Raw genomic sequence first — 53,236 nt, 5'->3', positions numbered from 1 at the left:
GCAGATACGCGTCGCCGCCGGCCCTTTTTTGATCTCGAACTCCCGAACTCCTCCCCATGATCTACGGATTCCCGTAGCGGCTTCCCCGGCGGACTCGAATAGTTTTTCCGGTGTCGAAAGAGCGAGTTGGGGAGGAAACAGCTATGGCCCAGGAAACGCCAGCACGACTCGGCGTTGTTGTGCCCCCCGCGAATGCTGCGGTGGAACCCGAAGTGAGCCGCCTGATGGCTCCGGGGGCCGACATCTACACGACCAGGTTCCCTGTCCTCCCGGACACGGACCTTCGCGGCCGGCTGGAGACGTACAACGAGGTTCTCCCCGGCGCCCTGGGCGGCTTCGGCAGCCTCCGCCTGGACGCGGCGGTGGTGGCCTGCACCGGATCGCACTACCTCCTGTCCCCCCGGGGCGACCGAGAGGTGTGCGATGAGCTCTCTCAGCAAGCCGGATACCCGGTCCGCTCCGCGGCCATGGCGATCCTCGCGGCCGCCGGGGCCGCCGGGGTGGACAGACTGGTTCTGGTCTCGCCGTACATGCCCTGGCTCACCGAACTCTCGGAAACCTACTGGCGGGACGCCGGTCTGTCCGTCGCGCACGTGGTGAAGGTGCAGGCAGCCGGCCGCTACTCCCCGTACGACGTGACGACGGACGAACTGGTCGCGCAGGTACGGCAGGCGCAGCTGCCCGACGATGCCGCGCTGCTCTTCACCGGCACCGGCATGTTCACCTTCGACGCCCTGGCCGAACTCGCCGGCGACACCGGCCGGCCCCTGCTGACCTCGAACCTGGCCAGCGCCTGGTGGGCCCGCGACACCCTGGGCCTGCCCAACTCGGGACCGGACGTGCACCCGTTGCTGGACCGGCTCTCCAGCAAGGCGGTCGCTGCGTGACCGCCACCCGGACCGCGCCCGTAGCCGTGGTGGGAGCCGGGCCGGTCGGGCTGACCGCCGCGCTCGTCCTCGCACGCGCAGGCGTTCCCGTCACGGTCTACGAGGCCCAGTCGGCGCTGTCCACCGCGTCACGGGCCTCCACCTTCCACCCGGCCACCCTCGACCTGCTCGCGGAACTCGGTGTTGCCGCCGCGCTGCACCGGTTGGGACGCGAGGTGGGCCGCATCCAGTGGCGGGACCTGGACGGTGGAGTCCACGCCGAACTCGACTACCGCCTGCTGGCTGGAACCACCGCGCACCCGCACCGACTTCACGTCGAACAGTCCCAGCTCACCCCGCTCCTGCTCACTGCGCTGAAGGACACCGGCCTGGCCACGCTGCACTTCGACACCGCAATCACCGGTGCCCGCCGGACATCGGACGCCGTGGAGCTGACCTCGGCGGACACCAGCGGCAGCGGCAGCGGGACGGGCCAGGCCGGCCGCTATGCGTACGTCGTGGCCGCCGACGGAAGCCGCAGCACCCTGCGCGATCTTGCCGGCCTGCCCGCCACCGCCCGTGACTACCCCCACTACGCGCTGCGCGTCGTCACCCGGGAACCTCTCGACCAGCTCCTCCCGGGACTCGCCCCGCTCAGCTACGTACGGGATGTCCGCAAGTCGTTCAGCGTGCTCGGCATGCCCGACCACTGGCGCCTGATCTTCCGGATCCCCCGGGAGGTTCCCCGCGCCGAGGTGGCGACCCCCCAGGCAGTGCGCACACTGCTCACGCACGCGCTGCCCGGCGTGGGCCAGGACCTGGTCACCGCGGAGGCCCACACCTACCGGCTGGTCTCCTTCGTCCTGCCCCAGTTCCGGTCCGGACGCCTGCTGTTCATCGGCGACGCCGCCCATCTGACCTCCACGGCCGGCGGTATGAACATGAACTGCGGACTGCACGACGCCGTCGCAGTCGGCCGCGCCCTCGCCGAGGTGTACACCGGCCGCGCCTCCGATTCCACCCTGACCTCGGTCCTGGAACACCGCCGGTCCGTCGTCACCTCCTCGGTCATCCCCCGCAGCGAGGCCCGCACCGCGGGTATCGACAGTGCCGGCGCGCTCGAGCAGGCACTGGACGACATCCGCCGTACCGCCGCCGACCCGGACCTGACACGCGCCTACCTGACCACGGCCTCACTGCTCGACTGCGCCCCCAAGCCGCACAACCAGCCGCAGTTCCCCGGCCCCACGCACGCCACCGGGGAGACGAACGCGCCCACCCCATTCACCACTTCAGTGAAGGACACAGCGCATGAAGATCTGGTTTCACAAGCACACCGTTGAGGGACGCCTCCCCCTCCTGGACCAGTGGTATCGGGAACACCTCGACGCCATCGTCGCCCCCGGCACCACCGTCGACATCAAGACGCTGCCCGCCGAGACCTACCCCGACCGCACCCCCTTCGGGCTGGTCGGCCACCACTCCGCCCAGGTGCTGTTCTCCCAGCACTTCGCGCAGTCCGCGGTGACCGCCGAGCGCGAGGGCTACGACGCGTGGCTGATCGCGGCCGGCCAGGACCCGGGCCTGCGAGACGCCAGGCACTTGGCCGCCATACCGACCCTCGGCTATGGCGAAAGCACCTTCTTCCTGTCCGCCATGACCGGCCAGCGCTTCGCGGTGCTCGGCTTCATGCCCCCGCTGGAGGAGCCCATCCGCGCCAACATCCAGCGCTACGGACTGACCTCCTGGCTCACCGGATACGAGGTCGTCCCCGGCGGCTGGGACTCTGTTCACCGTTCACTGGAGGGCGACTTCGACCAGTTCGTCGAGGTGTACTCGGCCGCGGCCGAACGGGCTGCCGAGGCGGGCGCCGAGGTCATCATCCCCGCCGAGGGCATCCCCAACGAGATCCTGTGGCATCTGGGCATTCACGAGTTGCACGGACTGCCGGTCATCGACCCGGCGGGGGTGGCCGTCAAGCTCGCCGAAACTCTTGTCAACCTCGGCGAACTCGGCCTGTTCTCCCGCAGCAACCACGGCTACTGGTTCAGCCGCCCCGACCAGGACATCACCACACACCTGGAAAAGGTCTTCCTCGGCACTGCTCTGTGAGCCGGACCTCTGTCATCCCGCAGCCGGATCGTCCGGTGTCGCCTCTTCTCTTCCTCACCCAAGGAGCATCCGCATGTCCATCGCCTACGGCCACAACTCCGCCTCCGGCCTTAGCCCCGTTCCCTTCTACCGTCCGCGCCGCCTGCGCCGCACCCCTGCCCTGCGCCGGCTGACCGCCGAGACCCGAGTATCGGCTGCCAACCTCGTCCAGCCGCTCTTCCTGCGCGAAGGGCTGAAGGAGCCGCGGGAGATCTCCTCCATGCCCGGCGTCTACCAGCACACCCGCGACACCCTGCGCAAGGCCGCCGTGGAGGCGGTCGACAAGGGCGTCGGCGCGCTGATGCTGTTCGGTATACCCGAGCACAAGGACCCTCAGGGCAGCGGTGCCGTCGACCCGGACGGCATCCTGCAGACCGCCCTGCGTGACGTGTCCGAGGAGGTCGGCGACGCCACCGTCGTGATCGGCGACATCAACCTCGACGAATACACCGACCACGGGCACACCGGCGTCCTGGACGCCGACGGCGACGTCGACAACGACGCCAGCATCGAGCTCTACGCCCAGGCCGCCCTGGTCCAGGCCGAGGCCGGCGCCCAGGTGGTGGCCCCCAGCGGCATGATGGACGGCCAGGTCCGCCGCATCCGCGAGGCGCTGGACGCCGCCGGTCACCAGTCCGTGGCGATCCTCGGCTACTCCGCCAAGTACGCCTCTCACTACTACGGCCCCTTCCGCGACGCCGTGGAATCCACCCTGACCGGCGACCGCAAGGGCTACCAGCAGTACCCCGGCAACATCCGCGAATCCCTCCGCGAAGTCGACCTCGACCTCGCCGAGGGCGCCGACATGGTGATGGTCAAGCCCGCCCTGGCCTACCTCGACATCCTCAGCATGATCGCCGGCCACGTGGACGTTCCCGTCGCCGCCTATCAGGTGTCCGGCGAATACTCCATGATCGAGGCCGCCGCAGCCAAGGGCTGGATCGACCGGGACAACGTCATCCGGGAGAGTCTGACCTCCATTCACCGCGCCGGCGCCAGCCAGATCATCACCTACTGGGCGGCCGAGTTCGCCGACAGCCTGGATCGGTGACCCCATGACCGACCGCACCGATACCCCGACCCGCGGTGCCAACGCACCCGGAGTCATGGCTCTGGGCGTCAGCCACGCCACCGCGCCGCTGGACCTCCTGGAGCGGCTGTCCGCGACCGACCGCCCGGTGGACGACCTCGTACGGGACGTGACCTCCATCGACGGCATCGACGCCGCCGTCGTGGTCTCCACCTGCAACCGCCTGGAGGTCTACGCCGAGGCCCGGTCCCACGCCGACGACAGCGACATGCGCGAGCTCATCGCCAAGCACACCGGCGTGGACCTCGACGAACTCGACCCCCACCTCTACACCCACCAGGCGGACGACGCGGTGCGCCACCTGTTCACCGTGGCATCCGGGCTTGACTCGGTCGTCGTGGGCGAGGACCAGATCCTCGGCCAGGTGAAGCAGGGACTGGACCGCTCGCAGCAGCTCGGCCAGACCGGAAAGGTCCTCACCAAGGCGGTCCAGACCGCTCTGCGGGTGGGCAAGAAGGCCCGCAACGAGACCGGCCTGAACGAGGCCGGCCGCTCCCTGGCCACCGCCGGCCTGGCGTTCTTCGAACGCCAGGTGGGCTCGCTCAACGGCAAGACCGCTCTGGTGATCGGCGCCGGTTCCATGGCCGGTGTCGTGGTCGCAGCCCTGCGCCGCTCCGGACTGAGCCAGGTCCACCTGGCCAACCGCACCCCGGAGAAGGCACAGCGGCTCGCCGAGACCGCAGGCGGTCAAGGCTTCGCCCTGGAGGACGTTCCCCGCCTGCTGACCGAGGTCGACGTGATCGTCGGGGCCACCGCGGCCACCGGACACGTCGTCGGCCTCCGCGATGTCGAGACGGCCCTCGCCGACCGGAAGGGCCGCGAACTGTTCGTCCTGGACCTGGCGATGCCGCACAACATCTCACCGGACGTGGCCACCGTCCCCGGTGTCACCTTCGTCGACCTCAAGCGGATCGCAGAAGAAGGCGAGCAGGACGAACTGTCCATCTCCAGCGTCCAGGCCGCCCACGCGCTGGTCGACAAGGAGGTCGAAGCCTTCAGGACCGGCCTGAAGCTCGCCGGCGCCGGCCCCGTCCTGGCCGCCATGCGCAGCTCGGTGACCGAGGCCGCCGACGCCGAACTGGACCGGCTGTCCAAGCGCCTGACCGGCATCGACCAGGCGGCACAGCAGGAGATCAACCGCAGCGTGCGCCGCATCGTCGACAAGTTCCTGCACCGCCCGACCGTACGGGTCCGCGAACTGGCGGCCACCGCGGACGGCGCCCGCTACATCGATGCCCTCGGCGTGCTCTTCGCGCCCGCCGACACCCCGAACCCCAAGCAGACCACGGAACAGATCGAGGCCATCGCATGAGTGACATATCGGCGCTGTGGGCAGCCGACTCCATTGCCGTGATCGGCGCCAGCGAGCGCCCCGGCGCACTGGGCCGCAAACCCATGGATTACCTGTTGCGCTACGGCTACAAAGGCCGCATCCTGCCGATCAACCCCCGCTCCCCGGAGATACTCGGCGTCCCCGCCTACCCCAGCGTCAAGGACGCCCCCGGACCGATCGACCTCGCTCTGATCATGGTCGCCGCCGCCCGGGTGGCCGACGCCGTCGACGACTGCGTCGCCGCCGGGATCCCCCTGGCCATCATCGCCTCCTCCGGCTTCGCCGAGACCGGTGAGGAAGGCGCGCGGCTCCAGGACGAGATCGTGGCCAAGGCCCGGGCCGGAGGGCTGCGCATCATCGGGCCCAACTGCATCGGCGCCGTCGGCTATGAGAACCGGGTACTGGCGACCTTCAGCCCGCTCTTCGGTGCGGAGAACGTGCCCTTCGAACCCGGCAGCCTCGCTTTTGTCAGCCAGAGCGGCGCACTCGGCTTCGGCGCCGCCAGCCTCGCCCTGGAGCGCGGACTGCGCCCGGGCTGGGTGGTCTCCACCGGCAACGACGCCGACGTGACCGCTCTGGAAGTCCTGCGGGAACTGGCCAAGGTCCCCGAAGTCGCCGGCCTCCTCGGCTACCTGGAGGACACGCCGGACATCGGCACCCTGCGGGCGCTCGCCGACTCCGGCAAGCCGGTCGCTCTGCTGAAGTCCGGACGCACCGAGGCCGGCGGCCGGGCCGCCGCCTCGCACACCGGTGCCCTGGCCACCGACGACCGTGTACTGGACGCCGCACTGCGCCAGCTCGGCATCGTTCGCGTCGACGACATCGACGAACTCCTCGACGTCGCCCGGGTCTTCGAGTCCGAGCGACGCCCTGTGGGCAACCGCGTCGCGGTGGTGACCACCTCCGGGGGCTCGGGAATCCTGGCCGCCGACGCCATCGAGGCCCGCGGACTGGAGCTGAGCTCGCTGCAGCCGGAGAGCAAGGCCGCGCTGGGCGAGATCGTCCCCGCCTTCGGCGCCATCGACAACCCGGTGGACATCACAGCCACCGTGCTCAGCGACCCCTCCCTGTTCGACAAGTCCCTGGACGTACTGATCGCCGACGACACCGTCGACATCATCGTCGCCTGCTTCTGCGTCATGGCCGGCCCGGATGTCGAGAAGGCCGTCACCAGCCTCCGCAAGGCAGCCGAGAAGGGCGGCAAGCCGATCCTGGTCGCCCGGACCGGCGCCGACTTCCTTGCCCCCGACGCTCCGCGCGACCTGCGCGAGGCCGGGCTCCCCGAGTACCCCACACCGGCCCGAGCGCTGCGCGCGGCAGCCGCCCTGTGGGAGGTCAGCCGACCGCGCCCCGCGCTGCCGCACACGACGCCCGGCACGGGCCGGACTCCGCAGGCGGCCACGGAGCCGGAGCTGAAGGCGCTGCTGGCCGAAGCGGGCATCACCGTGCCGCGCGGCCGGATCGTGGACAGCGAGGACGACGCCGCGCGTGCCGTCCAGGAGGTCGAGGGCCGGGCAGTGTTCAAGGCCGTCGTGCCTGGCTTGCTGCACAAGACCGAGGCGGGCGGCGTGAAGCTCGGCGTCACCCCTGACACCGCCGTCGACGCCTTCCGGCAGATCGCCGCCCTGGGCGGCAGCGTCCTGGTCGAGGAACTCGCCGACGACGGCGTCGAGCTCATCGTCGGGGTGCACTCCAGCGACCTGGGCCCGGTCCTTACCGCCGGACTGGGCGGCATCTTCACCGAGATCCTCGATGACGTCTCCCACCGCCTGCTGCCGTTGCGCCCCGGCGAGGGCGCCGAGATGCTCGCCGAACTGCGCGGCACCGCCCTCCTCGACGGTGCCCGCGGCGGGCAGGCCGTCGACAAGGCCGCAGCCGCCGAAACCCTGCACCGTGTGGCCGATCTGGTCCAGGACTGGCCCCAGGGTTACTCGCTCGACCTGAACCCGGTCCGCGTCCTGCCCCAAGGGGCCGTCGTCCTCGACGCGGCCCTCACCGCCCAGACGGAGGCCACCCGATGACGACCAGCTCCCAGTGGTTCGAGCGAGCCCAGAAGGTCACACCCGGCGGCGTCAACTCCCCGGTTCGCGCCTTCGGCGCCGTAGGCGGCACCCCGCCCTTCATGGCCTCGGCCTCCGGCCCCTACCTGACCGACACCGAGGGTAAGGAGTACGTCGACCTCATCTGCTCCTGGGGTCCGATGATCCTGGGGCACCGCCACCCAGCCGTGCTCGAGGCCGTCCAGGCCGCCCTGCAACGCGGCACCTCCTTCGGCGCCCCCTCCGGGGGAGAGGTCGAACTCGCCGAGGAGATCGTCGCGCGCGTCGATCCCGTCGAGCAGGTGCGTCTGGTCAACTCGGGTACCGAAGCCACCATGTCGGCGATCCGACTGGCCCGCGGTTTCACCGGCCGCAACAAGATCCTCAAGTTCGCCGGCTGCTACCACGGCCATGTGGACGCGCTGCTGGCCTCGGCCGGCTCGGGCCTCGCGACCTTCGCCCTGCCCGACACCCCCGGCGTGACCGGCGCCCAGGCCGGCGACACCATCGTCGTGCCCTACAACGATCTGCCCGCCGTCGAGAAGGTCTTCGCGGAGATCGGCGACGAGATCGCATGCGTCATCACCGAGGCCGCACCCGGCAACATGGGAGCCGTACCGCCACTTCCCGGCTTCAACGCCGGGCTGAAGGAGATCACCGCCCGGCACGGCGCGCTGTTCATCTCCGACGAGGTCATGACCGGATTCCGTGCCAGCCGATCCGGCTGGTACGGACGTGACCAGGTCGCCCCCGACCTGGTCACCTACGGCAAGGTGATGGGAGGAGGATTCCCGGCGGCGGCCTTTGGCGGACGGGCCGACATCATGCAGCACCTCGCCCCGTCCGGCCCGGTCTACCAGGCCGGCACTCTGTCGGGGAATCCGCTGGCCACAGCCGCGGGCCTGGCCACGCTCCGCCACTGCACCCCGGAGGTGTACGCCCGCCTGGAGGAGGTGTCCTCAACCCTCGGCCGGGAAGTGTCCGCCGCCCTGTCCGGCGTTGGCGTCGCCCACCGTGTTCAGTACTCCGGCACCATGTTCTCCGTGTTCTTCACCGAGAACGCGGTGGTCGACTTCGACGATGTGCAGGCCACGGAGTCGTACCGCTACACCGCCTTCTTCCACGAGATGCTGCGACAGGGCGTGTACCTGCCGCCGTCTCCCTTCGAAGCGTGGTTCGTCTCCGCCTCGCACGACGACACCGCGGTGAACCGGGTCATCGACGCACTGCCCGCCGCAGCGGCCGGAGCAGCGGCAGCGACCGCCGGATAGGGCCGGAACGACACGTCAGCGCCCCCGCGACCAACTGCGGGGGCGCTGACGCGCGGAAGCGACGGAGAAACGAACCTGACGCGGTGGGGTGGTGCACCACCCCACCGCGTCAACCGGTCAGACCTTCACCGTCACCTCGACTCCGATGTTCCCGCTGACAGCCTTCGAATAAGGGCACCTGCTGTGCGCATCTGCCGCAAGACGGTGGGCGACTTCGACACCGAGGCCCGGCAGTTCCACAACGATCACAGCCGACAGGTGAAAACCGCTGTCCCCCTTGTTCAGTGCCACATGCGCGGTGACCTCGTCACCATTCAGTACCACCTTGGACTCTCGTGCTGACATGCGCAGAGCACTGTGAAAGCAGGCTGCCCAGCCGGCCGCGAACAGCTGCTCAGGGTTGGTGGCGTCGCCTGCTCCGCCGACCTCCTTCGGGCTGGTCAGCTGCGCGTCCAACAGCCCATCGGAAGAGCGCACACGGCCTTTGCGGCCGTCCCCGGACGATGTCACCTCAGCGGTGTAGATGACTCCCATGGATTCCCGTCCTTCCTTGTCGAAAAGTAGAAGAGAAACCTCATGGCAGCCTGGACTTCCTCCCTCCCCGGCGCGCTACGGATTACCGCAGTGACCGCAGAACCTCGGATGAATACCGTGCTCGACAAGAAGCGAATAACTTTCCCTGAATACCAAGGAGATGGTCTCGTGGGTCCGCTGGATGGAGTGCGGGTGCTGGAGTTCGCCGGATCCGCCCCCACCGCCTTCGTTGGCACCGTGCTGTCCGACCTCGGTGCGGACGTGGTGCGCATCGACCGTGCCGCCGCAGCACCGGAGGCCGCCCGTACACCGAACCCGCTGGCCCGAGGCCGCCGCTCGGTGGTGATCGACCTGAAGAGCACCGCCGGCGTGCAGACAGTCCTGTCACTCGCCGAACACGCCGACGTCCTCATCGAGGGCTTCCGCCCCGGCGTGGCAGAGCGGCTCGGTATCGGTCCGAAGGAGGCTCAAGACCGTAACCCCCGGCTCGTCTACGGTCGGCTGAGCGGCTGGGGACAGACCGGAGAATGGGCCGAGCGGACCGCACACGACCTGGCAGTCCTCGCGCTCACCGGAGCCCTGGACACGGACCCGGAAACGGGTGCCCCGGTTCTTCCACCCGCCGCCTACCTCTCCAGCTTCGCAGGCGGCGGCATGGCCCACGTTCAAGCACTCCTCGCGGCCCTGTACGAGCGCTCGATCTCCGGCACCGGCCAGGTTGTGGACACCGCCCTCAGCGACGGCGCCGCCCTTGTCACGACGCTGGTCCACCAGTGGCGCAACGCGCCTGGAGTGCACACCGTCACCGACGCGCCGCACTACGCCGTATACGAATGCGCCGACGGCCGGTACATGGCGGTCGCGGCCATCGAACCCCGCCTTTATCAGGCCCTCCTCGTCCAACTCGATCTGCAGGACGAACCGGGCCTGGCGGATCGAGACGACCCCGCGCAGTGGGAACTGCTGCGGGAGCAGATCGCCGCGAAGTTCCGTAAGCACGACGGCTCTCACTGGGAGAAGATCTTCGCCGAGGTCGACGCGGGAACGGTCCCGGTGTTCTCCGTCGAGGAAGCGGTGGAGCACCCCCAGCTCACCGCCCGGCACGCCTTCATCGAAGTTGACGGCACCCAGCAGGTGGCACCGGCGTCCCGATTCGGGCGCACCCCGTTGTCCGCCCCTGGACCTTCCCCGGTACCAGGCGAACACACCAAGGCTGTGCTTGCCGAGTGGGTCCGGTAGCGGCTGGGCCTTGGGTGGGAGTTGCGAGCTCGGCCGGTGCCGCTCGGGCAGCCGCTCTTCGAGTTGTTGATTCTTTTCTCCAGCTCACGGATCCGCGCGTCGCGCGGGTCGACCGGTCTGCGGTCCCGCGGTGGGGACAGGGCCCTCCCGGCGCCCAGATCGCGGGACTTGCGCCAGTCGGAGGTGTGCCCGGAGGTGACTCCGTGTCGGCGCAGGACCTCGCCCGTGGTGCCCTCGGGTGCGGCCTCGTACTCGGCCAAGACCTTCTTCTTGAAGGCGGCATTGAAGACCCGACGCTTGGCCTTCGCGGGAACCTCGGGATCAGGACAAGCAGATGCCGTATGGCGTGGTGCTGCGGCCGCGCAGGGTACGGTCAGGTGCCGCAAGCGCGCCTGCCTAAAACGGGGCAAATGTCACATCGGGGGCAGCGAAAAACCCACCGCAAGCGATCTTGTGGCGGGCCGGAGGTGGCCTCTGACCTGCGAAAACGCGGCGCCCCCGGCAGGACTCGAACCTGCGGCCAAGCGCTTAGAAGGCGCCTGCTCTATCCACTGAGCTACGGGGGCCGGGTGTGGTGGCCTCTGTCTTGGGTGCCCGGGTGTGGGCCGGTCCGTGACGTTGCCGGGGACAAGGATAGGGCTCCCGCGTCCTTGTCCCTGTTGCTTCGCCTCCGTGGCTCGATGTGGAGGTTCGGTGAAGCGGTCCTGATAATCGCAGGCAGGTACGAATCGTGCACCGCTTTTGGCGTCTCACGCACCGGGTGTTGTGCACTCGTTATGCCTGGACTGTGCCCGTGTCCCAGTCGCCCCTTCCGTCCGATGTGTTCCGTCGGCGCGCAGACATGCTCATATGCTTCAGAATTCCCCTAAAATTGGGCATTCTTCACATGTGGTGACCTTGGACGTACGGCCTCAGCTGCTCGACGCACTCTCCGCCCTGCGCGACCGTGTCGCCGCCGCACGCTTTCCGCTGCCCCTGCCGGGGGCCCCACGCGCGCGTGCCAACCGCGACGAACTGCTCGCCCAGCTCGACGACTATCTGGTGCCCCGGTTGAGGGACCCCGAAGCGCCGCTGCTGGCCGTGGTGGGCGGTTCCACCGGGGCCGGCAAGTCGACCCTCGTCAACTCCCTTGTGGGGCGGCGGGTGAGCGAGGCGGGCGTGCTGCGGCCGACCACGCGGACACCGGTGCTGGTCTGCCATCCGGAGGACCATCACTGGTTCAGCGGAATGCGCGTACTGCCCGACCTCACGCGCGTGTGGGTACCTCAACAGGAGGCGGGGGACGAGCTCCTGCTGCCCGGCGAGGACCCCACGCGCGTGCTCCGCATCGAGACCGCCGACACCCTCCCGCCGGGCCTCGCGCTCCTGGACGCGCCCGACGTCGACTCCCTGGTCGCCGACAACCGCGTCCTCGCCGCCGAGCTGATCTGCGCGGCCGACGTCTGGATCATGGTCACCACGGCCGCCCGCTACGCCGACGCCGTCCCCTGGCATCTCCTGCGCACCGCCAAGGAGTACGACGCCATGCTCGTGACCGTCCTCGACCGGGTGCCGCACCAGGTCGTCTCCGAGGTCTCGCGGCAGTACGGCGCCCTGCTCACCAAGGCGGGCCTCGGCGACGTGCCCCGGTTCACGGTGCCGGAGCTGCCCGAGTCGGCCTGGGGCGGCGGGCTGCTGCCGGCCACCGCCGTGGCGTCCCTGCGGACCTGGCTCGTCCACCAGGTGCAGGACCCCGCGGCCCGACAGCGCGCCGTCGCCCGTACGGCTCTCGGGGTGCTCGCCTCCCTCAAGTCCCGGATGCCCGAGCTGGCCGGCGCGGCCGCCGCCCAGTACGCGGCCGCGCTGCGGCTCACCGCCGCCGTCGAGGGGGCGTACGACAGCGAGTACGCGCGTGTGCGGGGGCGGCTCCAGGCCGGTGCCGTGCTCGCTGGTGACGCCCTCAAGCGCTGGCGGGCCTTCCCCCTGGACTGCACCGCCGCGGAGCTCCTGGACGCCCTCGTGGAGAGTCTGGGCGCCCTCCTGCTGTGCTCGGTGACCGCCGCCGACGAGCGCGTCGACGAGGCATGGCGGCGCGAACCGGCCGCGGCCGCACCGGAACTGACGGACCGCGATCCGACCCCGGAGAGCGCCGAGCACCGGATCGGGATGGCCGTACGACGCTGGCGGCGGGAGCTGGAGGAGTACGCCGAGGAGGAGATCCGCGCCCTCGACCGCGGGGTCGCGCCCGACCCGGAGACGGTCGCCGCCCTCGTCGCCACCGCGCTGCTCGGCGGACGCCGGGCGCGGGTCGCCGGTGAGGGGCTCGCCGAGCGGATCGGCGCCCACGGAGCCCTGCGGCTGCGCGACCGAGGTGGACGGCTGCTCGCCGAGCACCTCGACCGGGTCGTGCACACCGAACGCGAACGCCGGCTCGCACCGCTCGACGCACTCGACGTACACCCCGAACCCCAGGCCGAACTCATCGCCGCGCTGTCCGTACTGCAGAAGGAGAGGTGACCGATGACCGCCGTCACGGATCAGGACCACACGGAGCAGGCGGGGAACGCCGTATCGGGGGAATCGGGGGACGGGGAGAGCGACGGGCAGAGGCCGGTCGAGGAGCCGTTGCCCGAGGCCGAAGCCGAAGTGGAGTCGGAGGGCGAGGACGAGCACGCGCGCGTGGAGAAGGTGTCGGGGACGGAGAGCGGTCCTGAGCGGGACGAGGAGGGGAACGTGAGCGAGGCTCCGGGTCGTGTGCCTGTCGACGGTCACGCGCGTGCGCGTTCGCGTGCGGGGCGCGGGCGCAGGGACGCCGGTAGCGGCTCCCCGGAGCCGGTCGACGCCGCTGCCCCCTCTGACGACGAATCCGCGGACGCCTGGGACGACGGGCTCATCGCGCGCCGGGTCACCGCCGAGACCGAGCAGGCCGCCGCCATGGAGGTCCGTGGGCACAACGCACCGCCCGCCGCCCCGCTCACGTACGACGGCCCTCTGCACTCCCGTCTGGACGCGCTGCGGGAGTTGGTCGGGCTCTCGCGGACCCGGCTGGACAACCGGACGCTCGCCGAGGCCGGCCAGGTCCTGGACGAGGCGGCCGCCCGGCGCAGGCTCTCCGGGCAGCACACCGTCGTCGCCATCGCCGGTGCGACGGGCAGCGGCAAGTCGCAGCTGTTCAACGCGCTCGCCGGAGTGACCATCTCGGAGACCGGCGTACGTCGGCCGACCACGGCGGCGCCGATCGCGTGCAGTTGGAGCGACGGTTCGGCCAGTCTCATCGAACGGCTCGGCATCCCGCCCCGGCTGCGGCGGCGCCCGCTGCAGAGTGCCGAGTCGGAGGCCCAGCTGCGCGGGCTCGTCCTGGTCGACCTGCCCGACCACGACTCGGCCGCGGTCCAGCACCGCGAGCACGTGGACCGGATCCTGGCGCTCGTCGACGCCGTCATCTGGGTCGTCGACCCCGAGAAGTACGCCGACGCGATCCTGCACGAGCGCTATCTGCGGCCCATGGCGGGCCACGCGGAGGTCATGTTCGTCGTCCTCAACCAGATCGACCGGCTGCCCGGGGAGGCCGCCGAGCAGGTCCTCGACGATCTGCGGCGGCTGCTGGACGAGGACGGGATCGTCCTCGGGGAGTACGGCGAACCGGGTGCCACGGTGCTCGCCCTGTCGGCGCTCACCGGGGACGGTGTCGGTGAACTGCGGGAGACGCTCGGCCACTTCGTGACGGAGCGCGGGGCTCCCGCGCGGCGGATCGCGGCCGACGTGGACGCGGCGGCATGGCGGCTGCGGCCCGTCTACGCGACGGGCCGGCGCACCGGGCTGAGCGAGGCGGCGCGCGACGACTTCGCCGCCCGCCTCGCGGACGCGGTCGGCGCCACCGCGGCGGGCGAGGCGGCCGAACGCGCCTGGCTGCGCAACGCCAACCGCGCGTGCGGGACGCCCTGGCTGCGGCTGTGGCGCTGGTTCGACGACCGGCGCGAACCTTCCACCGGACGGCTGCCGGTGCGTGCCCAGCCCGACGAGGAGGCGACCGCGCGCCAGCGTGTGGAGCAGGCCGTACGGACGCTCGCCGACCGGGCCTCGGCGGGGCTGCCCGCGCCGTGGGCGCAGGCGGTGCGCGAGGCGGCCGTACGCGGCTCCCAGGGACTGCCCGAGGCGCTGGACCAGCTGACGGCCCGAGCCGGGCTGCCACCGGGCCGTCCGCCGCGTCCGGGCTGGTGGCCGGTGGCCGTACTGGCGCAGGCGTCCATGACGCTCCTTCAAATCGTCGGCGGGCTCTGGCTGGTGGGCCAGATCGTCGGGGTCATGGCGCCGAACCTGGGGGTCCCGGTGCTGCTGATGGTGGCCGGCATCATCGGTGGCCCGATCGTCGAGTGGAGCTGCCGGATGGCGGCACGGGGGCCCGCGCGACGGTACGGCGTGGAGGCGGAACGGCGATTGCGGGAGGCGGCGTCCGGGTGCGGGCGGGCGCGGGTGCTGGATCCGGTGGCGGCGGAGCTGCTGCGCTACCGGGAAGTCCGGGAGCAGTACGGCAGGGTCGTCGGGGTGGGGTGAGGGCCGTGACAGCGGTGGGGTGACGGCGGGTCTGGAGGCCCGTTCCCTCGTTCGGGTGGCGGAGTTCTCCACAACCCCTGGACCGTCCACAGGGCCCAGCGGGCTCGGCCCGGCGGAGGCAGTCTGGCTTCGCGGCGATCGCGGTGACGCGGTCGGCACGCAGACAGCAGCAGCCGTACGGGACGGGCCCGTACGCATGTCCGGGAGGGGATCCCAGCGATGAACGAGACGATGATCTGCGCGGTGGGCAACGTGGCGACACAGCCGGTGTACCGGGAGTTGGCCACGGGCGCGTCGGTGCGGTTCCGGCTGGCGGCGACCGCGCGCTATCTGGACCGCGAGAAGAACGAATGGACGGACGGGCACACCAACTTCTTCACGGTGTGGGCCAATCGCCAGCTCGCCACGAACGTGTCGGGGTCGATCAACGTGGGTGATCCGGTGGTCGTCCACGGCAGGTTGAAGGTGCGTTCGGAAGGGCGCGAGGGGCAGCCGGCCTGGACCTCGGCCGACATCGACGCGGTGGCGATCGGCCACGACCTCGCGCGCGGCACCTCGGCCTTCCGACGCACACAGCGGACGGAGAACACCGTCGCGGGTTCGTCCGCGCAGCCCGAGCCGGCCTGGGAGACACCGCCCGTTGAGACCGCGGACCGACAGGAGGCCGTCGCGGTGACGTGACGTCGGCCGAGGACGCCGCGGCCCTGACCGAAGTGCGGCTTATCGGCGACTACGTTCCGGACGCCTCCGGTCGATTTGTCGATAAGCCCTGCGGGTGAAAGTGCTTGGCGATAACGATTCCGAGTCGGATCGATCTTCCGACCGCATCCCCGGGAAGAGGGGGGCGGCCGCGTCCCTAGGATGCCGAACACAGCTCCCGGGGTTACTGATTCTGCTGGTGGGACCGCCACCCCGCTCGTCAACGGGTCCTGTTCGAAGGGGAATTCCGTGTTTTCTGCGTTCTCTGCGCTGTCCGTGCGCGGACGGGGGGCGGCCCGCCTCGCGGCCGTCACGTTCGTCTCCGGCCTGCTCGCCGCCGGTGCGACGGTGGCCGTCGCCGACACGGCGTCCGCGGACGAGGCGGCGCAGAACCAGAGAGGGGCGACCGCCACCATAGGTGGCCTGAAGACCTACGGCGACGCGGTGATACACGACACCGACAGCGATCTGCGGGTGCCTGCCGGGCTGTTCGAGATGTCCGTCGAGGGCGGCGGAACCCTGCAGACGTACTGCGTCGACCTCTACAACCCCACGCAGAAGGACGCCAAGTACCACGAGACCGACTGGAGCGGCACCTCACTGGGCACCAACAAGGGTGCGGGCAAGATCCGTTGGATCCTGCAGAACTCCTATCCCCAGGTCAACGATCTCGCGGCGCTCGCGGCCAAGGCCGGTATCGCCTCGGGCCTGACCGAGCAGGACGCGGCGGCCGGCACCCAGGTGGCGATCTGGCGCTTCTCGGACCACGCCGACGTCGACGCCGTCGACCCGCAGGCCGAGAAGCTCGCGGACCACCTGGAGAAGAGCGCCCGTGACCTCGTGGAGCCGACGGCGTCGCTGACGCTCGACCCGCCCGCGGTCTCCGGCCACCCCGGCGAACTGCTCGGCCCGGTCACGGTGCACACCAACGCGGCCGGCGTGACCGTCACCCCGCCGGCGGACGCGGCCACCAGCGGCGTGCGGATCGTCGGCAAGGACGGCAGGCCGGTGACCTCCGCGAGCAACGGCAGCGAGCTCTACTTCGACGTTCCCGAGGACGCGTCGGCGGGCTCGGCCGACCTCACCGTGCAGGCCTCGACCACTGTGCCGGTCGGGCGGGCGTTCGCCTCCGAGAGCCGGAGCCAGACGCAGATACTCGCCGGCTCCAGCGAGTCGACGGTCTCGGCGACGGCGAGCGCGACGTGGGCGAAGGAGGGCGCCGTACCAGCCCTCTCCGCGGCGCGGAACTGCACCAAGGGCGGCCTGGACATCACCGCGGTCAACCAGGGCGACGAGGAGTTCGCGTTCGAGCTGATGGGCACGGAGTACGCCATCGCGGCGGGCGAGTCCCGCACGGTGACGGTCCCGCTCCAGGAGGACCAGGCGTACGACTTCACGATCACCGGCCCCGACGGTCTCGCCAAGCGCTTCACCGGCGTCCTCGACTGCCGCACCCGCAGCAGCGAGACGGGCGCCACGACCCAGACGCTGAGCGAGCCCAGCCCCGCCACGGTGGCCGTCCCCACCACCGACGTCAACCTCGCCGAGACCGGCGGCTCCGCCACGACCCCGCTGATCGCCGGTACCGCCATCGCCCTGGTGGTGATCGGGGGCGCGGCCCTGGTCCTCACCGGCAGGAAGCAGAACCGGGCACAGGACTGACCGCGGCGCGTCGGTGACGGGCAGAATGGCATCATGACCAAGCCCTCCGCATCACCGGCGCGTCACACCTCCTCGGACTCGGTGCTGTCCCTGTGGTCGCAGGACTCGGTGCTGTCGATCGGCTCGGTGGGCTCGGTCCTGTCCATCGGCTCCGTGGGCTCGGCGCTCTCGGTCGGCTCGATCGGCAGCGCCCTGTCCGTCGGCTCGATCGGCTCGGCCCTGTCCCTGATCTCGGCGGGTTCCTGGCTGAGCACGGGGTCGCTGCTGTCGGCGCAGTCGAAGTGGTCGGTGCTGTCGTGGCGCTCGTCCCACGGGCTGATGCGGTCCGCGGGGGCGGTGGGGGCGCTGGCTGTGGGCGCCGCCGTGTTGCTGGCGGTGCGGGGCGGCTCCGACGCGTAGGGGCTGCCCGTCAGGTTTTCGGGTCGGCTCGCGTGTCGACGAAACGGGTCACGAGATGGTGGGCGGCGCGGAAAGTGACGGCCCGGGCGGCGGTCTGCGGGCCGGCCTCGAGATCACTCGGACCGGGAATGAGTGCGTCCCTGATGAGTGGCCATGCCCGGACGGGCGGAAGGGGCGTCGTGTCCGGGCCGCACGTCAAGAATGATCGTTCAGGAGGTCGGCGTAGCCGCGGGCCTGTTCGGAGGCGTTGCGGTGCCAGTCGGACTGGGTGCGGTGTTCCTCGGCCAGGGAGGGCTCGGCGGTGACGAGCTGGTCGTAGACGGTGGCGATTTCCGCGTGCACGGCCGCGATGGCGAGCCGGTTGGCGCGGACGGCGTCCGCATGTCCGCGGTGGGCGTCGAGGGCAAGGGGATCGTCACCGATGGGCGCGTTGGCGGGGCCGTGCTCGTGCAGCGCGCTGTACGCCTCGTTGAGCTTCGTGGCCCGCGCGTCCAGTTTCGTGCGCCGGGTGTGCAGGGCGGAACCGCGGACCCGCAGGCTGGCCTCGTAGGCGTGGGAGCCGGGAAAACGGACGGCGTCCAGCCCTGAGGTGACCGCGTGCGGCCGGTCGGGACGCAGCCCGGCGTACCGGGCGTCGGCCTCGGCGGCCACCTCGAGTGTCTTCAGGTGCGGTGGCAGGGCGCTACGGCCGATGGCCGCCCAGGCGTGCACATCGCCGTACCACTTCTCGTGGGCGGACTGCCGGGTGACGCCGGCGACCTCCCCGATCTCGGCCCAGGTGGTCCCGCGCTCCCGCTCGGCGACCACGGCCTCCCGCACCACGTCCTCTGTCCGGCGCTGGAGCTTCAGAGCGGTACGCAGCAGATCGCCGGGCTCGGTCTCCGGCTCGACGGGCACGGCGTCGATTACGGCGTCGGCGAGCTGGCGGAGCGTGAGCGCGAGGGCGACTCGGGACTCGTCGCGGGGGGAGAGGCGGTGGAGCTCGGGGGCGGCCGAGGGGGAGGAGAGGTCTGCGGCATCCGGCATGGCGTCAGGCTATCCCTGACAGCGGGTGGGCGGGGAGGTGTTCGTCCAGGTCACGAGTGGCGGGGGCTGGATCGGCGCACGGAAGAGGGAAGCGGGTACGGTTCTTCGTCCTCGTCAGGCCATGGCATGACGTCAGCCGGCCGATCCCGCTGTCCGGCGACAGGCTCAGCGAGCGCAGCAGGCGGGAGCCGGTCGACGACGCTGTGCATCGCGTGCAGGACGAGCCGTCTGCCGGCGCTCGCCGCCGTGCCCTTCGGTGGGTACACGGCGTCTAGCAGCCCCAATGGCGCCGCATCATGTCGGACGTAGGCGTCACCACTGACGGTGGGAGGAGCCCAGGCTCGCCGAGGCCGGCCATGATCACTCGCGCCAGAGCAGCTCCCGGTCAAAGTCGCTACGCCGACCGCGTGCCACACGCTCAGGACTCATCACCGACTCGAAGCCGGTCCACGACGTCGATCGAGTTCCACCTCAAGGACTCGAACCCGCTTGGCCCAGATCTTGTGGAGCGCCGGATCGCGTGAACGGGTCCACTTCTCGACTCGGTGCGCGACACGAGCCTCCGCAAGGAGAGGCTCATCCTCCATGTGCTGAACGACCCTCTTGCCGCCACCGAATCGATCTTGCAGGGCGCCGACGAACCAGTCCTGCAGCGCTCTGCCTCTGCCGTAGCTCGTGTCGACCCAACCGCGCCCAGCCCCGAAGAAGCCGATTCTCTTACGGCGCAGCCGCCCACGTGCATCGCACCAGACCACCAGGGTGCCGCGCTCCACGATCGCCACCACACGCTCCAGGGGGATACGCCTCCGGTAGGGGAGGAGCCCACGGATGGTGATGAACTCGGCGTCCACGGCAACCCAGCAGCCGAGGCGAGAGACGCCGAACACCGCAGGCTGGATCATCAAAGCCGCCCCTCAGTCAACCGCTCAGGCTGCCCACCAGCAACCGACAGTGACGGACGAGCCACCATGGCCACTGGTGAACCCCCAGGTCACAGCCCCCCGACCATATGGGTTACCACCCAGGGGTGGACCTCAGGCAAGATGGGGTGTATCTGCCCACTCCAGATCTCAAGTTGCCGGACGGTTTCTCTTGGCTGAGTACATCTACACCATGCGCAAGACGCGTAAGGCGCACGGAGACAAGGTGATCCTTGACGACGTGACGCTGAGCTTCCTGCCCGGCGCGAAGATCGGTGTGGTCGGGCCTAACGGTGCCGGTAAGTCCACCGTTCTCAAGATCATGGCGGGCCTTGAGCAGCCGTCGAACGGCGACGCGTTCCTGTCGCCCGGCTTCAGCGTCGGCATCCTCATGCAGGAGCCGAAGCTCGACGAGTCCAAGACGGTCCTGGAGAACGTCCAGGACGGCGCTGCCGAGATCATGGGCAAGCTCAACCGTTTCAACGAGGTCGCCGAGCTCATGGCGACGGACTACTCGGACGCGCTGCTGGACGAGATGGGCAAGCTCCAGGAGGACCTGGACCACGCCAACGCCTGGGACCTGGACGCGCAGCTGGAGCAGGCCATGGAGGCGCTGGGCTGCCCGCCCGGCGACTGGCCTGTCACGACCCTCTCCGGTGGCGAGAAGCGTCGCGTCGCGCTCTGCAAGCTGCTGATCGAGGCCCCGGACCTGCTCCTCCTCGACGAGCCCACCAACCACCTCGACGCCGAGTCGGTGAACTGGCTGGAGCAGCACCTCTCGAAGTACGCGGGCGCTGTCGTCGCCGTCACTCACGACCGGTACTTCCTGAACAACGTCGCCGAGTGGATCCTCGAGCTCGACCGCGGTCGCGCGATCCCCTACGAGGGCAACTACTCCACGTACCTGGAGAAGAAGGCCACTCGCCTCAAGGTCGAGGGCCGCAAGGACGAGAAGCGCGCCAAGCGCCTCAAGGAAGAGCTGGAGTGGGTCCGCTCCAACGCCAAGGGCCGCCAGACCAAGTCCAAGGCCCGCCTGGCTCGTTACGAGGAAATGGCGGCCGAGGCCGACAAGATGCGGAAGCTGGACTTCGAGGAGATCCAGATCCCGCCGGGCCCGCGTCTGGGCTCCATCGTCGTCGAGGTCAACAACCTCTCGAAGGCGTTCGGCGACAAGGTCCTGGTCGACGACCTCTCGTTCACGCTGCCGCGCAACGGCATCGTGGGCATCATCGGCCCGAACGGCGCGGGCAAGACCACGCTGTTCAAGATGATCCAGGGTCTTGAGCCCGCGGACTCGGGCACGGTCAAGATCGGCGACACGGTCAAGATCAGCTACGTCGACCAGAGCCGCGCCAACATCGACCCCAAGAAGACCCTCTGGGCCGTGGTGTCGGACGAGCTGGACTACATCAACGTGGGCCAGGTCGAGATGCCGTCGCGGGCCTACGTCTCCGCCTTCGGATTCAAGGGTCCGGACCAGCAGAAGCCGGCCGGCGTCCTGTCCGGTGGTGAGCGCAACCGCCTGAACCTGGCGCTCACGCTCAAGGAGGGCGGCAACCTGCTGCTCCTCGACGAGCCCACCAACGACCTCGACGTCGAGACCCTGTCCTCGCTCGAGAACGCTCTGCTCGAGTTCCCGGGCGCGGCTGTGGTCATCTCCCACGACCGCTGGTTCCTGGACCGGGTCGCGACCCACATCCTCGCGTACGAGGGTGAGTCCAAGTGGTACTGGTTCGAGGGCAACTTCGAGTCGTACGAGAAGAACAAGGTCGAGCGGCTCGGCGCCGACGCGGCGCGTCCGCACCGCGCCACCTACAAGAAGCTGACCCGGGGCTGATCTTGCGGCACATCTACCGCTGCCCGCTGCGCTGGGCGGACATGGACGCGTACGGCCACGTCAACAACGTGGTCTTCCTCCGCTACCTGGAGGAAGCCCGTATCGACTTCCTGTTCCGCCCGGAGAAGGACTTCAAGCAGGGGTCCGTGGTGGCACGCCATGAGATCGACTACAAGCGGCAGCTGGTCCACCGGCATGCGCCCGTGGACATCGAGCTGTGGATCACCGAGATCCGGGCGGCGTCCTTCACCATCGCCTACGAGGTGAAGGACGGCGACGACGTCTACGTCCGGGCCTCGACGGTGATAGTGCCGTTCGACTTCGAGGCCCAGCGGCCGCGCCGGATCACGGCGGAGGAACGGGAGTTCCTCGAGGAGTACCGGGACGACGACGAGGAGGAGGCCGTCGCCGCATGACGGTGCTCCACCTGGCCGACGAGGGGGAGGCCGCGGACCTCGCCGCCTTCCTCTCCCGGCTGCTCCACTACGACCGCTCGGCCGCGGTACGGCTCCAGGGGGCCGGGACCGCGCTCGCCGTCTTCGGGCGCCCGCCGTCCTTCGAGGTGCTGGCGATCCGGGCGGTGCGACTGGCCAAGCCGTACGAGAACGGGCTCGACGTCATGCTCGACGTGACCGTGTCCGCCGGGGAGCTCCTCGAGTCCGTCGACGAGGGTGCGGGCACGGCTGTCGTGCCGCAGGCGGTGACCGGCCCGCCGTGGGCCGGAGTACTGCCACCGCGTGGCGGGTGGCAGGCGGTGGCCGGGTTGCCGGGGCCGGAGGCGCTGCGGGCGCTCGTCCACACCGGGGTCGCCGAATTCCGGGCCCGTACCGAGGAGTTGGACCCCGAGGCGCGTACGCGGGCCGAACTCGACCGGCTCGGGCGGGAGATCTGGTCCCGCACCGTGGCGGACACGCGGCTTCCCGTGCGGGCCGTGCACGCGGCCCAGTCACTGGGATTCCTGCGCTCCGGCGGGGAGTTGGCGCTCTTCTCGTCGGGGGCGTGGTTGCGGCTTCGTACGCCGTACGGCTCGATCGCCGTACGGCAAGGGGGACTTGGGACTCTCGGCGTCAGCGTGCGCTGAGCGCTCGTCAGTCCCGGTCGCTGTCGTCCGGCCATACGCCGATGTGGTCCGGTTCCAGTTCCAGCGCCACCCTGTCGCGCATGCCCAAGGCCTCGGTGTACTCCTTCGGGAGCTGGAGGCGGCCCGCGCGGTCCAGCATCGCGTACTCACGGGCGACCAGGGTCTCGTGGCCCGTCGTCGCGTCCACCTCGCTGCGGCGCAGGACCTCCGTGGACGTACGGCCGTCCCTGATGGCCACCGTCCGGCGGACCTCTCCGGCCACCGCCTGGTCGTGGGTGACGATGACGATCGTCGTGCCGAGCTGTTCGTTGGCGGTGCGGAACGCGGCGAAGATCTGTTCCGCGGTGTGGGAGTCGAGTTCGCCCGTCGGCTCGTCAGCGAGCAGGACCGCGGGGCTGTTGGCCAACGCCACCGCTATCGCCACGCGTTGCTGCTGGCCGCCGGACATCTGGTGGGGGCGGCGGTTGCGGCAGTCGGCCACCTCCAGCAACTCCAGGAGTTCCAGGGCGCGTTCGGTGTGGGCGCGGCGGGGTGTCCGGGCGCCCGAGAGCTGAATGGGGAGGGTGATGTTCTGGGCCGCGGTGAGGTAGGGCAGAAGGTTGCGGGAGGTCTGCTGCCAGACGAAGCCGACCGTTGCGCGGCGGTAGGCCAGGCGGTCCTTCGCGGTCATGGTGAGGAGGTCGTGGCCCGCGACCCTGGCCGCGCCGGCGGTGGGGGTGTCCAGGCCGGCGAGGATGTTCATGAGGGTGGACTTGCCGCTGCCGGACGCGCCCACGAGAGCGAGGAGTTCGCCCTCGCGGACGAGGAGGTCGAGGCCCTGGAGGGCTTGGACCTCCACGCCGTCCGTGGTGAAGATGCGGACGAGTCTGTCGCAGGTGATCAGGGCGTCGTGGCCGTAGGCGGGACGGTTGCGGGCCTGGGTCGCCTTGTGGGCGAGGTCGGTGAGGGTGGGGTTCGTGGTCATCGGCCTTCTCCTGGACTGCGGTCCGGCGTGCGGGCTGGTCGACGGCGGGGTTCGCTCGCCGCCGGTGCGACGAAGTCGTTCATCTCGCGTCCCCCGCCCTGAGCTCCTGCACCGACCCCCGTCTCCCCGACCACCACGCCTGACCGACCCCCGTGCCCACCGCCAGCAGCAGCACAGCCGTCGCCGGTATCACCAGGGACAGGGCGTCCGTGCGCAACTCCGCTCCCGTCGAGGAGGGGTCGGCCGACGGGAGGGCGATGGCCGTCAGGTCGATCCCCGGGGACAGGAGGTGGATCGTGGCCCAGCCCGTGAGGGTGCCTCCGACAGCGGCCAGGACGGCCTGGGGGAGGGATTCGAGGATCAGGAGGCGGCGGCCCGCGGCCCGGGTCAGGCCCATCGTGCGGAGGCGGGCCAGGAGGGCCGTACGGTCCGGGGACGTGCGCAGGAGGGACAGGAAGAGGGCCAGGACCGCGTATCCCGTGCCGGCCGCCACCGCCGTCGCGTAGACGCCTTCCGCGCCGGTCTGGAGAGGGGAGTCGACGTAGCGTCCGCGTTCCTCGGACCTCAGGTGCACGGACGCCGCCTTCGGGGCGGCCTTGCGGATCGCGGCCCCGTCCAGCGACGTCCCCGACAGCAGCACCGCCGTCGGACGCGCCGCCGCCGGGCTCAACGCCTCGCGGTTCACGACCAGGAAGTCCGACCCCAGCACCGCGGGCGTGCGGTCGAGGACGGTGGTGATGCGGACGGTGAGCGTGCTGCCGTCCGGGAGGAGGACCGGGAAGGGGCGGGTGCCGTACATCCGCGCGGTGGCCGTGGAGGCCAGGGCCGGGGCCGCCTCCCCGGCGGTCCCTGCTCTCAGCCCGGCCGCTTCGAAAGCGCCCATGCCCGTCCGGGACGACAGCGCCGCGTAGTCCGCGGGGTTCACCCCGACCAGCGGTACCGACAGTGCTCCGTTCTCCGGTTTCGCCTCGGAGGTGACGCTCACCGCCGACAGCGCGCTCACGCCCGGTGCATCGCGCAGCCGGTCCGGCAGCCCGGACGGGAGCGGCGCCCCCGTCTCGACGCGCGCGTCGGCGCCGACCGCGAGGAGGGCCGCGTGGTCGCGGGCCTCCTGTACGCCCGCGAGGACCGAGCCGCCGAAGGCCGCCGTGGTCAGGGCGGTCAGCAGGGCCAGGAGGGGCAGCACCGCCGAGGCCGAGGTGCGGCCCGCCCGGGCCAGGGACAGGTGCGCCACCGCGCCCCGCAGTCGGGCGGCCGGACGGGCCAGACCCCGCAGCGGGAGCGGGTACAGACGGACCAGGACCAGGGCGGCGACCACTCCCACCAGCACGGGTGCCAGCGAGACGAGGTCGTCGGCGGAGCCCGAGGTGCCACGGCGACGCAGCGACTCCACCGCTCCCGCCGCCAGCACCAGCAACGTCAGCTCGGCGACCGTACGGCGCCGGGACGGTCGTACGGACGAGATGTCCTCGCGGCCGGTGTGGACGCGGACCACGCGGTGGACGGCCGCCGCGCGGAGGGGGAGGGCCACGCAGGTGACGGCGGTGACCGCGACCGCGGCCCAGACGGCGTGGCCGACGCGGCCTTCGGGGACCGCGAGCAGCGCGGCGGCCAGGCCCAGGGCGCCCGCCGGGACGGCCACGACCGTCGTCTCGGCGAAGAGACGGGCCGTGAGACCCCGCAGGGAGGCGCCGCGGGCCCGCAGCAGGGCGAGTTCGGTGCGGCGGCGGTCGGCGGTGAGGCCCCCCGCCATCAGGAGGACGACGGCGGCGACCGTGCCGGTGCCGAACGCGGCGACGGCGACGAGGGGAGCGACGTCCTCACGGAGCCGGTCGTAGGCGATGAGGACGTCGTCGAGGTCGGTGGTGACCTCGGTGCTGCCGTACAACTCCGAGAACTCGGTCGACGGACCGTCGATCTCCCGGCGTACCTCCCGCAGCGCCGGACCGGCCTCCAGGGAGGCGATCGCGGACCGCAGGGCCGGCAGGTCGCGGGCCCGCAGGCTCTGCACCTCCGGGGCCAACTGCCAGTAGCGTTCCGGTTTTCCGGAACCGGCGAGCAGGGCGGGGGCGGCCTTCGGGGCGAGCAGCAGGGTGCCGACCCAGTACATGTCGACGGACGGCGCGGGTTCGCGGATCAGGGCCGGGGTGCGCAGGATGGTTTTCGTGGACCAGTAGGCGCCCTGGGGAACGCGTGGGGTGACGATGCCTGTGACCCGGACGGTGAAGCTGCCGGCGTGGATCACCGAACCGACCTTGATGTGCAGGGCCTTGGCCGTCTCGGTGGTGACCGCAGCCTCCAACCCGCTGGTCTCGGAGGTCACTTGGTCGTCGGCGCGTGGCAACCGTCCCTGGGCGACGGAGGCGTGGCCGGCCAGGCCCGCCTGCGCGACCAGTGTCACCCGCGCGGGCTCGCCGGTCGGTCTCGGCAGCCACGGGTCCGGTACCGGGATGTCCTGGGTGGTGCGCACGCCGTACGTCGACTGGTCCCGGTCGAGGACGAGCGGGGGCGGGACCTGGGTGCGGACCTCGGTGTACTGCCCGGCCAGCGCGTCCGGGCGCAGCGCGTCCTCGCGCATGCGGGTCGACTCCATCGGCGAGGGCGGCGGGGCGTACACCTCGATGCCGGTCCGGTCGGGGCGGGCCTGTTCGGCGGCCCGGCGCAGCCCGGTGTCCTCGTAGCGGTCGACCGCGCGGGGGAACGCGGCCGTGAGGCACGCCGTCAGCGCGACCAGCAGTGCGAGCGCGCACGCGGCGCCGGGCGCGGTCCGTAGCCGGGTACGGACCCAGGGGGCGGTCACCCTGGCCGCGGCCCGTGGCTCCGTCCTCCCGGGGCCCTCCGGCTCACCCGTCCTGAAGAACCTCATCTCACTCGACCCCCTCACGCAGCGCCCGCGCCGGATCCGCCCGCCGCAGCGCCAGCGCCGCCGTCACCAGGAGCGGGGCGAGCGCCACCGCCGCCAGGAGTACGGCCACCCGCGCGAGTGGGAGCTGGACCAGGACCGTGGGTACCGGCCGGGCCGCCTCGTCCGTGAGCACGATCAGCGGGACCACAGCCCGGGTCAACACCATGCCCAGCAGGGAGCCCACCAGCAGTGCCAGCGCCACCAGGACGCTCTGTTCCAGGGCGACCGCCCGGGCCAGCCGCCGGCGCGGGGCCCCCAGGGCGCGCAGTACGGCGAACTCGGCGCCCCGCTCCCGCAGCGAGCCCGCCGCGCTCACCGCGAACCCGACCGCGGCCAGCGCCGCAGCCACGCCGGCCGCCGCCGTGAACGCGGCCTCGGGGCCCGCGCCGAACGGGTCGTCGCGCAGCTGCCCGGCGAGCTCGTCCCGCACCACGATCTGCGCGGGGTCCATGTCGGGCCGGGCCCGCAGCGCCGCGGTGACCCGGTCCGTGGCGCCCGGTCCGGTCGTGAGCCACCACTCGGTCGGCTCCACGCTCCGGCCGTACTGCTCCTGCAACACCCGGTTCACGGTCCGCAGATCGACCAGCAGGGCGCCGCCGTTCTCCGCGGCCGTCGGCAACTCCCGTACGGTGCGCACGATGTGCACCGACACGGTCTCGCCGCCCAGCGGCACGTCCAGGCTCTCCCCGACCGAGGCGCCCGCCGAGGTCAGGAAGCGCTCGGTCGCGACAGCCGTGATGTCGGCCGCCTTCGGCTGCGGGGCCTTCATCCGGATGGTGAGCACCCCCACGCTCCAGGTGTCGTCGAGCGGGATGAACCCGGTGCCGTAGTCCACCGACAGCCTCCCGGATCCCGAACTCAGGTGTGGCGGGGCGGGTTTGTTCGTGTCATCGGGAGTCGAAGTCACCCCTTCGCTCCGCGAGGTGACCTTCCAGGAGGTGGGCAACGGCAGTCGGCGCACCGCCCCGTCGGTGCTCTTCGCCGTCAACTCGCTCACGGTGAAGCGGTGTTGTTCGGGGTCTCCGCTGGGGACGGGCACGGCCAGCTCCAGGTCGGTCAGGGTCAGTGGGACCCCGGGCACATAGACGTCCAGCGCGTGGGACCGTCCGTCGGCGGGGAGCTGGCCCGCGGGGACCCGGTAGGGGGTGCCGTAGCGGTCCTCCAGGGTGATGGTGACCTGCACCGTCGTGCTCGGGAAGGGACCGCGCAGGGCCGCCGTCAGCCGCAGCCGGGCCGTGTCCGCGGGCACCTTCACGCCCGCCGTCGCACCCTTCGGGCCGAGTCCCTGGAGGAACGGTCCTGAGTGCAGGTCGGGGCGGATCAGCATCGAGGCGCGCGAGGTGTCCAGCGCCAGCACCGTCGCCTCCCGGCTGCCGGACAGCGGCAGATCGGACCGGGCTGCGGGCGCGGTCCGCCGTACCCCCGGAACGGCCGCGAACTCCTCGGTGCGGCCGAGACCCGCGTCGCCGGAGGCCAGGACCCGCACCGGCGCCCCGGCCCGGAAGTCCGCCTGGTCGGACTGCGAACGGTCCCAGGAGGCGCCCTGTCCGATGGCCAGCATGCCCAGTGCCATGGCGAGGACCAGGAGCAGCACCGGGCCCGCCCCGCGCATCGGGCGGCGGGCGATCTGCCAGCCCGCCAGGGCCGAGGTCAGGCCACGCCCACCGGTCGCCCGGCGTTCGGCGAGCCGGGCCAGCGGCGGCAGCAGCCGCAGCGTCAGGACGGTCCCGGCCAGCAGCGCGAGCGCGGGCGCCGCCACCAGCAGCGGGTCCACGCCGAGCACACCGGCGCTGTCGTCGGTCACGGCACCGGAGGTCTGTTGGCTGAGCTGGAAGTACGCCACCCCGGCCACGGCCAGCAGCCCGAGGTCCGCCCCCGCGCGCACCGCACCGGGCAGCGCCCGGGCCCGGCCGCGCGCGAAGGAGGAGGTCAGCGCGGGCAGGGTCACCGCGAGCGCACACCCGAGCGCCACCGCCGCCGCCACCAGCCACACCCCGGTCCGTCCGCCCGACGGCACCTCCAGGTGCAGCCCGATCCGGGCCAACGGGCCCCGCCCGGCCAGCGTCCGGGTCAGCGGGCCCGCCAGCAGCGGCGCGCACAGCAGCGCGGGCACCGCGAGCAGCGCCGCCTCCAGGGCGGCGAGACCCGCGATCCGGCCGCGAGAGGCGCCGCGCGCCAGCAGCAGCCGGCTCTCGCCGGTGCGCTCACTGCTCAGCAGCCCCGCCACCAGCAGCAGGGCGCAGCCCGCGAGGAGCACCAGTTGCAGGGCGACGATCAGCAGGGTCGAGCGGGAGACGAGCAGCGAGCGGTCGGTGCGGTCGAGGACCTCGGGCAGCGAGGTCGACGCGGTCGTGGCGCCGCCGAGGGAGGACTCCTTGCGCAGTGCCGCGTTCCCTGCGACGGCCGTCTGCCGCAGCGCGTCCGAGCGCGCGGTCGTCACCGTCGCGAAGTCGGCCGACGCCAGCCAGCCCGACGCCCCGACGCTCACCGTCCCGTCGGCCAGCACACCGGGATCGGCGAGCAGCGGGCCGTACGTCGTGAAATCGAGCTTGTTGATGCCCCGCCCGTGCAGATCGTCGAGAAGCCAGTACGGGTCGTTCGCGCGGACGGGCCGGTACAGGCCGGTCACCGTCACCCGCACCGCCGGGCCGCGCAGCCGGTCGGTGAGGGTGAAGCGGGCGCCGGGGCCGAGATCGAGGGCGCGGGCGGCGGCCTGCGGGAGCGCCACCTCGACGAGCCCGTCCGCCGTGCGCGGCAGCCGCCCCTCGATCAGCTGCACCCGGCCGCGGTCCAACGCCGCGAAGTGCGTCAGATCGGGGTCCCCGGACCGCTGCGACTCGGGCTGGAGCGACCTCGGCAGCGCGTACGGACCCGACCGCAGGAACGTCCGCACGGTCACCGGCAGCCCGTCGAACGTCCGCCGCGCCACGTCGCGTACGGCGGTGTCGGCGGCCGTACGACGGTCCTCGGGTACGTCGGCCTTGACGACCAGCGCGGTGTCGGCGGCGTTGCGCGGGTCCTGGAGGGCGTGGCGCAGGGCCGCGTCACCGATGGCGCCGGAGTAGGCGGTGAGGGTCGCGAGGACCGCGGTGGTGAGCAGGACCGTGAGCAAGGCGGCGGCGAGCAGCAGCCGGTGCGCCCGCCCACGCAGGAACACAAAACGCGCGATTCCCCCGAACCCCGTCACCCGGCCCCCCGCCGTGTTGTGCAGATCTCCGGGCGAGGATGTCAGAGGTGGTGGTCACGGGTAAGCGCTTGTAGCGCGGGCTTGACCGGATTGTGACCGGAATCCGGTGCCGGTCAACCGGAAAGCGATCGGAATCCGGCACTCAGTGAGTCGTGATCAGTCGGCGGTGTTCACCATCGAAGCGGCCGCGTACGTCAGGTAGTTCCACAGCTGCGTCTCGTGCTCCTCGGACAGGCCGAGTTCGTCGACGGCGTCCCGCATGTGCTTCAGCCACGCGTCGTGCGCCTCGCGATTGACGACGAAGGGTGCGTGGCGCATCCGCAGCCGGGGATGGCCGCGGTTGTCGCTGTACGTCGTGGGACCGCCCCAGTACTGCATGAGGAACAGCACGAGGCGCTCCTCGGCCGGGCCGAGGTCCTCCTCCGGGTACATGGGCCGCAGGACCGGGTCCTCGGCGACCCCCTCGTAGAAGCGGTGGACGAGGCGGCGGAAGGTCTCCTCCCCGCCGACCTGCTCGTAGAAGGTCTGCGTCTGAAGCGTGCCGCGCCGGATCTCTTTCACGTCAACCATGGTCTCAGACGGGGTGGCGGAGGACTCAAGGCTTAGGACCTCCGGTGCCCAGGGTGCAGAGTGGAGGTATGGGCACGCACGCTCTCGACAGGGATCTCGCCGAACTCGCCGCCTCTGCGCGGGCCGCGCTGGTGCGGGAGATCGACGCGAGCGGGGCCTGGGCAGTCGACCCGGTGTGGCGGGAGGCCTTCGAGGCGGTGCCCCGGCATCTGTTCGTGCCGTACTACTACGTCGGCGTCAGGGGAGGCTACGAGCGGCGCTGGGGCGAGAACCCCGACCCGCGCGCCCGGGAGAGGTGGGTGCGCGGGGCCTACGTCGATGCCCCGCTCGCCACCCGGCTGCGCGACGGCGAACTGGTCTCCTCCAGCAGTCAGCCCTCGCTGATGGCGATGATGCTGGCCGCACTGCGGGTACGGGACGGCGACCGGGTCCTGGAGATCGGCGCCGGCACGGGCTACAACGCGGCCCTGCTCGCGCACCGGCTCGGCGACGACTGCGTCACCACCGTCGACCTGGAGCCGGAGATCACCGAGGCGGCGCGCAGGCATCTGGCGGCCGCCGGGTACCACCCCGTCGTCGTCACCGGCGACGGCGCGCGCGGGGTGCCCCAACGCGCCCCCTTCGACCGGATCATCGCCACCTGCACCCTGTCGTCGGTGCCGGTCGGCTGGCTCGCCCAGTGCCGCCCCGGCGCACGGATCCTGAGCCCGCTCGCCACCGGGCTGATCGCCCTCACCGTCCGGGACGCCGGGCATGCGGAGGGACGGTTCCTGCACACGCCCGCCTACTTCGTGCCGTTGCGCGGTGCGGACCGGCACGAAGAGGGGTTCGTCGAATGGGGAGGGGTGCCGCGCCGGGCCCGGGAGAACGAGCTGTTCCGCTTCCTGCTGACCCTGACCCGGGACACCCTCGAACCCCGGGAGGCGTACACGCTGTGGGAGCGCGAGGGGCAGCCGCGTCGTGAGCGGTACGGCATCACGGTCAGCGGAGAGCGGGAATGGGCGTGGCTGGACGACCCGGAGGGGCCGTATGCGTGGCCCCTCCGGTGACGTGGCCGTTCGCTAGCCGCGGCGGATCGTGATCGTCGTCCAGGCGCCGACGTGCACCCGGTCGCCGTCCTGGAGCGGCACCGGCACGAAGGGCGTGATGGGCTCCTCGGCGCCGTTCACGGTGGTGCCGTTCGTCGAGTTCTGGTCGACGACCGCCCAGGAGCCGTCCGGCTGCTGGACCAGCACCGCGTGCTGGTGCGAGACGCCCGGGTCCTCCGGCGGCACCGACAGGTCGACGTCGGGGGTGTCGCCGGTGGAGTGCCGACGGCGGCCGATGGTGACCTGGTTGCCGGTGAGCGTGCGCTGCTGCTCGGGGGAGTACGCGGGCAGGTTCAGGCCCGCTGCCTCGGGGCCGGAGCGCTGCATCATCGCCAGGAAGTAATCGCGGTCCGGGCCGATGGTCGCGGTCCAGGCCGCCTGCTGCTGTGGGAAGGACGGGCCGGGAGGCGCGGGCGGAGCCTGGGTGGAGCCGGGCTGCGGGTAGCCGTAGCCGCCGGGACCGCCGGGGGCGGTGGAGGACGGCGGGGAGAGGACCCAGTCGTCGGCGCCGCCGCCGAAGGACTGGCCGCCCGGCTGGGGCCGGTTGGTCTCCTGCGGGAAGGCGGGCGGAGCCGATGCGCCCTGAGCCTGGAAGCCTTGCGGGGCGCCGCTCGTGGCACCGGGGCCGGCGGGCGGGGTCGGTCCGGGGGGCGGCGGGACCGGGCGGGAGGGGTCGGCGCCGAAGTTCGGCGGACCGCCGGGGCCGCCGCCGGGGCGGGACGGGTCGCCGGGGAAGCCCTGCGGGCCGCCGGGGCCGCCGGGACCAGGGGGACCGGGTTGCGTGGGGTGGCCGCCGTAGCCCTGCGGGCCGCCGGGACCGGAGGGTCCGGGCGGGGCCTGGGTGGAGCCGGGTTGCGGGTAACCGTAGCCACCCGCTCCGGGGTTCCCGGGGCCGCCCTGCCGGGAGGGATCACCGGGGTAACCGGAGGGGGCGGGGCCGCCCTGCCGGGAGGGGTCCGAGGGGTAACCGGAGGGGGCGGGGCGTCCGGGGTCGCCCGGGAAGCCCTGCGGACCACCGGGGCCGGAGGGGCCTGGACCGCCGGGCCGCGACGGATCGCCGGGGTAACCGGAGGGGCCGGGGCCGCCGGGTCCGCCGGGGTAACCGGAGGGGCCGGGTGCGCCAGGACCGCCGGGGCGCGAGGGGTCACCGGGGAAGCCGGACGGGCCACCGGGGCCGCCAGGACCGGCACCGGGGCCACCGGGTCCGCCCGGGCCCGGACGGCCCGAAGGCTCCGAGCCGAAGGGGATCGGTTCTGCGGGGCGGTTCACCTGGGACGGCCGGGAGCCCTGGTACTCGTACGAGTCACCGCCGCCGAAGGACGGACCGGGCCCCGCCTGCTGCTGGAAGTGCGAGGGCGGGCCGCCGGAGCCGGCCGGCGGGCGCGGGGCGGCCGGGGTGTACGAGGTCGCCGTGTTGGTCAGGAAGTTCCACCGGCACTCCTCGCAGAACGGCGCACCGCCCTCACGAGGGGTACGGCACTGCGGGCAGAGCTCCGGCTCGGCGTCAGGTGCGGCGGACAGATGCGGACGTCCACCGGGCTGGCCCCCGGGACCGCCGGGCGGCGGGAAGCCGTATCCGCCTCCACCTTGACCGGGCGGCGGCGGAGGGGGCGGAGGTACGGCACCGGCCATGCGGTGACCGCAGACCTCGCACCAGTCGTCGGAACCCGACTGGTGTCCGTTCGGGCAGGTCGGCATGTCGGCGCTTCCCCCTCTCGGATCAGGGAACTACTACGTCACTTCTTTACACGAACAGTCTTTGTCGACCGGGTCTCGAGAGTCATCTCGTCGGCCTCCTCGACCTTCGCCTTCAGTCGCACAGTACCTGTCGTGGCGTCGACGACGTCGACCACCTTCGAAAGCAGTTTCGCAGTATCGGCGTTCCCGGAGTTGTTCGCGAGCTGGACGGCCCGGCCCAATTTGGCCGTCGCTCCATCGATATCGCCCGCCTTGCGCAGATCGAGCCCTTGCTGGATGGCTTGTGCCAGTTCGGCCTGGCCGGTGTAGTGGGCGACTTGGGGGTTGATCGACGTCGAGGCGACCATGTCGTCGGTCCACACGGCCCTGACGAGACCCTGTGCACCCAGGTTCTGCGTCGAGCCGTCGGGCTGCGGGACGACCAGGGAGACCCGGGCCGCGAGCATCTCCTGACCGATGTTCGCGGCCGGGACCTCGACGCAGACGTGGTAGTCACGGGACTCGTCTCCCCAGGAGCCGGTGGGGTAGTCCCCGGCACGCGGACCGGCCTCGGTGCGGCGGTCGGTGAGCTCCTCGACGGTGGGCGCGACCTGCTTGACGAACTTGATGGTGGTGCCGACCGGGGTCCACACCCTGAGGGCGACGTCCGCGACTTCCTTGCCCATGGCCGCCTCCATCATCTGCGTGAAGTCCGCGGCGAGTCCCGCCGGGTCGGCGACGATGTCGGCGGTGCCGAGCAGGGCGGAAGCGATCCCTGTGACTTCTTTCACTTCCCAGTCGGTGCCCACGCCCCGGGCGTCGCAGGTGAAGCGCCCCGCGCAGGCGTCGAGGGAGGCCTTGAGGTCCTCCGGCGACTCGTGTTCGTTGCGGCCGTCGGTGAGCAGGATGCCGTGGCGGATGGCGACCTCCGCCGAGGACAGCAGCCGGTCGGCGAGGCGCAGCCAGGTGCCGATGGCCGTACCGCCGCCCGCGCTGAGCTTGCGCAGCGCCTGCCTGGCCTGATCACGGGTGGTGGCGTCGGCGACCGCGAGACGGCCGTTGCCCGGATACACCTCCTTGGCCACGTGCGTGCCGCCGATCACCGCGAAGTGCACACCGTCACGCAGGGTGTCGATCGCGGCGGCGGTGGCGTCGCGGGCGTTGCGCATCTTGGTCGGCGGGTAGTCCATGGAGCCCGAGCAGTCGACCATGAGCGCCACCGCCGCCGAGGGTCCCTGTCCCGCCGACCAGAGGTGCGGGGCCGCGACCGCGCTTCCGATCGTGCCGCCGCCGGTCGAGGTCACCGTGACGATCGCGTTGACCTCGCGGCCGCCCTCCGGCAGGTACTCGTTCTGGTAGACGTCCATCGAGAACTGCGGCGCGTTCGACTTCGAGAAATTGGCCATGCCTACTCAAATCCCCCTCGCGAACCCCACATCCGTGGGGCGATGACTGATTGCGGACCGGTCCCCTCCGGTCCGCCGAGGCATCCCCGTATGCGGCCTCAGGCCGATCCTGCCCCCTGCGGAGGGGTCGGGAACGGCACGACGGCCACTGTTACGTTGTCGTGGCCCCCGCCGTCCAGGGCGTGGCCGACCAGGACCCGTGCGGTGTGCAGCGGACGCGCGGCGGCGTCGGCCGGTACGGCCTCCGCCATCTCCTCGGCCGCCTCCGCGTAGTTCCACAGGCCGTCGGAGCACACCACCACCACACCAGGCCGGTCCGGCTTGAAGGAAGCGGTGTGCGGGTCGAGTTCGTAGGCGTCCGCGCCGAGCCAGCCGGTGATCGCGTGGGCGCGCTCGTCGGCGTACGCCTCGGCCTCGTTCATCAGGCCCGCGGCGACCATCTGGGCGGCCCAGGAGTCGTCCTCGGTGAGCCGGGCCGGGGGTGAACTGCGGTCCGTCGGTACCCAGTAGACCCGGCTGTCGCCGACCCAGCCGACGACCAGCAGGCTCGGGGTGACGATCGAACCGACGATCGTGCACGCCGGGGCGTTCTGGTGCGGCTGGTGCTCGCGGGCCGTGGCGGGCTCCGCGGCGAGCGAGTTGACCGCACGGGAGGCGGCCACGATCGCCTCGTGCATCGCCTGCTGGGGGTGTGTGCCCTGCGGCAGCGCGGCCAGCAGCGCGTCGGCAGCGGCCCGGGACGCGGCCAGGGAGGCGTCGTCGGGGCGGGTCGCGGAGGACACGCCGTCGCAGACGACCGCGAAGGTGGCCGGCGAGCCGTCGGGCAGCACGCTGGTGCCGAGGGTGAAGGCGTCCTCGTTGCGGTGGTGGCGCAGGCCGCGGTCGCTGACGGCAGCGATCGGACCGGCCTCCTGCTCCATGTGGTCGCGCTCACGCGGCTGGGCGTGCCCGCAGTTCTCGCAGTAGCCGTCGTCGTCGACCCGGCCCGCCCGGCAGGCCACGCACACTTTGGTGCCCTCGGCCGGGGTGGGCGGTCCGGAGGCCATCCGCGGGTCGGGCGCCTGAAGGACGTACTCGTCGGGCTCCGGCGAGCGGTCGAAGCGCACGCCGGAGACCGGGGAGACCGGCGAGCCCACGACCGGTCCCGACGGAGGCGGTGCGTGCTCACCCGACTCGGTGCCCTGCAGGTCGGCCGGCAGATGGACCTCCGCCGGCGGGTGCGGGACCTCGGGCCAGGGGCCGCCGGGGGGCGCGCCGTTCATGGCGATGGTCGGGCTGTCGTCCGGCCGTGCCGGCACGGCGGACAGGTCGTATCCGCACGCACCGCAGAAACGGTCGCCCGATTCGAGCGGCCACTCGCAGCTGGGGCAGGCGGACAGCTGGGGCATCTGCGACATCAACTACACCCACGTCCGGGGGCGGTAACGGTTGGCTCGTTCCACCAGGTCGATCCTCTCCTCGCCGCCCTGCGCCAGCCGGGCCAGCGTGCGGTACGAACGCTCCAGGCCGAAGCGCAGTCCTCGCTCGTCCAGTCCGCTGCCGAGCAGCGCCCGTCCCGCGGCGGCGGGGGCGACGGGGTCCTGGCCACCGGAGAGTATCCAGTCCAGGGCCGCGCCCAGCACCTCCGCCGACAGCTGCTCGCGGCGCGCCGGATCCAGACCGTACGCGTCCAGCGCCTCGACCTGTCCGGCGGCGGCGGTCAGGTCGTCCAGGAAGGGTACGTCGCCCGCGGTCGTGGTGCGTCCACGCAGCCGCGCGCGGACGGCGGCCACCCGGGCGGCGGTGTAGTGGATGGAGGACTCCGGCACCGACTCCAGCGTGTTCACCGCGCCACGGTGGTCCCCGGTCGCGAGTTGCACGCGCGCGAGGCCGAACGCGGAGCTCACATAACTGGGGTCGGTCGACCACACCAGGCGGTAGTACTCGGCGGCGTTGTCGAGCTGTCCGAGCACCTCCGCGCACAGGCCGAGGGCGAGCTTGGGGGCGGGTTCGCCGGGGAAGGCGTCGTAGATCGCGTCGAAGGCGAGCGCGGCGGCCTCGTGGTCGCCGGTCACCAGGGCGGCGACGCCCCGGTACCAGACCACCCGCCAGTCGTCGGGCCGTTCCTCCTCCAGCCGCCGCAACGACTCGTCCGCGGTGTGCGCGTCGCCGTTCTCCAGCCAGGCCCGCACCTGCCGCAGGCGTGTCTCCGCGGATGCCGCCGGCGCGGCCGCGAGGGCGCCGAGCAGCTCGGCGGGCGCGGTGGTCATGAGCCCGGCGAGGAAACCGGCGTTGGGGTCGGAGGGGTCGACGTGGGGGACGGGGAGCGACAGGGCGGCGGCCGGGGCGTCGGCGGACTTGACGAGAGCAGTGACGGCTCCGCCGCCGAGCCGCTCGGGACCCGGGGTGCCGACCGGAAGAACAGCGGATGTCGGGGCGCCGTTCTTGAGACTCCGGCGCCCCGCCGGAGGCACCCGCGTCCCCAGCCGCGACACCTCCCCGTCCAGCTTCGGGAACAACTCCGTGTCGGTGACGCGGACTTCGGGGCCGAAGAGCGTCGACAGGGAAGGCCTGGCACGGCCCGTCTGCAGGGAGACGACCTCGCGCAGCACCCCGGTCAGCTGCTCCGACATCTCCTGCGCGGAGGCGAAACGGCGGGCCGGATCCGGGTCGGTCGCCCGGACCAGCAACCGGTAGAACGACTCGTACTGGCGGAAGACCTCGATGTGGTCGGGGTCGGGCAGCGAGTCGACGAAGACGTTGGTGTAGCCCTGGAAGTCGAAGGTCAGCACCGCCAGGGTGCGGGCGACCGTGTACAGGTCGGAGGCGACCGACGGGCCCACCTCCGCGACCTCCGGAGCCTGGTAGCCCACCGTGCCGTAGATGGCCGACTCCTCGTCGTCCATCCTGCGCACCGCGCCCATGTCGATGAGCTTGAGCTGGTCCTCGGTCTGGATGGCGTTGTCGACCTTGAAGTCGCAGTACAGGAGGTTGCGGCTGTGCAGGTGGCCGAGCGCCTCCAGGGCCTCGATGCCGTACGCGCACGCCTGCTCCACCGGCAGCGGGTCCCGCTTCCCGCCGGTGGTGCGGCGGTCGTTGGCGATCTCCTTCAGCGACTTGCCGCCGACGTACTCCATGACGATGTAGCCGTCGAGCGAGCCGGTGCGCTGGTCGAGGTGTTCCACGAAGTTGTAGATCCGCACGATGTTGGCGTGCTCGATCTCCGCGAGGAAGCGCCGCTCGGAGATCGCGGCGGCCATCGCGTCCTGGTCGCCGGTGTCCAGCAGGCCCTTGAGGACCACCCAGCGGTCGGACACCGCGCGGTCCACGGCGAGGTAGACCCAGCCGAGTCCGCCGTGCGCCAGACAGCCCGCGACCTCGTACTGGCCGTGCACGACGTCACCGGACTTCAGCTTCGGCACGAACGAGTACGGGTGGCCGCACTTCGTGCAGAAGCCTTCCGTGCGCCCGGACTTCTCCCCGCGCGAACGCCCCACCGGGGCCCCGCAGTCGGAGCGCGAGCAGAACCGCTTGCGCTCGGGCACCTCGGGGTTCTCCAGAACCATCTCGCGCGGGTCGGGCCGCGGCACCCCGGGCACCTCGACGAGGCCCGCTCCGAGCCGGCCGCGCCCGCTCGAACCGGTGCCGGAGCCAGAGCTGCGCACCGACACCGAACGGCCCGTGGACTTCCCCGAGACCGAGCGCGACAGCCGTCCCGACACCGAGCGCCGGGACTTCGACGACTGCGAGGACATACGCGAGGAAGCGCGCCCGGTGGCGCGCGAACTGCCGCTGCTCCGCGAGCCCCTGCCAGTGGACGCCGAGCCGGCCCGGCCGCCCTCGGCCGAGACGACCGGCGCGAGACCGCAGGTGTCGCAGTACAGCTCGCCGCCGCCCATGTCCTCGTACGTACCGTCGCAGCCGGGCCGCTGGCAGGGCTGCTGTTCCTGACTCATGACGTCGCCGCACCCCCTTGGTCACTCACGTTCCGGGCCCCCCACGGTCTTCGGGACCGCTCTGCTGCGGTACTCGCGGGGCTCCCAGCAGTTCGGCGGCCGCGTGCTGGTAGCGCAGCACGGCCTGTTCGGCGACCCGCAGGTCGCAGGGCGCGCTCCACAGCATCCGCCGGGCCGCGTCGTAGCGCTCGATCAGGAACGGGTCCTCGGCCAGTCCGTGCCGGGCGACCTTCGCCTTGTACGCGTCGAGACGGCCGCGCAGCTCCGCGCGGACCGCCAGCGGCGCGGTGACCTCGGTCAACGACTCGCGGGCACGCAGCAGTTCGTCCTCCGCCTTCTCCTCCAGGGACTCCAGGAGCGGGGACAGGCGGTGCCACTGGGCGTGTCTGCGGTACTCGGCGGCCGTCGCCAGCTGCTCCTGCAACACGGTCGGCGGTCCGCTGACGACCGGCACCTCCGTGGCGGCGATCTTCGCGAGGACCTCGCCGCGCGCGGTGCGGGCCTCGGCGAGCGTACGGTCCGCGCGGGAGAGCACGTCCCGCAGCTTGACCAGCCGGGCCTCCGCGTCCTGGCGGACGGTGAGTACGGCGTCGATCTCCCGGCGCACGTCCTCCAGGGCACGCGCCTCACGGTCGTACGCCGTGGTGTCCGGCTTGCCGCCGCCGGGCGCCGAACTGCCCTGCGCCTGCCGCCAGAAGGCGAGCGGATCGGAGATCACCCGCTCGCGCAGTGAGGTGAGCGCGTGCGTGATGCGCTCCAGGTCGTCGCCGGCCGGGTGTTCCCCGGGGCGCACGCCGACGGAGTGCGCGAGCCGGCGGGTGCGCTGGAGTTCGGCGGCCAGTAGATCTATCCGTGCGGGCAGTGCCGACCACACCGCGTCGGCGGCGACGACCATGTCCAGGCTCGACGCGTACAGGTCGTTCATCCGGTCGACGAGCGTCACCAGCGAGAACCGCTCGCTCAGCTTGCCCGAATTGCCGTGCAGGGTGGGCGCGTTGGCGGTGGCGGTCGCCGAGCCCGCGACGGTGACCGACTCGCCGCGCAGCAACTCGGTCAGCTCCACCAGGTCCTCGCGGCTGGACCAACGGCGACGGGAGCGGATCTCGCGGGCCGAGCGCAACGCGTCCGAGTACGCGTCGAAGTACGCCCACAGCAGGGTGATCGAGGCGTCGGCGGACGTCCAGCGCTCCTTGGTGACGCCGGTGAGTTCGGCGCCCTCCAGGAGCCTGCGGCCCGCGTGGTCCTGCAGGGCGAGGAGCGAGGTCTCTATCGCCTCGTGCTCCGCGCCGAGCCGCGCCAGCGCACGGTCCACCTCGTCCCGGTCCATCACCGGCCCGGGGGGTCCCGTGACGCCCATCGATCACCTCTCGCTGCTGAAGGGTTTCTGGGTGGTTGTCTGTCCTTGCGGATCCGTCAGTTCTTGCGCAGGTACTTCGGTGGCGGCGGCTCCGACTTCGCCGAGCTCTCGTTCAGTGTGGCCGACAGCCACCTGTCGTACGACGCCTGCCAGCCGTCGGTGGTGTCCTTGCGGTAGTCCACCAGGATCTGGTTGACCCGGCGTACCAGATCGTCGGCGTCGCTCCTCATCGCCACGCCGTAGTACTCGGTGGTGAAGGGGGAGCCCTTCAGTTCGACCGTGGGATCCTGGGCGGCCTGGCTGGCGGCGAGCGCGCCGTCGGTGACCACGGCGTCGACCTCGCCGAGTTGGAGCCTGACGAGGCAGTCGAGTTGGTTGGGGACGGGGGGCGAGATGATCGCGGAGGAGACCAGCTCCTTCGCCTTCTTGGCGTCCACCAGCTTGGTGTTCGCCGTGGAGCCCTCCGCCGTGCAGATCCGCTGCTTCGCCAGCGTCCCGTTGTAGCCCGTGATGCCGGAGGACTTGGGGGCGAGGACCTGCTGACCCGTCTTGAAGTACGGCGCGGAGAACGCCACCTGGCCCAGGCGGGTGCAGTTGATCGTCATCGTGCGGACGATCATGTCGACCCGGCCCCCCTGGATCGCCGGGATGCGCTGGTTGGTGGGGATCGCCTTGAACTGCACGGCGTTCGGGTCACCGAGGATGTCCTGCGCGATCCGGTGCACCAGGTCGATGTCGAAACCCTCCAGGTCGGCCGTCGGGCCGCCGTTGGGGTTGCGGTAGCCCCAGCGGTAGCTGTTCTGGTCGACGCCGACGATCAGCTTGCGCTTCTCGCCCTGCCGGGCCTTGATCTTGTCTATGGTCGCACCGTCTGCGCTCGAGGGGGACAGCGTCTGCTCCTCCGGGTGCGCCTTGATCGCCGGATTCCTGCAGGGGCCGTCGTCCGCGACCTGATCGGCACGGGTCACGCCCGGCCCGCCGGTGCCCGTGCTGCCGTCGCCGTGCGACCGGGCCACCGGCAGGAGCAGCGCGAAGGCGAGTACCAGGCCGCAGACGACCGCCATCGCCCCGACACCGCCCCAGCCCTTGAGACCGGTCCGCACACGTCCGCGCATCCGCATCGTCACGCCCCCTCTCACCGGTACTCCGACAGCCTGCGCCCGATGCCCAGGACCGCGCCGGCCGCGCCGAGGACGGCCAGGACGGCGGCGCCCGCCGGCAGTCCGGTCATCGCGCCCAGGCCGTCACCGGCCGACCGCGCGAACTCCTTCTCCTCGTGGGCAAGGGCCTCGGCGAGGTTGTCGTCGACGCTGTCGAAGCACTCGCCCGTGGCGCCCTTGCCGCCTATGACCCGCTTCAGTGCCTCTTCGTAGTTGCCGTTGTCGTCCTGCTCGCGGGCCGCGGTGTGACGCTGCTTCCACACCGTCATGTTGCCCTCGGCGGCGGTCACCGGCTTCTTGCCGCTGCTGTCGTCGGCGAGTTTCGACGCCTCCGCCAGGCCCTTGCCGAGGGTGTCCATGTCCTTGTCGAAGTCGAAGTCGTAGGCGTCGTAGGTGACGTCCACGCCCTGGGCGTTCTTCTTGGTGACCGTCTCGGCGCCGCGGGCCACGAGCGTGAGGTTCTCGTTGCCGCGGGCCTTGAGGGAGGCGATCCGCGCGTCGTGCAGCACGTTGAGCGAGCGCACGCCGTGGTCGTAGGAGTCGTTGAGCCCGGCGCGCGCGACGGTGTGGCCGACGACCAGCCACAGCAGCACCACGGTCGTCGTCGCGGTGGCCGCGACCAGGCCGTGGTTGAGAACCCGGTTGGTGCGCCGGTAGTTGCGGTGCTGGGCCCAGGCGAGCCCGGCGAGGGCCAGGACGCCGAGGCCGATCGCGGCCCACGGGTAGGGCGTGGCGTCGGCGTAGTCGGCGCGCAGCCGCTGGTTCTCGCTGGTGTAGAGGTTCTGCGCCTTCGGGAGCATCTCCTTTTGCATCTTCTCGTTGGCGTACCGCAGATAGGCGCCGCCGACCGGGAAGCCCTGCCGGTTGTACGTACGGGCCCGCTCCACCAGGCCCTTGTACTCCGGCAGCAGGGTGTTGAGCTCGGCCACGGTCTTCGCGGCGGGGGAGTCCGGGTCGGAGTTCGAGGCCGCCTTGACCAGACCGGCCGCGGCCCGATCGATGTCCTTCTCGTACGTCTCGCGGGAGTCGGCCGTCTCCTGGCCGCCGGCCAGGAAGCCGCTGGAGGCCGCGGTGTTGGCGTCGGCCAGATAGCGGTAGATGTCGGCGGCGGCGCTGCTGAGCGGCTGGCTCTTGTGCAGCACGTCGTCCGCCGCGGCGGCCCGGTCGTTGGTCTGCCAGGCGGTCACCGCGCCGAAGAGGACGACGAGCAGGGCGAGTGCCGCGCCGATGATGCGCAGCCGGCCCGGTTCGGTCGTGGCGGCCGCGCGCACCTGGTCGAGACCTTCCGCGAAGGCCGTACGACGGGCGGGCGCCGCGGGGGACACCGGGGCGGGCGGCGGTGGTGGCTGGGCCGGGGGTCCCGGCTGCGGCGGTACGGCCGGCATCGTGGGCACGCCGGAACCCGGTGGTGCCGTGCTGCTCTTCGGCGGGTGTGTCACTGTTTGACCTCCCCCATGGTCATCCCTCGCCGCAAGTATCGCTGCCGGGACCGACATCCGCACCGGGCTTCACTGGATCTTGATCGAACCGCAGCGGATCGCCTGCGACGGCCCGGCCATGCCCCCGCACCACCCCTTGCCCATGAATACGCCAGGGGAATCGGTTCGGTTCCCCCTGGGGGCGCGTAGGGTCGCCCTCATGCGCGGGGTGCGAGTGGTGATGATCGGCGGAACGTCCCATACCGGCAAGTCCACGGTCGCCGGGGCGCTGGCCGACCGGCTCGGCTTCGGGCACCGGTCGACGGACCTGCTGGCGAGACATCCGGGGCGTCCCTGGCGCACGCCGGAGCGGGAGGTGCCGCCGCATGTGGCCGAGCACTACGCGACGCTCCCCGTCGACGAGTTGATCGACTCGGTCCTCGCCCACTACGAGCGGCTCTGGCCCCGCATCGAGGAACTGGTCAGGACGCACGCCACCGGACCGGGCCTGGTCCTGGAGGGCTCGGCGCTCTGGCCGGAGCGGGTCGCGACGCTGGACGTGCCGCACACGGCCGCCGTATGGCTCACCGCCGACGAGGACGTCGTACGCGCCCGGATCCGTGCGACCGGGCACTACGACGCTGCGACGGAGCGGGAACGGTTCCTGATGGACAAGTTCCTGGCCCGCAGCGTGCGTTACCAGTCGCTGATGGTGGCGGCCGTGGACCGGCTGGGGCTGGCCCGCGTCGACGTCGGGAAGGACAGGTCCGTCTCCGAGGTGGCCGACGCGGTGCTCGCTCAGGCCTCGTAGTACGCCCGCGTCCTCGCCTGTACCTCAGCGGACGCCCCGGCCCGGTCGAGGCCGAGGAGTGCCGCGCCCAGGACCGGGCTCGCCGTCACCACCCGGGGTACGGCCTTCGGGGCGCGCGCGGCCAGGAGTTCCCGCACGCCGTCGTCCAGTTGGGGGTGCCGGGCGGCCAGGACGCTGCCGCCGAGCAGGACCGGCGTCTCCTCGTCGAGGAGGTCGAGGCGGGTCAGGGCCACCGTCGCCATGGACACGACCTCGTCGGCCAGACGGTCGACGAGCGAGCGGGCCACCGGGTCGCCGGCGGCGGCCGTGGCGAAGAGCACCGGCGTCAGCTCGTGGCGGCGGGCGGCGGCGATGTCCTCCAGGTGCAGGGCCTCGATGAGGGCGTACATGGACGGCAGCCCGAAGTGCCGCGGGAGCACGCGCGCGAGGTCGGTGTCGGTGCCCCGCCCGTCCTCCGCGCGGGCCGCGTGCCACAGGGCCTCCTCCGCGAGACCCCAGCCGCCGCCCCAGTCGCCGGAGATCCGGCCGAGCGCGGGGAAGCGGGCGGTACGGCCGTCGGGACGCATGCCGACGCAGTTGATGCCCGCGCCGCACACCACGGCGACCCCGCGCGGTTCGGTGACGCCGGCCCGCAGGATCGCGAAGGTGTCGTTGCGGACCTCCACCTCCGCGCCCCACGCGCGCGTGTGCAGGGCTGCCGCCAACTGCTGCTCCTCGACGGGGAAGTCGGCGTTGGCCAGACAGGCCGAGACATGGTCCACCGAGCCGATTCCGGCCGCGGTGAATGCCTGTCCCACCGCGTCGGCGATCACGTCCACGGCCGCCTCGACGCCCACCACCGGCGGCCGGAACCCGCCGCCGCGGGCCGTGGCGAGGACGCTTCCGTCGGCCGCGACGACCGCGATGTCGGTCTTGCTGTTGCCCGCGTCGACGGCGAGGACACTTGCGGTCAGGCCCACGCGAGATGCTCCCGGTTGTGTGCGATCAGTCGGTCGGTGAGGCCCTCGGCGTACGCGTACTGGCCGACGAGGGGGTGTGCGAGCAGCGCCTTGAAGACCCGGTCCCGGCCACCGCGCAGGGCCGCCGTCAGCGCCAGGTCCTCGTACGCCGTCACGTTCGCCATCAGGCCCGCGTACAGCGGGTCCACGGCGGGCACCGCCAGCGGGGTCGGCCCCTTCGGGCCCACCGCCGCCTGCACCTCGATCACCGCGTCGTCGGGCAGGAACGGCAGCGTGCCCCGGTTGAGGGTGTTGACCACCTGGTAGGGGCTGCCGCCCCCGCCGAGCAGCCCGGCGGCCAGGTCGACCGCCGCCTCCGAGTAGTAGGCGCCGCCCCGCTTGGCGAGCAGCTCCGGCTTCTCGTCCAGGGCCGGGTCGCCGTACATCGTGAGCAACTGCCGTTCCATCTCCGCCACTTCGGCGGCCCGGGACGGCTTGGTGCCGAGTTCCCGTACGACCTCGTCGTGCGCGTAGAAGTAGCGCAGGTAGTACGACGGGACCACGCCGAGCCGGTCCAGCAGGGGGCGCGGCAGGTGCAGGTCGCCGGCGATGGCGTCGCCGTGCTCGGTGAGCAGCTCGGGCAGGGCGTCCTCGCCCTCGGGGCCGCCGAGCCGTACCGCGGTCTCCCAGGTGAGGTGGTTGAGGCCCACGTGGTCGAGGTGGATGTCGGAGGGGGTGACGCCGAGCAGCCCGGCGAACTTCCGCTGGAAGCCGATCGCCACGTTGCACAGCCCGACCGCCTTGTGCCCGGCCTGGAGGAGGGCGCGAGTGACGATCCCGACCGGGTTGGTGAAGTCGATGATCCAGGCGTCGGGGTTGGTGCGGCGGACGCGTTCGGCGATGTCGAGGACCACCGGGACCGTGCGCAGCGCCTTGGCGAGGCCGCCCGCGCCGGTCGTCTCCTGGCCGACGCAGCCGCACTCCAGGGGCCAGGTCTCGTCCTGCTCGCGGGCGGCCTGGCCGCCGACGCGGAGCTGGAGGAGTACGGCGTCGGCGCCGTCCACGCCCGCGTCCAGGTCGGACGTGGTGACGATACGGCCGTCATGGCCCTGCTTGGCGAAGATGCGCCGGGCGAGCCCGCCGACCAGCTCCAGGCGCTCGGCGGCCGGGTCGACCAGGACGAGTTCCTCGACGGGCAGGGTGTCCCGCAGGCGGGCGAAGCCGTCGATGAGTTCGGGGGTGTAGGTCGAGCCTCCGCCGACCACGGTGAGTTTCATACGTGGTTAACCCTTCACTCCGGTCAGCGTGACGCCCTCGACGAACGCCTTCTGCGCGAAGAAGAACACGAGGATCACAGGGGCCATGACCAGCACGGTCGCGGCCATGGTGAGGTTCCAGTCGGTGTGGTGCATGCCCTTGAAGGACTCCAGGCCGTAACTCAGCGTCCAGGCGTTCTGGTTCTCCGAGGCGTAGATCTGCGGGCCGAAGTAGTCGTTCCAGGCGTAGAAGAACTGGAAGAGGGCCACCGCGGCGATCCCGGGCCTCGCCATGGGGATCACGACCCGTATCAGGGTGCGGAAGTCGCCGCAGCCGTCGACCTTCGCCGCGTCCACGTACTCGTTCGGGATCGTCATCAGGAACTGCCTGAGCAGGAAGATCGAGAACGCATCCCCGAACGCCATCGGGATGATCAGCGGCCACAGGGTGCCCGACAGGTCCAGCTGCTTCGCCCAGAACAGGTACATCGGGATGATGACGACCTGTGGCGGCAGCATCATCATCGAGATCACCAGCATCAGGGAGAGATTGCGGCCCCGGAAGCGGAACTTGGCGAGCGCGTACGCCACCGGGATCGACGACACGACCGTAAGGACTGTTCCCAGTCCCGCGTAGATCAGCGTGTTGCGCCACCAGGTCAGAAAGCCCGGGGTGTCGAAGACCCGCCGGTAGTTGCCCCATTCCCAGGTGTGCGGGATCAGATCGCGGCTGAGGGCCTGGGAGTCGCTCATCAGCGAGGTCAGGAACACGAACACGAAGGGCAGCGTGAAGAAGAGGGCCGCGGCCAGGCCGAGGGAGTGGATCGCGACCCACTCCAGGGCGGCCTTGCGCCGGGCGGTGCGCTCGGCGGGGGAGGCCGGCGTCTTCAACTCCACCGGCCGGTCCAGTACTTGGGTCATGGTCAGTCACCTGCCTGGATGAGACCGCCCCGGCGCCGCATCAGGAACGCGGTGAACACCATCGACAGGGCGAAGAGGACGAGGGCGACGACACACGCGGAGCCGTAGTCGAAGCGCTGGAAGCCGAGGTTGTAGACGAGCTGGGGGAGGGTCAGCGTGGACTTCTCCGGATAGCCGGGCTCGAACTGCGTGCCCGCTCCCTGGATCACGCCCGAGGCGACCTTTCCGGCGATGAGTGGCTGTGTGTAGTACTGCATCGTCTGGATCACGCCGGTGACCACGGCGAACATCACGATCGGCGAAATGTTGGGAAGGGTGACGAACCGGAACCGCTGCCACGCCGACGCCCCGTCCAGCTCCGCCGCCTCGTACTGCTCCTGCGGCACGTCGAGCAGCGCCGCCATGAAGATGACCATCAGGTCGCCGATGCCCCACAGGGCGAGCAGGGTGAGGGCCGGCTTCGACCAGGTGGGGTCGTTGAACCAGCCGGGGGCCGGGATGCCGATCTTCTCCAGGACCGAGTTGACCGGTCCCGTACCGGGGTTGAGGAGGAACGCGAAGGCCATGGTGGCCGCGACGGGCGGGGCCAGATACGGCAGGTAGAAGAGCGTCCGGAAGACGCCCGTGCCCGTCTTGATCTTCGTGATGAGCAGGCCGACCCCGAGGCCGAAGACGACCCGGAGGGAGACCATCACCACGACCAGCCACAGGGTGTTGCGCAGAGCCGGCCAGAAGTAGGGGTAGTGCTCGAAGACGTAGGTCCAGTTCTTCGTCCCGCTCCAGGTCGGCGGCTTGAAGCCGTCGTAGTGCATGAACGAGAAGTAGACGGTCGAGAGCAGCGGATAGGCGAAGAAGACCGTGAAGCCGATCAACCAGGGCGACATGAAGGCGGCCGTGCGCAGTGCTTGTTTCCGCCGCTTCGCAGCGAGGCCAGACCTGCGGCGCTTCGACGCCAGTGTGACGGTGCTCATCGCTACTTCGCCTGCGCGATGTCCGTGTCGATCTGCTGGGCCGTGTCGGCGAGGCCCTTGTCCAGGTCGGTGACCTTGCCGCTCTCGTAGTCGTAGCCGAAATTCTGGATCGTGGCGAGGTAGACACCGCCGTTGATCGACGCCGGGGACGAGGACGAGTTCGGGTTCGCCGCGATGTCCAGGAACGTCTTGAAGCGCGGGTCGTACTTCAGCTTCGGCGACTTGAGGGCGGCCAGCGTGGACGGCACGTTGTGGATGTCGTTCGAGAAGCCGACGACCGCGTCCGTGTCCGTGGTGATGTACTTGACGAACTCCCAGGCCGCGTTCTGCTTGGTGCTGTTCGCGGCGATGCCGGCGATCGTGCCGGTGATGTAGCCCTTGCCGTACTGGTCCGCCTGGTCGTCGGGGACGGGCAGCGGGGCGACACCGATCTCGAAGCCGGGCTTGGCGTCCAGGGCCATGCCGAGCCGCCACTCACCGTCGAGCTGCATGGCGACCTGGCCGGTCTGGAAGGGGTGCTTGGGGCCCCACTCGTCGCCCAGCGTGGCGCGGAACTTCTCCAGCTTCTGGTAGCCGCCGAGGTCACCGACGAGCTTCTTCTGGAGGGTGAACGCCGCCTTGAACGCGGGGTCCTTGGCGACGTTCGACTTGCCGCCGGCGTCGAAGTACTTCGGCGAGAACTGGCCGAGGTAGTGCTCGGTCGTCGTCTCCCAGCCGTGGTAGTTCGGCATGAAACCGAGCTGCTTGTACGTGCTGCCCTGCGTGATCGTCAGCTGCTTGGCGTCCGCCTCGAACTCGGACCAGGTCTTGGGCGGCGAGGTGATGCCGGCCTTCTCGAACGCGGTCTTGTTGTAGTAGAGCCCGTACGCGTCGCCCAGCAGCGGCACGGCACAGCGGTCGCCGTCGAACTGCGTGTACTCGTTCATCGCGGCCGGGAAGGTCTTCTCCGGGTCGACGCCCGACTTCTTGAAGAACGGGTTGAGGTCGACCAGCGCACCCGAGGAGCAGAACTTGCCCACGTTGTTCGTGGTGAACGACGAGATGACGTCCGGGGCCTTGCCGCCGCCCGTGCGCAGCGCCTGGTTGATCTTGTCGTCGGTCATGTTGCCGACGACGTTGACGTGGATGTTGGGGTGCGCCTTCTCGAAGCCGGCGACCAGCGTCTTCACGGCCTTGACCTCGGAGTCCGCGCTCCAGGCATGCCAGAAGTTGATGGTCGTCTCCTTCGAGGCGTCGTCCTCGGCGCCGGAGGAGGACTGGCCGGTACAGGCGGTGGTGACGAGCACCGCGGACACGGTCAGGGCAAAGGCCGCTTTTCGGGCGACTGAGGGTATGGCTGTGCGCATGACGGGATCTCCCAGGGACGGGACGGCGTGGAAGAGGGGGGTGGGTACGGGGGTTCAGCGTGAGGTGTCGAAGACCTCGTCGCGGGTGGCGGCGAGCGCGCTCTCCAGCGCGCCGCGCAGCACGGGGTGTTCATGGACGTCGCCGACGACCAGCCGGGGGCGGGAGGCTGCCAGTTCCTCCAGCTCGGCCTGGACGAGGGCGCGCAGGGTGTCGCCGCCGGCGGTGAGCGAGGCGCCGCTGAGGACGACGAGTTCGGGGTCGAGGACGGAGACGAGGGAGGCGAGACCGGTGGCCAGACGGGTGGCGTAGGTCTCCAGGAGCAGCCGGTTCAGGACGGTGTCCTCGGTGGCGGCGCGCTCGACGAGGGCGGCGGCGACCTCGGCGTACGGCCCCGAGGGGATGTCCGTCATGCCGAGCTCACGGGCGAGGTGGGGGATGGCCTGGGAGCCCGCAAGCTCCTGATAGCCACCACTGTTGGCTTTCCTCACCTGCCGCACCAGGGGTGCTCCGGGAACCGGCAGGAAACCTACCTCTCCCGCGCCGCCGGTCCAGCCGCGGTGCAGCCGTCCGCCGAGGACCAGGGCGGCACCGAGACCGCCCTCGTTCCACAGCAGCACGAAGTCCTCGTGCCCTTGGGCCGCACCGAGCCGTTGTTCGGCCAGGGCCACGAGGTTGACGTCGTTCTCGTACTCGACCGGCATGGGCAGGGCGGCGGCGAGTTCGTCGAGGAGGGCGGGGGTGTGCCAGCCGGGCAGGTGGGAGGCGTAGCGCAGCCGGCCCGTGCCCGGGTCGAAGGCGCCCGGGGTGCCGATGACGAGCCGGTGGACGTCACCGCGGGCGAGTCCCGCCGCCTTGACCGCGCCGTCGAGGGCGTCGGTGACCTGCCGGACGACGGGCTGCGCGGGTCTGCGTCCCGGGGTCGGCAGTTCGAAGGAGCCCACCGTGCGACCGGTGATGTCGGCGACCGCGGCGAGGATGCGCTCCGGGGTGACGTCGAGCCCGGCGGCGTACGCGGCGGTCGGGTCGACCTCGTACAGCTGGGCGTTGGGACCGGGCCTGCCCTCGGTGGTACCGGTGGCGAGGACGAGGCCCGACGCCTCCAGGCGGGCCAGGAGCTGGGACGCGGTCGGCTTGGAGAGGCCGGTGAGCTTGCCGATCCGCGTACGGGAGAGGGGGCCGTGCTCCAGCAGGAGGTCGAGCGCGGCACGGTCGTTCATGGCGCGGAGTGTGCGTGGTGTGCCTGCCATGGGTGCCCCTCTCCGTGACTGCCGGACGACTGTACTGTCCGGCGACTGTTAGGAAGGTTTCCTATCGGATGCATCGGAACATAGGTCTGGACCACCTGTCCGTCAAGGGGGGAACGACAAACCGCCCCCGCAGGAAACGGAGTCGTTACCTGCGGGGGCGGTCGAGGGGTGGTCGAGGTGCGGTCCAGGGGCGGGAGTGAGCGCCTACCTGACGTCGATGTAGTCGCCGGCGACCGTCGCCGAGCCGGTGGTGGTCGTCCCCGCGAAGACGTAGCGGTAGAAACCGTCCTTGGTGGCCTTCGTCGTCGTCTTCAGCGCGCCGCCGGTCCCGGAGGTCACCGTCTTGACGGTGGTGTAGCTGGTGGCGCTCTTGGCCCGGAACTGAAGGGTGGCCTTCTGGGTGGTGTAACCCGTGTACGTGCCGGTCTCCCAGTTGGCCCGGGTCAGCTTGCCGGTGACCGTGATGGTCCCGCCCTTCTTCACCGGCTCGGGCGACGCGTTGACGGTGACTCTGGCGGCGCGCTTGATCTGGACGCCGCTGCCGAGGGGACCCCAGGCGTCGTAGTTGTAGCCGAGGTGGATGTGACCGTCCGAGTCGTCGTCGTCCTGGTCGATCGTGCTGTAGATGCCGGCCGCCTTCCAGGTGGTGGCGTCCGAGGCCGAGTACAGGTAGTCCGCGGGGGCGATCGCCAGGGTCTCCTTGCACGCTTCGGTGACGGTGGTGTCCGTCGTCGCGGTCGTGGTGCAGGTGGGGACGTCCTCGGGGTCGATCTCGTTCGCCATCCTGCTGAGCGTGCCCCGGTAGAGCAGGACGCCGGCGAAGGTGGTCTTGTAGTCGACCGTCAGGTCGGAGGGGCGGGTGAGGGTGTACGTCACCGGCACCTTCACGGTGGCGGCGGTCCCGACGACGACCGCCTTGCCGCTGTTGACCGTGACGGCGGAGAAGACCAGGTCGGGCGAGTCGGCCGCGGACGCTACGGGCGCGACCAGACCGGTCAGTGCCAGGGCACCGGACGCGGCGATGCCTATGGCGAGCTTTCTCATGTGTTTCCCCACATTCGAAGCGGGCCCCTGGGCGTTGCGCTCCAGAACAAGGGCCCGCTGTGGGGGTGACGCTAGTCGATCACATCCGTGACCGGAACGTGGGGTTCACGTGAAGACGGTGAGAGTTCGCCGCAGCACCGCCGGTCGTCACTTCGCCGCCGGCCGCTGCGCCGCCCCCGATGCCGGCGCGAGCGGGGAGGCCGCCGCGGCCTGCGGGGACTCGGAGTTGGAGAAGACCGACGGTGCCGCGACCGCCGCGGTCGGGTCGGCGGCCTCCTCGTCGGCGAGGGCGGCCGCGCCGCCGACGATGCGGATGTCCGCCGCGTCGAAGGCGCGCTTGATGCGCCAGCGCAGCTCACGCTCGACCGTGAGGGACTTGCCGGGCATCGTCTTGGCGGAGACCCGCACGACCATGGAGTCCAGCAGGACGCTGTCCAGGCCGAGGACCTCGATCGGGCTCCACAGGAGCTCGTTCCAGGGCTCCTCCTTGCTCATCTTCTCGGCGACCTCGCTCAGCACCCGCTTCACCTTGTCGAGGTCCTCGGAGGCCCGGACGGTCACGTCCACGCCGGCCGTCGCCCAGCCCTGGGAGAGGTTGCCGATGCGCTTGACCTCGCCGTTGCGGACGTACCAGATCTCGCCGTTGTCGCCGCGGAGCTTGGTCACCCTCAGGCCGACCTCTATGACCTCGCCGGAGGCCACGCCCGCGTCGATGGTGTCGCCGACGCCGTACTGGTCCTCCAGGATCATGAACACGCCGGAGAGGAAGTCCGTGACGAGGTTGCGGGCGCCGAAACCGATCGCCACGCCCGCGACACCGGCCGACGCGAGCAGCGGGGCCAGGTTGATCTCGAAGGCGCCCAGGACCATCAGGGCGGCGGTGCCCATGATGATGAAGCTCGCCACCGAGCGCAGCACCGAGCCGATGGCCTGCGAGCGCTGCCGGCGGCGCTCGTTGTTGACGAGCAGTCCGCCGATCGCGGTGCCGTCGACCGCCTGGGCGGTGCGGTTCATCCGGTCTATGAGCTTGGTGATGGCCCGCCGCACGACCAGTCTCAGCACCCCGGCGATCACCAGGATCAGCAGGACGCGCAGGCTGATCGCCAGCCAGGTCGACCAGTTCTGCTCGACCCAGCTCGCGGCGTTCGTCGCGCTCTCCTGGGCGTCCTGGAGACTCGGCACGGCCGGCGTCGAGGTGTCCGAGGGGGACGGCGACGGCGACGGACTCGCGGCCAGTAGGACGGCGGACAAGGACACGGCAGGTACCTCCAGGTGCTGCGTCTGCCTTCCGGTACGGCGGTCAAGGTCACGAAAAGGTCACCGGTAAAGCAGGCTCACCACACTAACGGTGCATCGTGTGTGGATCGTTGCAATGTCCGGGGGAGAGACGGCTCTCACCTGGGGATGAAGAAAGGTGTGGTCGAAAACACTCCCAGCCCGTTACCGGCACATGGTGGCGTTTCTCGCGGTAGAGAGGGGAGACTGACCTCAGTTCGTCCCGGCGCGAGCCACGCGCCGCCGACGCCCAAGGAGGCATCCGTGCCGCATGTCCTGGTACTCAACGCGTCGTACGAGCCCCTCGGCGTCGTACCGCTCCGTCGCGCGCTCGTCCTCGTCCTGGAGAACAAGGCGGTCTCCCTCGAGGAATCCGGCGCCTTCATGCACAGCGCGACCGTCACAGTCCCCGCACCCAGCGTGGTCCGGCTCAAGCGATTCGTCCGGGTTCCCTATCGGGGGCCCGTTCCTCTCACCCGCAGGGCGCTCTTCGCCCGCGACGGGGGCCGGTGCATGTACTGCGGTGGCGTCGCAACCAGCGTCGACCACGTCATCCCGCGCAGCCGCGGGGGCAAGCACGTCTGGGACAACGTGGTGGCGTCCTGCCGGCGCTGCAACCACGTGAAGGCCGACCGACATCTGTTCGAAATCGGCTGGCGGCTGCGCCACAAACCCGCCCCGCCCACCGGTCTGGCCTGGCGCATCATCGGCACCGGGCACAGGGACCCACGCTGGCTGCCGTACTTGCAACCGTACGGCGCCGAAGACGCCATGGCCCGGATCGACGGCATCTCTGCCTGACGACGATCCGGGCCTTTGTGTTGCCGCACGGCGACCGGTCCCGGAGGCCCCCCGTACCTCCGGGACCGGAGTATCACCTGGTCACGTGTGCCTGAGTTCCGCCGGGCGGACCGAGCGGCGCAGCAGCGGCAGTGACGTGGCGGCGGCCAGCAGGCAGGCCGCGTACACCGCGACGGGGACCAGGAGAGCGGCGTATGGCAGGCCCGTGCCCGTGTGGTGCGTGGTCAGCGAGGCGTACCAGGCGCCGATCGCCGTACCGCCCACACCCGCCACGGCGA

General features: G+C 71.2%; 43 protein-coding genes, 1 tRNA gene and 1 pseudogene (1 of these 45 cut by a window edge). 20 read left to right on the top strand and 25 right to left on the bottom strand.

From position 1 onward, the window contains the following. Window positions 1-143: 143 nt before the first annotated feature. From RNB18_RS46740 to hemL, 7 genes are all read left to right on the top strand, one after another. Window positions 144-887 carry a maleate cis-trans isomerase family protein gene (locus RNB18_RS46740; protein ID WP_394817780.1) on the top strand — a complete coding sequence of 248 codons (744 nt, stop codon included), beginning with the start codon at window positions 144-146 and terminating at the stop codon, window positions 885-887. Next, on the top strand, window positions 884-2,209 hold the full coding sequence (locus RNB18_RS46735) for an FAD-dependent oxidoreductase (RefSeq protein WP_311720264.1): 1,326 nt from the start codon (window positions 884-886) through the stop codon (window positions 2,207-2,209). Before RNB18_RS46740 ends, RNB18_RS46735 begins: the two co-directional genes overlap by 4 nt. Further along, entirely contained in the window at window positions 2,178-2,978 is an 801-nt protein-coding gene (locus RNB18_RS46730; RefSeq protein ID WP_311720263.1) for an aspartate/glutamate racemase family protein, read from the top strand. The genes RNB18_RS46735 and RNB18_RS46730 overlap by 32 nt, the downstream gene beginning before the upstream one ends. A 73-nt stretch (window positions 2,979-3,051) precedes the next feature. After that, window positions 3,052-4,068 (top strand): porphobilinogen synthase, encoded by a 1,017-nt coding sequence (gene hemB, locus RNB18_RS46725; protein WP_311720262.1) that lies wholly within the window; start codon window positions 3,052-3,054, stop codon window positions 4,066-4,068. A gap of 4 nt (window positions 4,069-4,072) precedes the next feature. Continuing rightward, window positions 4,073-5,419 (top strand): glutamyl-tRNA reductase, encoded by a 1,347-nt coding sequence (gene hemA, locus RNB18_RS46720; protein ID WP_311720261.1) that lies wholly within the window; start codon window positions 4,073-4,075, stop codon window positions 5,417-5,419. Beyond that, window positions 5,416-7,461 (top strand): acetate--CoA ligase family protein, encoded by a 2,046-nt coding sequence (locus RNB18_RS46715; RefSeq protein WP_311720259.1) that lies wholly within the window; start codon window positions 5,416-5,418, stop codon window positions 7,459-7,461. The genes hemA and RNB18_RS46715 overlap by 4 nt, the downstream gene beginning before the upstream one ends. After that, window positions 7,458-8,750 carry a glutamate-1-semialdehyde 2,1-aminomutase gene (gene hemL, locus RNB18_RS46710; RefSeq protein ID WP_311720258.1) on the top strand — a complete coding sequence of 431 codons (1,293 nt, stop codon included), beginning with the start codon at window positions 7,458-7,460 and terminating at the stop codon, window positions 8,748-8,750. Before RNB18_RS46715 ends, hemL begins: the two co-directional genes overlap by 4 nt. A gap of 117 nt (window positions 8,751-8,867) precedes the next feature. On the opposite strand, the gene RNB18_RS46705 is transcribed toward hemL, so the two are convergent. Next, the gene (locus RNB18_RS46705; protein WP_311720257.1) at window positions 8,868-9,284 is read right to left on the bottom strand and encodes an organic hydroperoxide resistance protein; all 417 of its coding nucleotides are present in this window, start codon (window positions 9,282-9,284) and stop codon (window positions 8,868-8,870) included. Between the two features lie 168 nt (window positions 9,285-9,452). On the opposite strand from RNB18_RS46705, the gene RNB18_RS46700 reads away from it, so the two are divergent. Next, a complete protein-coding gene (locus RNB18_RS46700) occupies window positions 9,453-10,523 on the top strand; it encodes a CaiB/BaiF CoA transferase family protein (protein ID WP_311720256.1) in 1,071 nt (356 codons plus the stop codon). A 77-nt stretch (window positions 10,524-10,600) separates the two neighbouring features. On the opposite strand, the pseudogene RNB18_RS53950 reads toward RNB18_RS46700, so the two are convergent. Both RNB18_RS53950 and RNB18_RS46695 read right to left on the bottom strand, forming a co-directional pair. Continuing rightward, window positions 10,601-10,909: pseudogene (locus RNB18_RS53950) on the bottom strand (transposase); the annotation flags it as partial. Between the two features lie 107 nt (window positions 10,910-11,016). Then, window positions 11,017-11,089 (bottom strand) — tRNA-Arg (locus RNB18_RS46695). Between the two features lie 322 nt (window positions 11,090-11,411). On the opposite strand from RNB18_RS46695, the gene RNB18_RS46690 reads away from it, so the two are divergent. The 5 genes from RNB18_RS46690 (at window position 11,412) to RNB18_RS46670 (ending at window position 17,816) form a co-directional block, all read left to right on the top strand. Next, a complete protein-coding gene (locus RNB18_RS46690) occupies window positions 11,412-13,019 on the top strand; it encodes a dynamin family protein (protein ID WP_311720255.1) in 1,608 nt (535 codons plus the stop codon). Between the two features lie 3 nt (window positions 13,020-13,022). Beyond that, the gene (locus RNB18_RS46685) at window positions 13,023-15,056 is read left to right on the top strand and encodes a YfjP family GTPase (RefSeq protein WP_311720254.1); all 2,034 of its coding nucleotides are present in this window, start codon (window positions 13,023-13,025) and stop codon (window positions 15,054-15,056) included. Window positions 15,057-15,275: 219 nt separating this feature from the next. After that, a complete protein-coding gene (locus RNB18_RS46680) occupies window positions 15,276-15,737 on the top strand; it encodes a single-stranded DNA-binding protein (RefSeq protein ID WP_311720253.1) in 462 nt (153 codons plus the stop codon). Window positions 15,738-16,004: 267 nt separating this feature from the next. After that, window positions 16,005-17,417 carry a TQXA domain-containing protein gene (locus tag RNB18_RS46675; RefSeq protein WP_311720252.1) on the top strand — a complete coding sequence of 471 codons (1,413 nt, stop codon included), beginning with the start codon at window positions 16,005-16,007 and terminating at the stop codon, window positions 17,415-17,417. Window positions 17,418-17,450: 33 nt separating this feature from the next. Beyond that, window positions 17,451-17,816 (top strand): hypothetical protein, encoded by a 366-nt coding sequence (locus RNB18_RS46670; RefSeq protein WP_311720251.1) that lies wholly within the window; start codon window positions 17,451-17,453, stop codon window positions 17,814-17,816. A gap of 195 nt (window positions 17,817-18,011) precedes the next feature. Here RNB18_RS46670 and RNB18_RS46665 read toward each other — a convergent pair whose 3' ends face one another. Both RNB18_RS46665 and RNB18_RS46660 read right to left on the bottom strand, forming a co-directional pair. Beyond that, window positions 18,012-18,842 (bottom strand): hypothetical protein, encoded by an 831-nt coding sequence (locus tag RNB18_RS46665; RefSeq protein ID WP_311720250.1) that lies wholly within the window; start codon window positions 18,840-18,842, stop codon window positions 18,012-18,014. A gap of 428 nt (window positions 18,843-19,270) precedes the next feature. Beyond that, window positions 19,271-19,744, bottom strand: coding sequence for a hypothetical protein (locus RNB18_RS46660; RefSeq protein WP_311720249.1), 474 nt, complete (start codon window positions 19,742-19,744; stop codon window positions 19,271-19,273). A gap of 190 nt (window positions 19,745-19,934) precedes the next feature. Here RNB18_RS46660 and ettA point away from each other — a divergent pair, with 190 nt between their 5' ends. From ettA to RNB18_RS46645, 3 genes are read left to right on the top strand one after another with little or no spacing between them, the layout of a single operon-like run. After that, window positions 19,935-21,599 (top strand): energy-dependent translational throttle protein EttA, encoded by a 1,665-nt coding sequence (ettA, locus tag RNB18_RS46655; RefSeq protein WP_311720248.1) that lies wholly within the window; start codon window positions 19,935-19,937, stop codon window positions 21,597-21,599. Between the two features lie 2 nt (window positions 21,600-21,601). After that, window positions 21,602-22,015, top strand: a complete 414-nt coding sequence (locus RNB18_RS46650; protein WP_057609559.1) for an acyl-CoA thioesterase — start codon at window positions 21,602-21,604, stop codon at window positions 22,013-22,015. Next, the gene (locus RNB18_RS46645) at window positions 22,012-22,680 is read left to right on the top strand and encodes a hypothetical protein (RefSeq protein ID WP_311720247.1); all 669 of its coding nucleotides are present in this window, start codon (window positions 22,012-22,014) and stop codon (window positions 22,678-22,680) included. Before RNB18_RS46650 ends, RNB18_RS46645 begins: the two co-directional genes overlap by 4 nt. Window positions 22,681-22,687: 7 nt before the next feature. Here the strand turns inward: RNB18_RS46645 and RNB18_RS46640 are convergent, their stop codons facing one another. The 4 genes from RNB18_RS46640 to RNB18_RS46625 form a co-directional block, all read right to left on the bottom strand. After that, window positions 22,688-23,644, bottom strand: coding sequence for an ABC transporter ATP-binding protein (locus tag RNB18_RS46640; protein WP_266564562.1), 957 nt, complete (start codon window positions 23,642-23,644; stop codon window positions 22,688-22,690). Between the two features lie 79 nt (window positions 23,645-23,723). Further along, a complete protein-coding gene (locus tag RNB18_RS46635; RefSeq protein WP_311720246.1) occupies window positions 23,724-26,510 on the bottom strand; it encodes an FtsX-like permease family protein in 2,787 nt (928 codons plus the stop codon). 1 nt (window position 26,511) lies between these two features. Beyond that, entirely contained in the window at window positions 26,512-29,706 is a 3,195-nt protein-coding gene (locus RNB18_RS46630; protein ID WP_311720245.1) for an ABC transporter permease, read from the bottom strand. Window positions 29,707-29,892: 186 nt separating this feature from the next. Beyond that, the gene (locus RNB18_RS46625) at window positions 29,893-30,306 is read right to left on the bottom strand and encodes a globin (RefSeq protein WP_311720244.1); all 414 of its coding nucleotides are present in this window, start codon (window positions 30,304-30,306) and stop codon (window positions 29,893-29,895) included. 68 nt (window positions 30,307-30,374) lie between these two features. On the opposite strand from RNB18_RS46625, the gene RNB18_RS46620 reads away from it, so the two are divergent. Next, window positions 30,375-31,355 (top strand): methyltransferase domain-containing protein, encoded by a 981-nt coding sequence (locus RNB18_RS46620; RefSeq protein ID WP_311720243.1) that lies wholly within the window; start codon window positions 30,375-30,377, stop codon window positions 31,353-31,355. Window positions 31,356-31,367: 12 nt separating this feature from the next. On the opposite strand, the gene RNB18_RS46615 is transcribed toward RNB18_RS46620, so the two are convergent. The 4 genes from RNB18_RS46615 to RNB18_RS46600 form a co-directional block, all read right to left on the bottom strand. Further along, complete coding sequence (locus RNB18_RS46615; RefSeq protein ID WP_311720242.1) at window positions 31,368-33,092, bottom strand: FHA domain-containing protein; 1,725 nt, start codon at window positions 33,090-33,092, stop codon at window positions 31,368-31,370. A 38-nt stretch (window positions 33,093-33,130) separates the two neighbouring features. Beyond that, window positions 33,131-34,477, bottom strand: coding sequence for a vWA domain-containing protein (locus tag RNB18_RS46610; protein WP_311720241.1), 1,347 nt, complete (start codon window positions 34,475-34,477; stop codon window positions 33,131-33,133). A 98-nt stretch (window positions 34,478-34,575) separates the two neighbouring features. Then, entirely contained in the window at window positions 34,576-35,877 is a 1,302-nt protein-coding gene (locus RNB18_RS46605) for a PP2C family serine/threonine-protein phosphatase (RefSeq protein ID WP_311720240.1), read from the bottom strand. Beyond that, complete coding sequence (locus RNB18_RS46600) at window positions 35,878-38,046, bottom strand: tetratricopeptide repeat protein (RefSeq protein ID WP_449657651.1); 2,169 nt, start codon at window positions 38,044-38,046, stop codon at window positions 35,878-35,880. A gap of 52 nt (window positions 38,047-38,098) precedes the next feature. On the opposite strand from RNB18_RS46600, the gene RNB18_RS54220 reads away from it, so the two are divergent. Continuing rightward, the gene (locus tag RNB18_RS54220; RefSeq protein ID WP_449657650.1) at window positions 38,099-38,407 is read left to right on the top strand and encodes a hypothetical protein; all 309 of its coding nucleotides are present in this window, start codon (window positions 38,099-38,101) and stop codon (window positions 38,405-38,407) included. Window positions 38,408-38,437: 30 nt separating this feature from the next. Here RNB18_RS54220 and RNB18_RS46595 read toward each other — a convergent pair whose 3' ends face one another. From RNB18_RS46595 to RNB18_RS46585, 3 genes are read right to left on the bottom strand one after another with little or no spacing between them, the layout of a single operon-like run. Beyond that, on the bottom strand, window positions 38,438-39,769 hold the full coding sequence (locus tag RNB18_RS46595; protein ID WP_311720238.1) for a coiled-coil domain-containing protein: 1,332 nt from the start codon (window positions 39,767-39,769) through the stop codon (window positions 38,438-38,440). 56 nt (window positions 39,770-39,825) lie between these two features. Beyond that, on the bottom strand, window positions 39,826-40,890 hold the full coding sequence (locus RNB18_RS46590; protein WP_311720237.1) for a glutamate ABC transporter substrate-binding protein: 1,065 nt from the start codon (window positions 40,888-40,890) through the stop codon (window positions 39,826-39,828). A 14-nt stretch (window positions 40,891-40,904) separates the two neighbouring features. Beyond that, the gene (locus tag RNB18_RS46585) at window positions 40,905-42,314 is read right to left on the bottom strand and encodes a hypothetical protein (RefSeq protein WP_311720270.1); all 1,410 of its coding nucleotides are present in this window, start codon (window positions 42,312-42,314) and stop codon (window positions 40,905-40,907) included. Window positions 42,315-42,567: 253 nt separating this feature from the next. On the opposite strand from RNB18_RS46585, the gene RNB18_RS46580 reads away from it, so the two are divergent. After that, window positions 42,568-43,158 (top strand): AAA family ATPase, encoded by a 591-nt coding sequence (locus RNB18_RS46580; protein WP_311720236.1) that lies wholly within the window; start codon window positions 42,568-42,570, stop codon window positions 43,156-43,158. Here RNB18_RS46580 and RNB18_RS46575 read toward each other — a convergent pair. From RNB18_RS46575 to RNB18_RS46540, 8 genes are all read right to left on the bottom strand, one after another. After that, window positions 43,146-44,117 (bottom strand): N-acetylglucosamine kinase, encoded by a 972-nt coding sequence (locus RNB18_RS46575; RefSeq protein ID WP_311720235.1) that lies wholly within the window; start codon window positions 44,115-44,117, stop codon window positions 43,146-43,148. The two genes, RNB18_RS46580 and RNB18_RS46575, sit on opposite strands and share 13 nt — an antisense overlap. Further along, window positions 44,108-45,373 carry a 6-phospho-beta-glucosidase gene (locus tag RNB18_RS46570; protein ID WP_311720234.1) on the bottom strand — a complete coding sequence of 422 codons (1,266 nt, stop codon included), beginning with the start codon at window positions 45,371-45,373 and terminating at the stop codon, window positions 44,108-44,110. Before RNB18_RS46570 ends, RNB18_RS46575 begins: the two co-directional genes overlap by 10 nt. A 6-nt stretch (window positions 45,374-45,379) precedes the next feature. Beyond that, window positions 45,380-46,273, bottom strand: a complete 894-nt coding sequence (locus RNB18_RS46565; protein WP_311720233.1) for a carbohydrate ABC transporter permease — start codon at window positions 46,271-46,273, stop codon at window positions 45,380-45,382. A 2-nt stretch (window positions 46,274-46,275) separates the two neighbouring features. Further along, window positions 46,276-47,244 (bottom strand): carbohydrate ABC transporter permease, encoded by a 969-nt coding sequence (locus RNB18_RS46560; protein WP_311720232.1) that lies wholly within the window; start codon window positions 47,242-47,244, stop codon window positions 46,276-46,278. 2 nt (window positions 47,245-47,246) lie between these two features. Beyond that, window positions 47,247-48,590, bottom strand: a complete 1,344-nt coding sequence (locus tag RNB18_RS46555) for an ABC transporter substrate-binding protein (protein ID WP_311720231.1) — start codon at window positions 48,588-48,590, stop codon at window positions 47,247-47,249. A gap of 54 nt (window positions 48,591-48,644) precedes the next feature. Continuing rightward, the gene (locus tag RNB18_RS46550; RefSeq protein ID WP_311720230.1) at window positions 48,645-49,838 is read right to left on the bottom strand and encodes an ROK family transcriptional regulator; all 1,194 of its coding nucleotides are present in this window, start codon (window positions 49,836-49,838) and stop codon (window positions 48,645-48,647) included. A gap of 204 nt (window positions 49,839-50,042) precedes the next feature. Further along, a complete protein-coding gene (locus RNB18_RS46545) occupies window positions 50,043-50,882 on the bottom strand; it encodes a hypothetical protein (protein ID WP_311720228.1) in 840 nt (279 codons plus the stop codon). A gap of 147 nt (window positions 50,883-51,029) precedes the next feature. Beyond that, window positions 51,030-52,139, bottom strand: a complete 1,110-nt coding sequence (locus RNB18_RS46540) for a mechanosensitive ion channel family protein (protein ID WP_311720227.1) — start codon at window positions 52,137-52,139, stop codon at window positions 51,030-51,032. Window positions 52,140-52,421: 282 nt separating this feature from the next. Between RNB18_RS46540 and RNB18_RS46535 the strand changes: the two genes are divergently transcribed. Then, window positions 52,422-52,958: an HNH endonuclease gene (locus RNB18_RS46535; protein WP_020116449.1), complete on the top strand. Its 537-nt coding sequence runs from the start codon at window positions 52,422-52,424 to the stop codon at window positions 52,956-52,958. Window positions 52,959-53,039: 81 nt separating this feature from the next. On the opposite strand, the gene RNB18_RS46530 is transcribed toward RNB18_RS46535, so the two are convergent. Further along, on the bottom strand, window positions 53,040-53,236 hold the end of the coding sequence (locus RNB18_RS46530) for an ABC transporter permease (RefSeq protein WP_311720226.1). 1,198 nt of this gene lie beyond the right edge of the window; the window shows 197 of its 1,395 coding nt (coding positions 1,199-1,395); the start codon falls outside the window, past its right edge — the gene reads right to left on this strand; its stop codon occupies window positions 53,040-53,042.

The organism is Streptomyces doebereineriae (assembly GCF_031845645.1).
Taxonomy (GTDB): domain Bacteria; phylum Actinomycetota; class Actinomycetes; order Streptomycetales; family Streptomycetaceae; genus Streptomyces; species Streptomyces canus.
Note: the sequence above shows the minus strand (reverse complement) of the source record. Positions and strands in the feature narration are given on the sequence as shown.

Excerpts from the sequence above, each read along its gene's own strand:
- RNB18_RS46570 (WP_311720234.1), bottom strand. The coding sequence starts at position 45,373 with ATGAAACTCACCGTGGTCGGCGGAGGCTCGACCTACACCCCCGAACTC.
- RNB18_RS46565 (WP_311720233.1), bottom strand. The coding sequence starts at position 46,273 with ATGACCCAAGTACTGGACCGGCCGGTGGAGTTGAAGACGCCGGCCTCC.
- RNB18_RS46625 (WP_311720244.1), bottom strand. The coding sequence starts at position 30,306 with ATGGTTGACGTGAAAGAGATCCGGCGCGGCACGCTTCAGACGCAGACC.
- RNB18_RS46660 (WP_311720249.1), bottom strand. The coding sequence starts at position 19,744 with ATGATCCAGCCTGCGGTGTTCGGCGTCTCTCGCCTCGGCTGCTGGGTT.
- RNB18_RS46555 (WP_311720231.1), bottom strand. The coding sequence starts at position 48,590 with ATGCGCACAGCCATACCCTCAGTCGCCCGAAAAGCGGCCTTTGCCCTG.
- RNB18_RS46585 (WP_311720270.1), bottom strand. The coding sequence starts at position 42,314 with ATGCCGGCCGTACCGCCGCAGCCGGGACCCCCGGCCCAGCCACCACCG.
- RNB18_RS46635 (WP_311720246.1), bottom strand. The coding sequence starts at position 26,510 with ATGAGGTTCTTCAGGACGGGTGAGCCGGAGGGCCCCGGGAGGACGGAG.
- hemB (WP_311720262.1), top strand. The coding sequence starts at position 3,052 with ATGTCCATCGCCTACGGCCACAACTCCGCCTCCGGCCTTAGCCCCGTT.
- RNB18_RS46705 (WP_311720257.1), bottom strand. The coding sequence starts at position 9,284 with ATGGGAGTCATCTACACCGCTGAGGTGACATCGTCCGGGGACGGCCGC.
- RNB18_RS46620 (WP_311720243.1), top strand. The coding sequence starts at position 30,375 with ATGGGCACGCACGCTCTCGACAGGGATCTCGCCGAACTCGCCGCCTCT.
- hemL (WP_311720258.1), top strand. The coding sequence starts at position 7,458 with ATGACGACCAGCTCCCAGTGGTTCGAGCGAGCCCAGAAGGTCACACCC.
- RNB18_RS46685 (WP_311720254.1), top strand. The coding sequence starts at position 13,023 with ATGACCGCCGTCACGGATCAGGACCACACGGAGCAGGCGGGGAACGCC.
- RNB18_RS46560 (WP_311720232.1), bottom strand. The coding sequence starts at position 47,244 with ATGAGCACCGTCACACTGGCGTCGAAGCGCCGCAGGTCTGGCCTCGCT.
- RNB18_RS46740 (WP_394817780.1), top strand. The coding sequence starts at position 144 with ATGGCCCAGGAAACGCCAGCACGACTCGGCGTTGTTGTGCCCCCCGCG.
- RNB18_RS46715 (WP_311720259.1), top strand. The coding sequence starts at position 5,416 with ATGAGTGACATATCGGCGCTGTGGGCAGCCGACTCCATTGCCGTGATC.
- RNB18_RS46670 (WP_311720251.1), top strand. The coding sequence starts at position 17,451 with ATGACCAAGCCCTCCGCATCACCGGCGCGTCACACCTCCTCGGACTCG.
- hemA (WP_311720261.1), top strand. The coding sequence starts at position 4,073 with ATGACCGACCGCACCGATACCCCGACCCGCGGTGCCAACGCACCCGGA.
- RNB18_RS46730 (WP_311720263.1), top strand. The coding sequence starts at position 2,178 with ATGAAGATCTGGTTTCACAAGCACACCGTTGAGGGACGCCTCCCCCTC.
- RNB18_RS46640 (WP_266564562.1), bottom strand. The coding sequence starts at position 23,644 with ATGACCACGAACCCCACCCTCACCGACCTCGCCCACAAGGCGACCCAG.
- RNB18_RS46665 (WP_311720250.1), bottom strand. The coding sequence starts at position 18,842 with ATGCCGGATGCCGCAGACCTCTCCTCCCCCTCGGCCGCCCCCGAGCTC.
- RNB18_RS46545 (WP_311720228.1), bottom strand. The coding sequence starts at position 50,882 with ATGAGAAAGCTCGCCATAGGCATCGCCGCGTCCGGTGCCCTGGCACTG.
- RNB18_RS46590 (WP_311720237.1), bottom strand. The coding sequence starts at position 40,890 with ATGCGGATGCGCGGACGTGTGCGGACCGGTCTCAAGGGCTGGGGCGGT.
- RNB18_RS46595 (WP_311720238.1), bottom strand. The coding sequence starts at position 39,769 with ATGGGCGTCACGGGACCCCCCGGGCCGGTGATGGACCGGGACGAGGTG.
- RNB18_RS46615 (WP_311720242.1), bottom strand. The coding sequence starts at position 33,092 with ATGCCGACCTGCCCGAACGGACACCAGTCGGGTTCCGACGACTGGTGC.
- RNB18_RS46680 (WP_311720253.1), top strand. The coding sequence starts at position 15,276 with ATGAACGAGACGATGATCTGCGCGGTGGGCAACGTGGCGACACAGCCG.
- RNB18_RS46580 (WP_311720236.1), top strand. The coding sequence starts at position 42,568 with ATGCGCGGGGTGCGAGTGGTGATGATCGGCGGAACGTCCCATACCGGC.
- RNB18_RS46610 (WP_311720241.1), bottom strand. The coding sequence starts at position 34,477 with ATGGCCAATTTCTCGAAGTCGAACGCGCCGCAGTTCTCGATGGACGTC.
- RNB18_RS46550 (WP_311720230.1), bottom strand. The coding sequence starts at position 49,838 with ATGGCAGGCACACCACGCACACTCCGCGCCATGAACGACCGTGCCGCG.
- RNB18_RS46645 (WP_311720247.1), top strand. The coding sequence starts at position 22,012 with ATGACGGTGCTCCACCTGGCCGACGAGGGGGAGGCCGCGGACCTCGCC.